This window comes from uncultured Aquimarina sp. (assembly GCF_947492115.1).
Lineage (GTDB): Bacteria > Bacteroidota > Bacteroidia > Flavobacteriales > Flavobacteriaceae > Aquimarina.
Genome location: NZ_CANLMM010000007.1, coordinates 57672 through 115342 on the forward strand (window position 1 = coordinate 57672; position 57671 = coordinate 115342).

The 57671-nt window shown below is 33.7% G+C and carries 57 protein-coding genes (2 of these 57 cut by a window edge); 23 read left to right on the forward strand and 34 right to left on the reverse strand.

Features of this window, described 5'->3' with window-relative positions; genetic code table 11:
• Window positions 1-624, reverse strand: the 5' end (the start) of a protein-coding gene (gene hemA, locus Q1A73_RS19165) for a glutamyl-tRNA reductase (RefSeq protein WP_299608852.1). It extends 627 nt beyond the left edge of the window; only the first 624 of its 1251 coding nucleotides appear in the window; the start codon lies at window positions 622-624; its stop codon lies off the left edge, out of view.
• Between the two features lie 199 nt (window positions 625-823).
• Between hemA and Q1A73_RS19170 the strand changes: the two genes are divergently transcribed.
• Entirely contained in the window at window positions 824-1714 is an 891-nt protein-coding gene (locus Q1A73_RS19170; protein ID WP_299608856.1) for an AraC family transcriptional regulator, read from the forward strand.
• A gap of 10 nt (window positions 1715-1724) precedes the next feature.
• On the opposite strand, the gene Q1A73_RS19175 is transcribed toward Q1A73_RS19170, so the two are convergent.
• Entirely contained in the window at window positions 1725-1898 is a 174-nt protein-coding gene (locus tag Q1A73_RS19175; protein WP_299608858.1) for a hypothetical protein, read from the reverse strand.
• Between the two features lie 226 nt (window positions 1899-2124).
• On the opposite strand from Q1A73_RS19175, the gene hemH reads away from it, so the two are divergent.
• The 8 genes from hemH (at window position 2125) to nadD (ending at window position 11190) form a co-directional block, all read left to right on the forward strand.
• On the forward strand, window positions 2125-3159 hold the full coding sequence (hemH, locus tag Q1A73_RS19180; protein ID WP_299608860.1) for a ferrochelatase: 1035 nt from the start codon (window positions 2125-2127) through the stop codon (window positions 3157-3159).
• A gap of 3 nt (window positions 3160-3162) precedes the next feature.
• Window positions 3163-4551 carry an MATE family efflux transporter gene (locus tag Q1A73_RS19185; RefSeq protein WP_299608863.1) on the forward strand — a complete coding sequence of 463 codons (1389 nt, stop codon included), beginning with the start codon at window positions 3163-3165 and terminating at the stop codon, window positions 4549-4551.
• A gap of 158 nt (window positions 4552-4709) precedes the next feature.
• Window positions 4710-7817, forward strand: a complete 3108-nt coding sequence (locus Q1A73_RS19190) for a glycosyl hydrolase (RefSeq protein ID WP_299608866.1) — start codon at window positions 4710-4712, stop codon at window positions 7815-7817.
• 3 nt (window positions 7818-7820) lie between these two features.
• Window positions 7821-8372 (forward strand): CopD family protein, encoded by a 552-nt coding sequence (locus Q1A73_RS19195; protein ID WP_299608868.1) that lies wholly within the window; start codon window positions 7821-7823, stop codon window positions 8370-8372.
• Window positions 8373-8942 (forward strand): GNAT family protein, encoded by a 570-nt coding sequence (locus tag Q1A73_RS19200; protein WP_299608870.1) that lies wholly within the window; start codon window positions 8373-8375, stop codon window positions 8940-8942.
• A 102-nt stretch (window positions 8943-9044) separates the two neighbouring features.
• Window positions 9045-9905, forward strand: a complete 861-nt coding sequence (locus Q1A73_RS19205; RefSeq protein ID WP_299608872.1) for a YicC/YloC family endoribonuclease — start codon at window positions 9045-9047, stop codon at window positions 9903-9905.
• Window positions 9906-9981: 76 nt separating this feature from the next.
• A complete protein-coding gene (gmk, locus tag Q1A73_RS19210) occupies window positions 9982-10554 on the forward strand; it encodes a guanylate kinase (RefSeq protein WP_299608875.1) in 573 nt (190 codons plus the stop codon).
• Window positions 10555-10608: 54 nt separating this feature from the next.
• Complete coding sequence (gene nadD, locus Q1A73_RS19215; RefSeq protein ID WP_299608878.1) at window positions 10609-11190, forward strand: nicotinate (nicotinamide) nucleotide adenylyltransferase; 582 nt, start codon at window positions 10609-10611, stop codon at window positions 11188-11190.
• Here the strand turns inward: nadD and Q1A73_RS19220 are convergent.
• The 4 genes from Q1A73_RS19220 to Q1A73_RS19235 are packed head-to-tail and all read right to left on the reverse strand — an operon-like array spanning window position 11181 to window position 14230.
• Window positions 11181-11738, reverse strand: a complete 558-nt coding sequence (locus tag Q1A73_RS19220; RefSeq protein WP_299608881.1) for a hypothetical protein — start codon at window positions 11736-11738, stop codon at window positions 11181-11183. The two genes, nadD and Q1A73_RS19220, sit on opposite strands and share 10 nt — an antisense overlap.
• A gap of 5 nt (window positions 11739-11743) precedes the next feature.
• On the reverse strand, window positions 11744-12526 hold the full coding sequence (locus tag Q1A73_RS19225; RefSeq protein ID WP_299609190.1) for an enoyl-CoA hydratase-related protein: 783 nt from the start codon (window positions 12524-12526) through the stop codon (window positions 11744-11746).
• Window positions 12527-12541: 15 nt separating this feature from the next.
• Complete coding sequence (locus tag Q1A73_RS19230) at window positions 12542-12748, reverse strand: DUF4177 domain-containing protein (RefSeq protein ID WP_299608883.1); 207 nt, start codon at window positions 12746-12748, stop codon at window positions 12542-12544.
• A gap of 12 nt (window positions 12749-12760) precedes the next feature.
• Window positions 12761-14230 (reverse strand): HAMP domain-containing sensor histidine kinase, encoded by a 1470-nt coding sequence (locus Q1A73_RS19235; RefSeq protein ID WP_299608885.1) that lies wholly within the window; start codon window positions 14228-14230, stop codon window positions 12761-12763.
• Between the two features lie 125 nt (window positions 14231-14355).
• On the opposite strand from Q1A73_RS19235, the gene Q1A73_RS19240 reads away from it, so the two are divergent.
• From Q1A73_RS19240 to Q1A73_RS19255, 4 genes are all read left to right on the forward strand, one after another.
• Window positions 14356-16044: an ABC transporter ATP-binding protein gene (locus Q1A73_RS19240; RefSeq protein WP_299608887.1), complete on the forward strand. Its 1689-nt coding sequence runs from the start codon at window positions 14356-14358 to the stop codon at window positions 16042-16044.
• A gap of 82 nt (window positions 16045-16126) precedes the next feature.
• On the forward strand, window positions 16127-16672 hold the full coding sequence (locus Q1A73_RS19245) for a hypothetical protein (RefSeq protein WP_299608889.1): 546 nt from the start codon (window positions 16127-16129) through the stop codon (window positions 16670-16672).
• Window positions 16673-16851: 179 nt separating this feature from the next.
• On the forward strand, window positions 16852-17988 hold the full coding sequence (locus tag Q1A73_RS19250) for an SPFH domain-containing protein (RefSeq protein ID WP_299608891.1): 1137 nt from the start codon (window positions 16852-16854) through the stop codon (window positions 17986-17988).
• 91 nt (window positions 17989-18079) lie between these two features.
• Window positions 18080-19207, forward strand: a complete 1128-nt coding sequence (locus tag Q1A73_RS19255) for a DNA helicase PriA (protein WP_299608894.1) — start codon at window positions 18080-18082, stop codon at window positions 19205-19207.
• Here Q1A73_RS19255 and Q1A73_RS19260 read toward each other — a convergent pair.
• From Q1A73_RS19260 to Q1A73_RS19290, 7 genes are all read right to left on the reverse strand, one after another.
• Window positions 19204-19695, reverse strand: a complete 492-nt coding sequence (locus Q1A73_RS19260; RefSeq protein ID WP_299608897.1) for a hypothetical protein — start codon at window positions 19693-19695, stop codon at window positions 19204-19206. The two genes, Q1A73_RS19255 and Q1A73_RS19260, sit on opposite strands and share 4 nt — an antisense overlap.
• A gap of 80 nt (window positions 19696-19775) precedes the next feature.
• The gene (locus Q1A73_RS19265) at window positions 19776-23462 is read right to left on the reverse strand and encodes a T9SS type A sorting domain-containing protein (protein WP_299608900.1); all 3687 of its coding nucleotides are present in this window, start codon (window positions 23460-23462) and stop codon (window positions 19776-19778) included.
• 88 nt (window positions 23463-23550) lie between these two features.
• Entirely contained in the window at window positions 23551-23925 is a 375-nt protein-coding gene (locus tag Q1A73_RS19270; protein ID WP_299608903.1) for a hypothetical protein, read from the reverse strand.
• Window positions 23926-24106: 181 nt separating this feature from the next.
• The gene (locus Q1A73_RS19275; protein ID WP_299608906.1) at window positions 24107-25660 is read right to left on the reverse strand and encodes an aldehyde dehydrogenase family protein; all 1554 of its coding nucleotides are present in this window, start codon (window positions 25658-25660) and stop codon (window positions 24107-24109) included.
• A 161-nt stretch (window positions 25661-25821) separates the two neighbouring features.
• Window positions 25822-26358: a 3-hydroxyanthranilate 3,4-dioxygenase gene (locus Q1A73_RS19280; protein ID WP_299608909.1), complete on the reverse strand. Its 537-nt coding sequence runs from the start codon at window positions 26356-26358 to the stop codon at window positions 25822-25824.
• Window positions 26359-26483: 125 nt separating this feature from the next.
• Window positions 26484-26696: a hypothetical protein gene (locus tag Q1A73_RS19285; RefSeq protein WP_299608912.1), complete on the reverse strand. Its 213-nt coding sequence runs from the start codon at window positions 26694-26696 to the stop codon at window positions 26484-26486.
• Between the two features lie 341 nt (window positions 26697-27037).
• The gene (locus Q1A73_RS19290) at window positions 27038-27961 is read right to left on the reverse strand and encodes a nicotinic acid mononucleotide adenyltransferase (RefSeq protein WP_299608914.1); all 924 of its coding nucleotides are present in this window, start codon (window positions 27959-27961) and stop codon (window positions 27038-27040) included.
• Window positions 27962-28086: 125 nt separating this feature from the next.
• On the opposite strand from Q1A73_RS19290, the gene Q1A73_RS19295 reads away from it, so the two are divergent.
• The 6 genes from Q1A73_RS19295 to Q1A73_RS19320 are packed head-to-tail and all read left to right on the forward strand — an operon-like array spanning window position 28087 to window position 33026.
• Window positions 28087-29082 carry an NAD(P)H-dependent glycerol-3-phosphate dehydrogenase gene (locus tag Q1A73_RS19295; RefSeq protein ID WP_299608916.1) on the forward strand — a complete coding sequence of 332 codons (996 nt, stop codon included), beginning with the start codon at window positions 28087-28089 and terminating at the stop codon, window positions 29080-29082.
• Window positions 29083-29098: 16 nt separating this feature from the next.
• Window positions 29099-29560, forward strand: coding sequence for a nuclear transport factor 2 family protein (locus Q1A73_RS19300; protein ID WP_299608918.1), 462 nt, complete (start codon window positions 29099-29101; stop codon window positions 29558-29560).
• A gap of 3 nt (window positions 29561-29563) precedes the next feature.
• The gene (locus tag Q1A73_RS19305) at window positions 29564-30412 is read left to right on the forward strand and encodes a sulfurtransferase (protein ID WP_299608920.1); all 849 of its coding nucleotides are present in this window, start codon (window positions 29564-29566) and stop codon (window positions 30410-30412) included.
• Between the two features lie 20 nt (window positions 30413-30432).
• Window positions 30433-31530: a glycoside hydrolase family 3 N-terminal domain-containing protein gene (locus Q1A73_RS19310; RefSeq protein WP_299608922.1), complete on the forward strand. Its 1098-nt coding sequence runs from the start codon at window positions 30433-30435 to the stop codon at window positions 31528-31530.
• 26 nt (window positions 31531-31556) lie between these two features.
• On the forward strand, window positions 31557-32261 hold the full coding sequence (locus Q1A73_RS19315) for a zinc ribbon domain-containing protein (protein ID WP_299608924.1): 705 nt from the start codon (window positions 31557-31559) through the stop codon (window positions 32259-32261).
• 60 nt (window positions 32262-32321) lie between these two features.
• Window positions 32322-33026 carry an SGNH/GDSL hydrolase family protein gene (locus Q1A73_RS19320; protein WP_299608927.1) on the forward strand — a complete coding sequence of 235 codons (705 nt, stop codon included), beginning with the start codon at window positions 32322-32324 and terminating at the stop codon, window positions 33024-33026.
• Window positions 33027-33029: 3 nt separating this feature from the next.
• On the opposite strand, the gene dprA is transcribed toward Q1A73_RS19320, so the two are convergent.
• Window positions 33030-34133 (reverse strand): DNA-processing protein DprA, encoded by a 1104-nt coding sequence (dprA, locus tag Q1A73_RS19325; RefSeq protein ID WP_299608930.1) that lies wholly within the window; start codon window positions 34131-34133, stop codon window positions 33030-33032.
• 197 nt (window positions 34134-34330) lie between these two features.
• Between dprA and Q1A73_RS19330 the strand changes: the two genes are divergently transcribed.
• Window positions 34331-35374, forward strand: coding sequence for an SPOR domain-containing protein (locus Q1A73_RS19330; protein ID WP_299608933.1), 1044 nt, complete (start codon window positions 34331-34333; stop codon window positions 35372-35374).
• A gap of 204 nt (window positions 35375-35578) precedes the next feature.
• Window positions 35579-36088 (forward strand): acyl-CoA thioesterase, encoded by a 510-nt coding sequence (locus tag Q1A73_RS19335; RefSeq protein WP_299608935.1) that lies wholly within the window; start codon window positions 35579-35581, stop codon window positions 36086-36088.
• A 3-nt stretch (window positions 36089-36091) separates the two neighbouring features.
• On the opposite strand, the gene Q1A73_RS19340 is transcribed toward Q1A73_RS19335, so the two are convergent.
• From Q1A73_RS19340 to Q1A73_RS19430, 20 genes are all read right to left on the reverse strand, one after another.
• Entirely contained in the window at window positions 36092-36865 is a 774-nt protein-coding gene (locus Q1A73_RS19340) for a sulfite exporter TauE/SafE family protein (RefSeq protein WP_299608937.1), read from the reverse strand.
• Window positions 36866-36872: 7 nt separating this feature from the next.
• Window positions 36873-38087 carry a peptidoglycan DD-metalloendopeptidase family protein gene (locus Q1A73_RS19345; protein WP_299608940.1) on the reverse strand — a complete coding sequence of 405 codons (1215 nt, stop codon included), beginning with the start codon at window positions 38085-38087 and terminating at the stop codon, window positions 36873-36875.
• An 11-nt stretch (window positions 38088-38098) separates the two neighbouring features.
• On the reverse strand, window positions 38099-38872 hold the full coding sequence (locus Q1A73_RS19350; RefSeq protein ID WP_299608942.1) for a DUF4292 domain-containing protein: 774 nt from the start codon (window positions 38870-38872) through the stop codon (window positions 38099-38101).
• Window positions 38873-38878: 6 nt separating this feature from the next.
• Complete coding sequence (locus Q1A73_RS19355; protein WP_299608944.1) at window positions 38879-40255, reverse strand: tetratricopeptide repeat protein; 1377 nt, start codon at window positions 40253-40255, stop codon at window positions 38879-38881.
• 5 nt (window positions 40256-40260) lie between these two features.
• A complete protein-coding gene (locus tag Q1A73_RS19360) occupies window positions 40261-41277 on the reverse strand; it encodes a sugar phosphate nucleotidyltransferase (protein ID WP_299608946.1) in 1017 nt (338 codons plus the stop codon).
• 26 nt (window positions 41278-41303) lie between these two features.
• Window positions 41304-41738 (reverse strand): dUTP diphosphatase, encoded by a 435-nt coding sequence (gene dut, locus Q1A73_RS19365; RefSeq protein ID WP_299608948.1) that lies wholly within the window; start codon window positions 41736-41738, stop codon window positions 41304-41306.
• A gap of 31 nt (window positions 41739-41769) precedes the next feature.
• Window positions 41770-43221 (reverse strand): oligosaccharide flippase family protein, encoded by a 1452-nt coding sequence (locus Q1A73_RS19370; protein WP_299608950.1) that lies wholly within the window; start codon window positions 43219-43221, stop codon window positions 41770-41772.
• A gap of 31 nt (window positions 43222-43252) precedes the next feature.
• Window positions 43253-43771 (reverse strand): hypothetical protein, encoded by a 519-nt coding sequence (locus Q1A73_RS19375; RefSeq protein WP_299608952.1) that lies wholly within the window; start codon window positions 43769-43771, stop codon window positions 43253-43255.
• Entirely contained in the window at window positions 43756-44409 is a 654-nt protein-coding gene (locus Q1A73_RS19380; RefSeq protein ID WP_299608955.1) for a hypothetical protein, read from the reverse strand. The genes Q1A73_RS19375 and Q1A73_RS19380 overlap by 16 nt, the downstream gene beginning before the upstream one ends.
• Before the next feature lie 105 nt (window positions 44410-44514).
• Window positions 44515-46452 carry a hypothetical protein gene (locus Q1A73_RS19385; RefSeq protein ID WP_299608957.1) on the reverse strand — a complete coding sequence of 646 codons (1938 nt, stop codon included), beginning with the start codon at window positions 46450-46452 and terminating at the stop codon, window positions 44515-44517.
• Between the two features lie 189 nt (window positions 46453-46641).
• On the reverse strand, window positions 46642-47502 hold the full coding sequence (gene atpG / locus Q1A73_RS19390) for an ATP synthase F1 subunit gamma (RefSeq protein ID WP_299608960.1): 861 nt from the start codon (window positions 47500-47502) through the stop codon (window positions 46642-46644).
• A 37-nt stretch (window positions 47503-47539) separates the two neighbouring features.
• On the reverse strand, window positions 47540-49117 hold the full coding sequence (gene atpA / locus Q1A73_RS19395) for a F0F1 ATP synthase subunit alpha (RefSeq protein ID WP_299608963.1): 1578 nt from the start codon (window positions 49115-49117) through the stop codon (window positions 47540-47542).
• A gap of 77 nt (window positions 49118-49194) precedes the next feature.
• Window positions 49195-49722, reverse strand: coding sequence for an ATP synthase F1 subunit delta (gene atpH, locus Q1A73_RS19400; RefSeq protein ID WP_299608966.1), 528 nt, complete (start codon window positions 49720-49722; stop codon window positions 49195-49197).
• 8 nt (window positions 49723-49730) lie between these two features.
• Window positions 49731-50231: a F0F1 ATP synthase subunit B gene (locus Q1A73_RS19405; protein ID WP_299608969.1), complete on the reverse strand. Its 501-nt coding sequence runs from the start codon at window positions 50229-50231 to the stop codon at window positions 49731-49733.
• A 91-nt stretch (window positions 50232-50322) separates the two neighbouring features.
• Window positions 50323-50511: an ATP synthase F0 subunit C gene (gene atpE / locus Q1A73_RS19410; RefSeq protein WP_299608973.1), complete on the reverse strand. Its 189-nt coding sequence runs from the start codon at window positions 50509-50511 to the stop codon at window positions 50323-50325.
• Between the two features lie 36 nt (window positions 50512-50547).
• Entirely contained in the window at window positions 50548-51621 is a 1074-nt protein-coding gene (atpB, locus tag Q1A73_RS19415) for a F0F1 ATP synthase subunit A (RefSeq protein ID WP_299608976.1), read from the reverse strand.
• A 122-nt stretch (window positions 51622-51743) separates the two neighbouring features.
• Window positions 51744-52121: a DUF6168 family protein gene (locus Q1A73_RS24610; RefSeq protein WP_366141476.1), complete on the reverse strand. Its 378-nt coding sequence runs from the start codon at window positions 52119-52121 to the stop codon at window positions 51744-51746.
• A gap of 25 nt (window positions 52122-52146) precedes the next feature.
• Entirely contained in the window at window positions 52147-52374 is a 228-nt protein-coding gene (locus tag Q1A73_RS19420) for an AtpZ/AtpI family protein (RefSeq protein ID WP_299608979.1), read from the reverse strand.
• Window positions 52346-52762, reverse strand: coding sequence for a polymer-forming cytoskeletal protein (locus Q1A73_RS19425; protein ID WP_299608981.1), 417 nt, complete (start codon window positions 52760-52762; stop codon window positions 52346-52348). Before Q1A73_RS19425 ends, Q1A73_RS19420 begins: the two co-directional genes overlap by 29 nt.
• 25 nt (window positions 52763-52787) lie before the next feature.
• Window positions 52788-55427: a hypothetical protein gene (locus Q1A73_RS19430; RefSeq protein ID WP_299608983.1), complete on the reverse strand. Its 2640-nt coding sequence runs from the start codon at window positions 55425-55427 to the stop codon at window positions 52788-52790.
• Between the two features lie 261 nt (window positions 55428-55688).
• Here Q1A73_RS19430 and Q1A73_RS19435 point away from each other — a divergent pair, with 261 nt between their 5' ends.
• Both Q1A73_RS19435 and Q1A73_RS19440 read left to right on the forward strand, forming a co-directional pair.
• Entirely contained in the window at window positions 55689-57182 is a 1494-nt protein-coding gene (locus tag Q1A73_RS19435; RefSeq protein WP_299608985.1) for a T9SS type A sorting domain-containing protein, read from the forward strand.
• A 161-nt stretch (window positions 57183-57343) separates the two neighbouring features.
• Window positions 57344-57671: the 5' end (the start) of a carbohydrate-binding protein gene (locus tag Q1A73_RS19440; protein WP_299608988.1), read on the forward strand. Its footprint extends 2312 nt past the window's final position; the window shows 328 of its 2640 coding nt (coding positions 1-328); the start codon lies at window positions 57344-57346; its stop codon lies off the right edge, out of view.

Below are 57671 nucleotides of genomic sequence, written 5' to 3' on the forward strand. Positions count from 1 at the left end.
ATGTTTTACTAAATTTTCACAAGTGTTTCTTCCTATTTTTCCTGTTCCAAAAAGTAATATGTTTTTGTCAGAGACATAAGGAACTCTAGCTAAAATATATTGTACTGCTGCAAAACTCACAGAAGTAGCGCCACTGGATATTTCAGTTTCATTTTTAATCCTTTTACTTGCCTGAATTACCGCATTGGTTAAACGCTCCAAAAAAGGATTAATCATCTGTATCTTTTTAGATGTTCGAAATCCGGATTTTAATTGTCCGATAATTTCAAAATCACCTAAAATCTGGCTATCCAAACCTGTTCCTACTCTAAAAAGATGATGTACAGCTTTGCTATTTTTATGAACATAAGCAACCTGTTCAAACTCTTCTACAGTTCCAACAGTATGTTTACATAAAAGCTTTATTAACTGAAAAGGATGTTGTGCAAAACCATACAGCTCTGTACGATTACAAGTAGACATTACCAAAAGACCTTCGATACCATCATCCTTTGCTTCCTGAAGAACTAGACTCTTTGCCTCATCATTAAGACTAAAATGACCGCGCACCTCAGCATCAGCCTTTTTATAGCTGAGACCAATTGCATAAAAATGTGATCCTTTTGTACGTAGGTGAGGTTCCATTGGGCCGTCTCAATTTTTCCGTAGCAAAAATATCCTACATCTAGTTTAAAAAATAACGCTTAAAGGTTTTAAAGTATCGAAATGCGTTGTTTATCTCTTTAAATAGTCAAAATCACGTAAAAACACTTATTTTTGTACAGCTACCGTAGATTTCAAAAATATCAATTTAGATTTATTCTAAATAAATACCACATAGAAGATGGAAATACAGTTAAAAAATAACGCTCCAGGCATAATGGAAGAAACCATGATCGAGGACGGTTTCTTTATACTTAAGTTCCAAAACGAAACGAATGATAATCAAAAGATTATACGAGATATTAATAGTAGCTACATTCAATTTCACTTCTGTGTAAAAGGTAACACCAAGTTTAACTTTAATAACGGGAGCTATTCGATACCTTTACCAGATAAAAAATCGCTCCTATTATATAATCCGCAGAGAGACTTGCCTATGAATCTGGAAATGGAAAAGGATTCATCTCTTATTTCATTATTAATTTCAATTAAAAAATTTCATTCTCTCTTTTCTAAAGAAGCAGATTATATTCCATTTTTAGGAGAAGGTAATCGTGATAAAAAATACTACACGGATGCCGATATTTCTCCTTCTATGACCGTTATTTTAAATCAAATTCTAAATTACAATCTACACCGTTCTATTAAACTCCTATATTTTAAAGGAAAATCGTATGAATTACTGAGCCTTTATTTCAACAAACCTGAAGATGCAGATATTGACCAGTGTCCTTTTCTAGTGGATGAAGAAAATGTGCTTAAAATAAAACAGGCTAAAGAAATAATTATTTCCAGAATGGCTGAGCCACCAACTCTCCAAGAATTATCAAAAGAAATTGGACTACCATTGGGTAAGCTCAAAGATGGTTTTAAGCAAATCTATGGTGAACCAGTATATACCTTTCTTTTCGATTATAAAATGGAGGTAGCTCGCCAGTTATTAGCAACTGGAAGTCATAATGTAAATGAAGTTGGCCTAAAGGTAGGATATAGCACGGCAAGCCATTTTATAGCAGCTTTTAAAAAGAAATTTGGCACCACTCCTAAAAAGTACGTGATGAATCTAAGCTAAATACAGAATTTTAAGATTCTTTCATTGGAATTCCTTCCCCTTTCTGTAAAGAAACAATAGAGTCATACATTCCTCTATCATCTCCATCTGGATCCGCTAAAACAGAAACAAATTCAAAATGTTCTAACAATTCTATAATAAAAGGTAACTTTTCGTTTTCTACGTCTACAATAATACGTTTCATTTCAATGCTTTTTTGATCTTATAAAAATAAGAAAATATTATCTGAGAACTTTTAGTTTAAAACATTTTAACTTGTCTCTCCATTGTTTTAAGAACTAATCCAAAACGAATTCCAAGAATTATTAAGAAAATTGTTATTATCAATTATTAGATCACTAAGTCTTATTATAATTTTATGATCTATCCATTGAATAGTTTGTATTTTTACGTTTCGAAAAAGATAAACTATGAGCAAAGGTGTACTTCTTGTTAATTTAGGATCTCCTGATAGCACAGATCCCAAGGATGTAAAGAAATATCTTGGAGAGTTTTTAATGGATCCTAGAGTTATCGATGTTCCTTTATGGGCTAGAACATTATTAGTAAAAGGAATTATTCTAAATACGCGTCCTAAAAAATCTGCAGCTGCTTACAAAAAAATATGGTGGGAAGAGGGTTCGCCTCTAATAGTCCTTTCTGAAAGATTACAGAAAAAAGTAGCAGAAAGAACCAATGTCCCCGTTGGATTGGCAATGCGATATGGTTCCATGAGCATCCATAAAGGATTACAAGAATTGCATGATAAAGGTGTCGATGAAGTATTAATTGTACCACTATATCCTCAATTTGCAATGGCGACTACAGAAACAATTTTGGTACTTGCCGAAGAATTAAGAAAAGAACATTTCCCTAATATGAAAATATCTGATATTCCTGCTTTTTATGACAAAAAGGAATATATAGATGTACTATCAAATAGTATTTCAGAACATTTAGAAGATGTTGAATATGACCACCTTTTATTTAGTTATCATGGTGTTCCGGAAAGACATATCCGAAAAAGCGATATTAGCAACGGAAATTGTAAAATGGATGGCAAATGTTGTTTTAAGAAGGGGTCTGTACAGCATGAATTCTGTTACCGTCATCAATGTGAAATGACTACGGTTCAGGTTGCTAAAAAATTAGGATTAAAAAATGGCACCTACTCTACTACATTTCAATCCAGATTAGGTTTTGATCCCTGGTTACAACCGTATACAGATAGAACTATAGAAAGAATGGGGAAAGAAGGTCTTAAAAAAATGGCTATTGTTACTCCTGCCTTCGTATCGGATTGTCTGGAAACATTAGAAGAAATTGCCATGGAAGGAGAAGAAATTTTCCATGAAGTTGGCGGAAAAGAATTTACCACAATTCCTTGTTTAAATGATCGAGACGATTGGGCAGATGTACTTGGAAACTGGGTGAACGAATGGATTGGAGAAAAAATTCCTGTATAAAGAATGGCGAGAATAAGCTCTGAAGCTTTAGGAACTAAACCCATCGGAAAACTTCTTATTCAGCAGGCAGTACCAGCCTCTATTGGAATACTGGTAATGTCTTTAAATATGATTGTAGACACTGCTTTTTTAGGTAACTGGATTGGTGGTCTTGCAATTTCTGCTGTTCAAGTGGTTATTCCTTTTACCTTTTTTATTGGTGCTATTGGATTAGCTATTGGAATTGGGGGGAGTTCAGTCTTATCAAGAGCATTAGGGTCTGGAGACAGAGATAAAGCGCTACGTGTCTTTGGAAATCAAACCACCTTAACTTTTTTAATATCTGGTTCATTAGCTTTAATTGGATTAATTTTTCAAGATTTTTTTATAGGTTTTTTGGGCGCAGAAGAATCCTTTAAAGATTATGCACTTATTTATTACAGAATAGTACTCTATGGCATTGTAATGCTTTCTATGTCGATGATGGGTAATAATGTAATCCGAGCAGAAGGAAAACCTACATTTGCAATGGTAGCAATGATATTACCCGCTATTGGTAATATTTTTCTAGACTACATTCTCATTAATGTTATGGGATACGGAATGGAAGGTGCAGCTTGGGCTACTTTTATAAGCTATGCGATTTGCTTTGGTTTCATTTTGTGGTTTTTTATCGTAAAAAGTGAATTGCCTCTTAATGCAGAATGTATTAAGCTAAAAAAATCTATTGTAAACGAAATTAGTGGACTTAGTTTTGTTACCCTCGCCAGACAAGGTACTATTGCGGTATTAGGGATTTTACTTAATAACGTTTTAGGAAATTATGGAGATGAATTAGACATTGCTTCTTACGGTATCATAAGAACAGTATTGATGTTTGCACTTTTTCCAGTTATCGGGGTAAATCAGGGTTTTATGCCTATTGCCGGATACAATTATGGTGCAGAAAAGTTTCAGAGAGTTCGAGAATCTATTAATACATCTATTACGTATGGAGGAATATTAGCTATCGTAATATTTCTAATAATAATGGTGTTTCCACACCAATTCATTTCTATTTTCGTAAGTACTAAAATTTCTTTGGATCCTGAAACACTTGCTAATAACAAGGAAATTCTTCAGCGAACGCCGTCAGCCTTAAGAATTGTGTTTTTAGCTACTCCTGTAATCATCGTACAATTAATCGGTTCCGCTTATTTCCAATCTATTGGAAAAGTAGTTCCTGCTTTATTATTAAGCTTAACAAAACAAGGTTTTTTTCTAATCCCACTTATCTTAATGCTACCTCCTTTTCTTGGTGTTCTAGGTGTATGGATTGCTTTTCCAATTGCGGATGTATTATCCACTATACTCACCGGTTATTATCTAAACAGAGAAGTTAGAAAAACACTAGTTCTTCCAAAAGGCGCATAGTCTATTATTCTTGTAACACGATTTTATCTTAACCAGTAGACTAAGGTTAAAATTACGTGAAAATCTTTTTCAATACGCTTTTATTCCTGATTTTAGTAGACCATCAAATCTACACTGTGGTTAATCAACACCTAGGCGTAAACTATAAACTCAACTGAATGTACTCAAGAATCATCAAACTCACTCTTATTACATTTTTTGTAATAGGCAATTTTTCATTGGTAAATGCACAAACGTATAAAGAAGAACTTTATAACGCCTTAGAATATCGATTAGTAGGACCTTTTCGAGGAGGTAGAAGTGCTGCAGTAACAGGAGTTCCTGGAAAACCTAATTTATTTTATTTTGGCGCCACTGGAGGTGGTGTTTGGAAAACTACCGATGGTGGAAGAACCTGGGAAAATATATCTGATGGCTTTTTTGGAGGTTCTGTTGGTTCTATTTCAGTATCTAAAAGTGACCCAAATGTAATCTACGTCGGTGGTGGCGAAAAAACACTTAGAGGAAATGTGTCTTCAGGATATGGTGTATGGAAAAGTGTTGATGCTGGTAAAACATGGACTCAATCAGGTTTGCCAAAAAGTAGACATATTCCTAGAATTGCTATTCATCCAACCAATCCAGATATCGTATACGCGGGTGTTTTAGGAAACATCTACAAACCAACACAAAATCGAGGTGTTTACAAAAGTATAGATGGTGGTAAAACATGGAACAAAGTACTTTTTTCGAATCAAAATGCTGGTGCGGTTGATTTAACTTTAGACCCTAACAACCCTAGAATCTTATATGCTTCTACTTGGAACGCCAGAAGAACACCTTACAGTTTAAGTTCTGGTGGAGATGGATCTGCCTTATGGAAAAGTACAGATAGCGGTAAAACATGGAAGGAAATTTCGAAAAATAAAGGTTTTGCTAAAGACACTCTTGGTATTATTGGTGTTACTGTTTCTCCAGTGAACAGCGAAAGAGTTTGGGCCATTGTAGAAAATAAAGAAAAGGGTGGAGTGTATAGAAGTGATGACGGTGGTGAAACCTGGTACCTTTTAAATAGCGATCGTAGTCTTCGTCAGCGTGCTTGGTATTACACTAGGATTTATGCAGATCCTAAAGATAAAGATGTAGTATATGTGGTAAATGTTTCTTATCATAAAAGTAAAGATGGCGGTAAAAACTTCAGTAGTTTTAGAGCACCTCATGGAGATCATCATGATCTTTGGATAGCCCCAGAAAACCCTAAACGAATGGTCATAGGTGATGATGGTGGTGCCCAGATTACTTATGATGGTGGAGAAACCTGGAGTACTTATCATAATCAACCAACTTCACAATTCTATAGAGTAACTACAGATAATAGTTTCCCATATCGAATATACGCTGCACAACAAGACAATTCCACTATACGAATTAATCACAGAAGTACAGGATGGTCCATTTCAGAAGATGATTGGGAGTCCACTGCTGGTGGAGAATCCGCGCATATTGCTGTAGATCCAAAGAATAATGATATCGTTTATGGCGGTAGCTATGATGGATTCCTTACCAGAGTAAATCACAAAACCGAAACTGTACGATCCATCAGTGTATGGCCGGATAACCCTATGGGACATGGAGCAGAAGATATGAAATATCGTTTTCAATGGAATTTCCCTATTATGTTCTCAAAACACAATCCAAATAGATTGTATACCTTCTCTAATCAGGTTCATGTCACTGAAAACGAAGGGCAAAGCTGGGAAGTTATCAGTCCAGACCTTACAAGAAATGACCCTAGTAAACTAAAGTCTTCTGGAGGTCCTATTACACAAGATAATACTTCGGTGGAATACTACTGTACTATTTTTGCTGCCGCAGAAAGTCCTTTAAAAGAAGGGTTGCTATGGACAGGTAGTGATGACGGATTAGTTCATGTAAGTAAAGATGGAGGAAAGAATTGGAGTAACGTAACTCCGAAAGGAATGCCAGAATGGATGATGATCAATAGTATTGAACCTAGTGCTTTTGATGAAGGCACTTGCTACATTGCAGGTACACGATATAAATCTGGTGACTTTACTCCTTATTTATATAAGACAACAAATTATGGACAATCATGGACAAAAATCACAACAGGAATTCCTAGTGAACATTTTACCAGAGTTCTAAGAGCAGATCCGAAAAGAAAAGGATTATTATATGCAGGTACAGAGACTGGAATGTACATTTCATTCAATGACGGCGCTAACTGGAAATCTTTTCAACTAAACCTTCCTATTGTTCCTATAACTGATTTAGCTATAAAAGAAAACAACTTAGTAGTAGCTACCCAAGGAAGAAGCCTTTGGATTATTGATGATTTAACAGTTCTTCATCAATTAAATAACACTATAGCAACGGAAAACTACACTCTTTTTAAACCAAAAGACACCTATAGAATGCGTGGTGGTAGTTTCAAAGATTCTAAAACCGAAGGAACCAATCATCCTAGTGGAGTTATCACTTATTTCAACCTTAAAAAGTTTGATAAGAAGAAAGACACGGTTTCATTAACTTATTTTAATACCAAAGGAGATACTATCGCTTCGTTTAGTACTAGTGCCAAAGAGAAAAAGCACCAGTTAAAAGATTTAGAAAAAGGAGCTAATCAATTTAACTGGAATATGCGCGGTAAAGGAGCAGAAAAGTTGAAAGGGATGATCTTATGGTGGGCAAGTCTAGACGGTCCAAAAGCTGTCCCCGGAACCTATAAGGTAAGCCTAAATGTTAATGGAAAAGAGACTTCGCAACCCTTTACCATTTTAGCAGATCCTAGAGCAGAAGCTACACCACAGCAAATGCAACAACAGTTTGATTTTATTACAGATGTAAATAAAACCGTGGATAAAGCACATCAATCTATTAAAAAGATTAGAAAGATCAACACTCAGCTTAAATCATTCTCCAAACAATATAAAGATGATGAGAAAACAAAAGATTTGGTAACTAAAGCTAAAGATCTACAAAAACAATTTGGAGAAATTGAAAAAGCACTATACCAAACTAAAAATAGAAGTGGTCAAGATCCATTGAATTTCCCAATAAAATTAACTAACAAGCTTGGTCATCTAAACTCTCTGGTAGGAATGGGAGATTTTGGACCGACAGCACAAGATATTGCTGTAAAAAATGAATTAACTAAAGAGATAGAAACTCAATTGACACTATTTGACAAATTAATTTCTGAAGAAATAAAAAGCTTTAATACAGAATTCAATACCTTGCAGCTTAATTATCTATTTGTAGAATAATTTATGCTAGAATATTATAACTATATAAAAGCCCTGCACTTAATCTTTGTGATTACCTGGTTCGCAGGGCTCTTTTATATTCCACGAATCTTTATTTATCAAATCGAGGCGTCCGAAAAACCTTCTCCAGATAAAGAAATATTAGGAAACCAACTAAAACTAATGGCTAAGCGCCTTTGGTATATTATTACTTGGCCATCTGCTATTTTAGCAACAGGATTCGCTATTTGGCTGTTAATACTTATCCCCGAATGGTTGCAAGAATCCTGGATGCATGTAAAATTAGGATTCGTTGTTTTACTTTGGTTATACCACCTAAAAAGTCATCAGATTTTTAAACAACTACAAAATGGAATCGTAAAATGGTCCTCTAACCAGATGAGATTATGGAATGAAGGTGCTACTATTATTCTTTTTGCAGTAATATTTTTGGTTATTTTAAGAGATGCCGTTAATTGGATTTATGGGGTTATCGGAATATTATTATTAGCCGTTCTTTTAATGTTAGGGATCAAATTTTACAAAAGAGTTAGAGATAAAAATCCGAATGCTTAATTGAATTTCGTTTCAAAAACATATACCACTAAAAGCAATCATCAAATTACCATTAGGCAAGCCACACCTGATGATGCTCAAGAACTATTACATCTCAAACTACAATATTTAAAAAACACAGAGACCCTGCCGTTATTCGAAAACGAATATCCTAATGACACCGATCAGGAGAAAGAAATGATCAAAAAGTATCTATCAGAAAAGAATAGCATTATTCTTGTAGCAATGATAAATAATAATATGGTAGGCAATATTGATCTTACTGGTAGTTGGAGAAAAAAAATGGAACATACTGCTATGATTGGTATTGGAATTCATACTAAATGGCAAAATCAAGGAATTGGGACATTACTCTTGCAGAATGTTTTGGATTGGGCTATCAAAAATCCAGTCCTACGTTTGATTTGGTTAGAAGTATACGCTTCTAATATTTCTGGAATAGTTTTATATACTAAAATAGGATTTACAGAAGTTGGACGAATGCCTAATTTTTTCCTAGAAAAGGGAGAATATATTGACAAAATCATCATGAACAATGAAGTTTCCGAAGATTCTTTACATAAAATATAAGATTTTATAGTGTTTACACTTATCTATTTATATTCCTAATTCTTCATTCACAATTAGTTCGTATCTTCGTGTAATTTTTTAACCGAGTACCGATATAAGCATATGATTAAATCCATGACAGGTTTTGGGAAGTCGATCCTTCAACTACCCACAAAGAAAATCACAATAGAAGTAAAATCTCTTAACAGTAAAAATCTAGATTTAAATGCTAGGATACCTTCTCAATACCGAGAAAAAGAGTTAGAAATGCGCAAGACCATCGCCAAAACATTGGTAAGAGGAAAAGTAGATTTTAGCTTATACGTAGAGGTAACCGGTGAAGAAAATTCCACTAAAATCAACAAAGATATTTTAATGGATTATGTTAAGCAATTAGAATCTATTCATAACCCAGGTGATAGGCTAGAAATCATAAAAATGGCTGTACGCATGCCAGATGCTTTAAAAACAGAACGTGCTGAGATTGATGAAGAAGAATTTGTTGCTATAACAAAAGGTCTAAACGATGCCCTAGATGCTATAGAGAGTTATCGAAATGATGAAGGGAAAGCACTAGAAAAAGACTTCAAGATTAGGATCGAAAATATTGGAGCGCTATTACAAAAAGTAATCAAAATAGATCCTGAACGCATGGAATCTGTTAGAGAACGATTACATAAAGCGGTATCCGAGTTAAAGGAACAAGTAGATGAAAATCGATTTGAGCAAGAGCTTGTATATTATTTAGAAAAATTTGATATCACCGAAGAAAAGGTAAGACTAGCAAATCATCTGGAATATTTTACAACTACCATAAATACAAAAGATTCTAATGGTAAGAAATTAGGTTTCATAACTCAAGAAATCGGAAGAGAAATCAATACAATTGGTAGTAAATCTAATTATGCACCAATGCAACAATTGGTGGTACAGATGAAAGACGAATTAGAGAAGATTAAAGAACAATTGCTCAATATTTTATAAGTATTTGTTTATCATATTCTAATCAACAAATCGATAAATAAACGAATTCTTTACCCTATTGGTAAAATTTATATAAATGAAACAAGGAAAACTTATCGTACTATCCGCTCCTTCTGGTAGTGGTAAAACTACATTAGTTAAATATTTACTTCATAAAGAGGAATTAAATCTTGATTTCTCTATATCTGCCGCTTCTCGAGAACCTCGTGGAGGAGAAATACATGGAAAAGATTATTATTTTTTATCGCTAAGAGAGTTTAAAGACAAGATTAAAGCAGATGAGTTTTTAGAGTGGGAAGAAGTATATCGTGACAATTTTTACGGAACACTAAAAACCGAAGTACAACGCATCTGGGACAAAGGAAAACATGTAATTTTTGATATTGATGTGGTTGGTGGATTAGATATTAAAAGAATTTATCCGGATCGCACATTGGCTATTTTTATAAAACCTCCGAGTATTGAAGAATTAAAAATTCGTTTAAAAAAACGTAAAACAGAATCAGAAGATAAAATCAATATGCGTGTGGCCAAAGCCTCTACAGAAATGGCTACTGCTCCTCAATTTGACGCTATCGTAACTAATGATGATTTAGAAAAAGCCAAGGAAGAAGTGCTGCATTTGGTTAAAAAATTTATTTTAGGATAAAACTTATAATGAATATATTCCCGTCTTCAAGGGAATGAAAAATTATCATTTTCCATGAAACAAATAGGTTTATACTTCGGAACATTTAATCCTATCCATATTGGTCATTTAGCAATTGCTAATCATATGGCTGAATATTCTGATCTGGATGAAATTTGGATGGTAGTTACTCCTCATAATCCATTTAAAAAGAAAAACTCACTATTAGATAATAATCATCGTTTAGAGATGGTCTATCGCGCCACAGAATCTTATCCTAAATTACGTCCCAGTGATATTGAGTTTAAATTACCTCAGCCTAATTATACGGTTCATACCCTTGCACATCTTCAGGAAAAGTATCCCAATGATATATTTCATTTGATTATGGGAGAGGATAACCTTAAAAGTTTTCATAAGTGGAAAAATTACGAGGTGATTCTAGAGAATCATCATCTATATGTGTACCCTCGAATTTCTGAAGGAGTGACAGAACATCAATTCAAAGATCACCCAAAAATTAATAGAATTAATGCTCCTATTATGGAGATATCTTCCACTTTTATACGTAAAGCAATTCCAGAAGCCAAAAATATAAGACCATTACTACCAAAAGAGGTGTGGGAATATATTGATGAAATGAACTTTTATAAATAACGTAAAAAGTTCTTATGTATATTTAAAACAAAAGAGAATTGATGTTTCCCAATATCCAGAAAAGGATAATTATTAGTAGATACATTATATCCATAAAATAAATAAATATCACCAAAAATACCTAAACCGATTTTTGGAGTAATTACAAGATCATTTTCACTAAAATTTGTTTGATATTTAGTTTCTAGTCCCAAAGCCAACAACGGTATAATATTGATTTGATAACCTGTTTTTAAACTAAAAATATCATCGTTTGAAGATAAATTCCAAGCGAAAGAAAGGTAATAATCATTCGCAAAAAACCCAACATCACTATAGGTACATCTATGACGCGCTATCCCTATTTCTGAATAAAAAGAGTCTTGAAAACCAGCTCCTGCTCTAATCGAGAATCTTTTGTAAGTACTTGAATATCCTCTAACTTTAACACCCTCAAGATTCGATATCGAATCTTGAGGATTTGTAGGTATATTATTTTCATCTTGTCCATAACTGGGTAAAACCAAAAACAAAATGGAGAAAACGAAATATAAGGTATGATGTATCACCTCTTTTATTTACCCGGAAAATCAGCTTTTCTCTTTTCCAAGAATGCCGTTGTTCCTTCTTTAAAGTCCAAGGTTCCAAAACATTTTCCAAACTCTTGAATTTCCGTTGTAAAACCATTTACACCATCTTCATAAGCAGCATTTACAGCATGTATTGCTGCTCCTATTGCTACCGAAGAATTTCTCATAATTTTACTGGCTAATTTTTCGGCAAGAGGAATTAATTCTTCCTGAGAAACTACATGATTCACTAAACCATAATTTAATGCTTGATTAGCATCCACCATTCCTGCTGTCATAATCATTTCCATAGCTCTTCCTTTACCAATTAATTGTGGTAATCTTTGAGTCCCTCCATATCCTGGTATCACACCAAGTGATACTTCTGGCAATCCCATTTTGGCATTATCACTAGCAACTCTAAAATGTGCTGCCATTGCTAATTCTAATCCACCACCAAGAGCAAATCCATTAACAGCAGCAATTACAGGTGTAGAAAGATTAGCTACAAAATCAAATAATAATTCTTGTCCCTTAGCTGCCAATTGACCTCCTTGTTCTACCGAAAAATTCGCGAATTCACTAATATCAGCACCAGCTACAAAGGCTTTTTCACCGCTTCCAGTAACAATAATTACTTTGGTTTTGGCATCTTTATTTGCAGCATCAAAAGCATCGTGCAATTCCTGAATGGTTTCTTTGTTTAATGCATTAAGTTTTGATGGTCGATTGATTGTAATTGTAGTTACACCTTCATTATAAGATGTGAGAATGTTAGTATACATTATATTTCTATTGTTTGTTTAGTATTTTCGATCTCTCTCGAAGTATAAGTAAAAATACATTCCTATCCCAAAATCTTCTACATCAGTAGACACCAATCTCCATCCATCTTTAGAATACTCGTCTAATTTTTCTTGAATATCCTTTGAAGATGCTTTTAGGATATGCTCTTTATCTCTAGTTAGTTTAGAATAATAAATCAATGATTCTAGCTTATACTCTTTCACAGGTTTAGTCTTTTATAGATCTGACTTTATTTTTGGAAACTTCACCTTAAAAACAGTTCCTTTTCCTTCTTGTGATGTAAAGGTAATACTTCCGTTATAGGTTTCCACAATATTTTTTACCATTCCTAGTCCTAATCCCATACCACTATTTTTAGTAGTAAATTTTGGCTCAAAGATTTTCTTTTTATTTTCCTCAGAAATACCAACTCCATTATCCGCCACTGTAATTACTACATCGTCTTTTTCTGTAAAGACATTTACAATAATTTTAGGTGTTTGATCTTCGGATATTGCTTGAATAGCGTTTTTTACCAAGTTTGTAACCACTCGAATTAGTTGTGTTCTATCAAACTTCGCAATAATCTCTTCTTTTTCTGAAGGAAAAACTATATATCCTTCATTAAATATATCCAACGCAAGCCCCACAATCTTTACCACGTTCAATGTCTCACTCTTCTGTGCTGGCATTTGCGCAAAGTTAGAAAAGGCAGAAGCTATAGAACTCATAGTATCTATCTGTTGAATCAACGTATCACTATATTCCTTTACTTTTTGCTCAATATTAGGATCACTTGGATTAAATTTTCGCTCAAAACTCTGTACAGTTAAACGCATGGGTGTTAGTGGGTTTTTAATTTCGTGCGCTACTTGCTTTGCCATCTCTCTCCAAGCAGCCTCTCGCTCACTCTTTGCCAACATTGCAGCACTTTCCTCTAACTCATCAATCATACTGTTGTAGGCATTTACCAATGAATAAATCTCATCACTAGAATCACCAATACGTATTCGTTTGTTTCGTTTATCCAATCGTGTTTGATCAATAGTATCAGAAATTGTTTTTAGAGAACGTGTAATGTATTTGGAGAGAAAGTATGCTAAAATAATAGCAATCAACAACATCAATAAATATACCTGTCCAAGTCTTTTTAAAGATTCCCATAATTCTCTAGAAAAGAAATTGTCATCTTCCAAATACGGTAAATTAAGTATGGCTAAAGGTTTTGATTTATTGTCTTTGATGTATGTATATGAGGATAGAAAATGTTCTCCATTTTTTTCAGAAACACCTAAATACCTTCTTTCATATCCGTTTCCCAAAGTATCGATAATACGCTTGTCTAAAACTCGATCTACGGTATCATTAACGAAAGTTTCTTCCGATTTTACTAATAACTTACCAGATAAATCATAAATATTTATTGGTAATGCATGTTCATATGAGATTTGGTTTATCTTCTTTTTCTCTCTAAAAATTAAAGCAATATTCTCTTCAAGAACAGGATATGTAGTACTAAGCAACGCATTATTGATAGCTATTTTTATCCGCTCTTCCTTTCTTTCTAGTCGTTCGCGATGGTATTCTTCTGCCTCTTCTTTGTATTGATACACTGTAATGGCGGCTACCAAAACCGAAGCCAACAGAACTAACACTGTCATTGAAATAAAAATCCTAGTTCTAAGTGATAGTTTGGTAAGCTTCATAGTATTCTTTGAATCGTAAAGATAGCAAATATCACACCAAAAACTGCAGCTTCAGTATTGGTTTGCTTTCATAACAACTTGCTTTTAATTCTAAGAATTAACTAAATTTACTTAGCTTTGAATTTATGGATACTTCCTCAATACTCTCTATTAAAAATCTCAATGTTTCTTTTTCTAATCAAAAAAATGAAACTCGGGTATTATATGATCTTTCGTTTGATATCAAACCTAATGAGATTTTAGGAGTTGTAGGGGAATCTGGAAGCGGAAAATCAGTTACCTCATTAGCCATTATGGGTTTACTTCCTGCTAAAATTGCTTCTGTTTCTGGCACTATTTTATACAAAAATGAATCCTTACTAGATTTAGATCCATCAAAACTTCGATCTCTTCGTGGTAATGAAATTGCTATGATTTTTCAAGAACCTATGAGTTCTTTAAATCCTTCTATGAAATGTGGGAAACAGGTAATTGAAATTCTTTTACAGCATACCAAAATATCAAAATCTGAGGCAAAAAACGAAGTACTTTCTTTATTCGAAAAAGTAAAACTTCCTGATATTTCTAGAGCCTATAATTCATATCCTCATGAACTTAGTGGCGGTCAGAAACAGCGTATCATGATTGCCATGGCTATTGCCTGCAAGCCCAAATTACTAATTGCAGACGAACCGACTACAGCTTTAGATGTAACCGTACAAAAAGAAATCATTGCGTTACTCAAAGAACTCCAAAAGGAATTTGAAATGAGCATTCTGTTTATTTCTCATGATTTGTCATTAGTTTCCGAAATAGCAGATAACGTATTAGTTGTATACCAAGGAAAAATGGTAGAATATGGTGCAACTCAAGAAATATTTAAGAATCCTCAACAAGACTATACCAAAGCTTTGATTTCGGCCAGACCGTCGCTAGATGTGCGATTTAAAGAATTACCTACCATAACCGATTATCTTAGTAAAGAGAAGAAGAAAATACAGTTAATTAGTAAAGAAGATCGCGAACAACTACACAAAAAACTATATAGTAAACCTCCATTACTAGAAGTAAAAAATGTAGAAAAATCTTTTTTCACCAAAATAGGGTTATTTGGTAAGAAAGAATTCAAAGTTGTTGATGATGTTAGCTTTCAGTTATTCGAAGGAGAAACCTTGGGACTTGTTGGAGAATCTGGCTGTGGAAAATCTACCTTGGGAAATACAATATTACAATTACAAAAAGCTAACCAAGGAGAAATTCTATATCGCGGTCAGGATTTAACTAAAGTTTCATCTTCTCAAATTCGAAATTTACGAAAGGAAATACAATTAATATTTCAGGATCCTTTTGCTTCCCTAAACCCTAGATTAACCGTTGGCAAAGCTATCCTGGAGCCTATGAAAGCTCATAAACTGTACGATAACGATACGGAGCGAAAAGAAAAAGTACTGAGCCTTTTGGAACGAGTAGGATTGAACCCATCTTATTTTAACAGATACCCTCATGAATTTAGTGGAGGTCAAAGACAAAGAATTGGAATTGCAAGAACAATAGCACTCCAACCTAAACTAATCATTTGTGATGAATCTGTGAGTGCTTTAGATATTTCAGTTCAGGCGCAAGTATTAAACTTGTTAAACGAACTAAAAGAAAAATTTGGATTTACTTATATCTTCATTTCCCATGATCTTGCCGTAGTTAAATATATGTCGGATCAGTTATTAGTAATGAATAATGGTAAAATTGAAGAAAAAGGAGATGCTGATTTCATTTATGAAAATCCTCAGAAATCATATACTCAAAAATTGATCGATGCAATTCCTAAGGGGTTATAAAAAACTGAATATCAACATTCCAACTCGATGTTTACCTAAACACTTTTATCTACACTAAGTTTAAACATTAAAACTTAATGTGATGAAAACAGACTTTTTAAAAAATACCCAAAGAATAGTTTCAATAGTCATTATATCCTTTCTGATTTCTTGTGAAACGGATATTCCTGAAACAGATAACACTGCTCCTACATTTTCCTTTAATATTTCTGGAGATGGTTTTAATCGCACCTTTACACAAGATGACGATTTTACAAGCTTACAACTAAATTTACGATCTGATACTACCTATGATTTTATCTTTTCTGGAGCCGATAGCGGTGGTGTAGAGCGAATTTCATGGCAATACCCACATGATTATATAGAGTTTTCTACAGAAATCCCATCACCTTGGGAAACTACATCTATCTCTTTTCTTAGTAGTCTAGTTTATTGGGATGGAAATGAAACGAATCCGTTAACAGGAAATATAGTAGCTGGAAAACTAGTAACCAATGGAAATGCTGTAAGTATATCTTTCTCTTTTTTAGTTCGCGATTATGGAGGATTGGATAGCTCTGCTAATACAATTACCAAATCTTTGAATATTTATATTGACAATCAAAATACAGAAGTAGTTCCTTTATAAATAATTAGGTAACATCAGAATTTTTACCCTCTGATTATCCGACTACCCCTTAATTGTGCATTAAAACCCTGATATATCTATGATATTGGGGTTTTTAAACAGGAATTAAATGAAAATTAATTTTTACACAACCATCCTATTTCGTAGTTTTAGAACACGAATTTTAAATCAACTCACCGATGGGAATTTTTGACGAAATAAAGAAAAAGCTAAGTAATGAATTTATAGATATCGTAGAATGGTTAGACAATACACAGGACACGATTGTTCATCGCTTCGAAAGATATCAAAACGAAATAAAAAATGGTGCTCAACTTATTGTAAGAGAAGGGCAAACTGCAGTTTTTGTAAATGAAGGTCAACTCGCAGATGTATTTGAGCCAGGAACGTATACCTTAAACACTCAAAACCTTCCCATTCTTACTACATTAAAAGGTTGGAAATATGGTTTTAATAGCCCGTTTAAAGCAGAGGTATATTTTGTAAACACCAGACTTTTTACGGATGAAAAATGGGGAACTAAAAACCCTATCACTTTAAATGATGATCGTTTTGGTTTAGTAGAGATTAGAGCTTTCGGAACGTATGCTTTTAAAATCAATGATCCAGGTAAGTTTATTGTTGATATTGTAGGTACAGATGCTAACTTTACTAGTTTTGAGATAAATGAACATCTAAAAAGTTTAATTTCAACCCGTTTTACAGATACTGTAGGAGAAGCTAATTTTCCAATAGAATTATATGCTGCAAATACTACAGAATTATCGGAAACATGTAAAGATGTGATGCAACCTGAGTTTAACTCAGTAGGTATCTCATTAGAAAAATTCTTTATTGAGAATGTTTCCATGCCTGAAGATCTTAAAAAAGAAATCTTCGAATATAGTAGAATTGACAAGCTGGATCTTGACAAATTAGCTAAATTCAAAACTGCAAAAGCTATAGAAGCTGCCGCTGCCAATGAAGGTGGTACTGCCGGTGCAGGAATGGGAATGGGAATGGGATTTGTGCTTGCTCAACAAATGGGCGGTATGATGAACCCAATGAGCAACCAACAACAAGCACAACCACAACAAACATCTCCTGTGGCTCCACCACCGATGCCTGTGCAAGTTCAGTACTATTACGCAGTGAATGGACAACAAGCTGGACCTGTTTCTTTTGATCAGCTCAAAGCACTATTTGCGAATAGAACTGTAAATAAAGATTCTCTAGTTTGGAAGCAAGGAATGGCCAACTGGACTGCAATAAAAGATGTAGAAGAGCTAAAACCTTTTTTAGGTGGCAGCACTCCTCCTCCATTACCTGGTGCGTAAGAACAATTTATAACATAAATTGATCCTTCTTCCATTTTACCTATGGAAGAAGGCATCTATTTTGTACAACCTTTAGTATTGTAACTCCTCAATGGAAGAAGAAAAAAGAGCATTTTCTGAACAAAAAAAATCGTGTGTCAATTGTGGTGCAGAATTGACATATAAACCAGGAACTACAGAAATTAAATGTGATTACTGTGGTCATGAAGAAACAATTGTTCAGAATGAAGATGGATTTAAAGAGCTAGAGCTAAAACCCTACTTGGAAGAGATGGGATCACTTTCTCATTCTGAGGAGATACTAATGCTGCAATGTAAAAATTGTGGCGCGAATCAGCATATCGAAGAGAATTACAAATCATTGCATTGTGTATATTGTACGATGCCTCTGATCATAGAAGATGCTTATAAAGAAGATTGGATTCTTCCTGGTGCCGTTTTACCTTTTCAATTTGATCAGAAAAAATCGCATCAAATATTTTCTAAATGGGTACAAGGATTATGGTTTGCTCCTAACAATCTTAAAAAAGCAGCTTTAGATCCTCAATATACAAAAGGTTTGTACTTACCCTATTGGACATTCGATGCTCAATTGTATGCTACCTATACAGGACAAAGAGGAGATTATTACTATGTAAGCGTTCCATACACTACTACTGTAAATGGCAAAACAGTTCAAAGAACGAGACAAGAACGCAGAACGCGTTGGACACCTGCCAGTGGAAGTGTAAGTGGTTTTGTCGATGACACTTTAATAAAGGCTTCTCATCAACGAAAAAATACTATCCCAAATAAAATAGCTCACTGGAATCTAAAAGCTTTGGTTCCATTTAATACTAGTTTTTTGGCAGGATTTGTAACAGAAAAATATACGATTCCTTTAAAAGACGGTCATTTAGAGTCTACGAAAGAAGCAGAAAAAATTGCTCGATCATGGTCTAGACATGATATTGGTGGAGATACGCAAAGAGTACATTCTATTAATATGAGCTTATCTGAAGAAACCTTTAAACATATTTTACTTCCAGTTTATATAAGTGCCTATCAATATAATGGCAAAAAATATAATTTCTTTGTGAATGGTCAAACCGGTCGAATATCTGGAAAAAGACCTTATTCCTTCTGGAAAATATTCTTCACAGTTGTACTGAGTATTGCTGTAATTATATTGATTCTTTGGTTGGTAGATACTTATGGAAATCAACAGGGAAATATCTAATCTATATTAGAAATAGTAACTATTTCATACATAGTTTGATTAAAATCTGCACATGGTTTTTCTCGTACCACTATAGAAATTTCTTTGTTTATATTCTTCTGTAAACTAGAAATGTCTTTGGCAATTCCCTTGCGTAATGCAATGATTAATTCCTGATTTTGTGAAATCATATTTACAATTCCAGATCCATAACCTTTAACCTTTTTTACTAGCATCCTACCTATATTATTATAGGACTTATCACAAATATTATTGTTTCCCGAAACTTCTAACACAACTACTTTAAGATGTATTGTATTTGGAGCAATTTGACTTTGTGTGACTGCATTCGGTCTAACCGTTCCATTGTTAGAATCTCCAAATCGGGGTTTCTGAACTTTTACCTTATTTTCAGGGTTGCTACTTTTCTTGTCATTTTCCTGAGCAATACTAGTAGATTTACAAGAAACTAAAATTGCAAATAATATTATATATACTAACTTATTCATAATGTTGAAAATAAAAAAAGGAGTTGATTATATCAACTCCCCTTTTCATAATTAATTGTTATTTAAAAGTCAAATTATGACTATTGCTTTAGTAATTTAACTACTTTACTTGTTCCTATACCAGAAATCTTTGCATAATATAAACCAGAAGCTAAACGAGAAGCATCCCAATTTACACTTGCATTTGAATTCACATCAGACATCGTATGTACAAGGTTTCCTGTACTATTAAAAATATCAATATTTACTTTGCTGCTTGATTTAGCAATAGTATCACCGAAGTTAAAAAAGAAAGTATTGTTTGATGGGTTAGGATATACCGCAATCTCATTTACTAAATCTAAAGTCACTAAAGGAGTCTCCACTTCTGGTTCTACTGGTCCATCACCAGAACTAATGATATCTCCATAAATTTGGAAAATCTGATCCAAAGGATCTCTTCCTAATGCCACTGTAGTAGCTGTCCAATCTATTGCTCCAGTTCCAAAAAGATTTACTGGATCTCTAAATTGAGTTACTTCTCCTACCACATTGTCTTGAGATGCCCAGAACCATTGATTTCCTCCATTAAATGCTAAATTAGTATAAACTGAAATCCAATATTCACCGCTTTCTAAAGTAACTACTTCTGGAAGAGCAATATTCAAATTAGAAATATTAGGATCTGAAATTGGTGTAATATCACCGCTATTATATACTTCTGCTCCTGGAACTCCACCTTCGTTCTCATAAATCACAATACTTACATTAGTAAGTGCTGGGCTTCCATTCACAGCACCAAAAGCAACAATTCTATCTATATTCCAAGAAGTACCACTAGGAACCGTAAAATCATCAGCAGCTTGTGCTAATCCACCAAAATCTAAAAAGTTTTGTGATGGTATTGTAGACACCTGAGTATTTGTTTGCTCATAAATAGTTGGCTCTGAAACAGTAACTGTAAAACCTTCTGCCACCTGCTCATCACCAGAAGTAGCAATCAGTCCGATTGATGCTGATCCAAGACTATCTGGAGCATACGATAACGTTAAGGTATTTCCTGTTAACACTGCTGTCACTAACTCTGGATTAGAATTCGTTAATTCAATATCAATTGGTAATCCTTGTGATTGTACAAACAATCCGGCGATATCTATAGTAGTGTCTTCACTGTTCTCACTTACACCGAAATCTTCAAGTAAAAACGCTGTTGTTAGCGTAGCTTCCGGTAATGGATTTGCTGTGATTGGGAAACGCGCACTAAATAAACCGCTTCCGTGAGCAGCTACTGCGATAAACCCATCTTTTCTAGTAACTACCTCATCAGCAACAGAATTACCAATAGCAAAGTTTTCTTTTCTCCAAACAGTATTTTGACCATTAAGCCTTCTAGTAGAGTATAAACCTGTACTAGTAGCAGCGAATACTCTTTGTAAACGTGCTCCAAATCTACCTGAACTACTTCCTAAGAATGCAGTACTTCTTACTGAAGGTCCATTTCCTGTACCATCAGCATTTTCTTCTAAATTACCACTAATGTTAGTCCATGTATCTCCACCATCTTCAGTAATGAAAACACTTGGTATTCCGTAATTTGAAAATGTTGCAATCACTCGATCTGCATTAGATGGATCGATATTAATATCATTTACAAAACCTACAGGTAAACCTTTACCAGTAGAAATATCTACTACTGTCTGATTGTCAATATTTGCGTTATCCATTCTGAAAATTATTCCAGAATTAGTACCGTAGTATAATCTATTTGCTACTGGGAATGTAGAAGCTTCTAGCGCTGTAATTGTAGATCCGTCTGGTGTCGCAGTATTTGTTAAATTAACCCAGTTTTCAGTTGCATTTGTATTGGTAAATAATGGTAATCCATCAAGATCATTATTTCTCCAAATTGTGCTTCCTGCTGGCATATACATAATATTGTCATTATTAGGATCCAGAATAAATGGATTCACAAAAGCAAAACCTGAAGCACCTGCTGGCTCTACAGCGGAGAAAGATTCAAAAACTCCTTCTTCATCAAAATTGAATCTGAATACATTTCCTCTTTGCGAAGAAACATAACGAGTTCTTCCGTTATCAGCGATTGCACTGTACGCACCATCTCCTCCAAAATCTGATTCCCATATAGCATTAGAATCCGTAGAATTAGTAAACCAAGTTCCGTTATCCTGGAATCCAGCAACTAGATCATCAGTATTTGGTTCTGGATCGAAAGCAACATGATATGGCTGTGTTGTAATGTATCCATTGTTTAGAGAAGTCCAAGCAACAGGCTCAACTCCATCATTAGTAGCAGTAATATCCTCCGTTACATACACACCTCCATCATTTCCTGATAATGCTCTATTAGGATTCGATGGGAAAAATGTAAGTACGTGCTGATCAGGATGCTGATTAGTATATAAGCTTACGTTGTTTATTGGAGAATATCCAGCGATCCAACTTTCTTGTCCTGTTGGTGTTGTAAATCCATCCATTGATCTGTAGATATTAGTTCCACCAACAAATACCATATTGCTATTTGTAGGGTGTACTTTAACTACCATATTATATTCTCCTTGTAAGTTTAAGTTTCCTACTGGTCCACCAATACCGAAAGGTAGATTAACACTTAAATCAGTCCAAGTTCCAGCTGTCGCATCATATCGGTTTAATAAAGCAGGAGTTCCTCCACTATTATTTTGAGTAAAGAAATACACCGTATTTTCATTTGAAGGATCGATACCCATCACAGTTCTACCATAAGCTGGTACAAATCCTTCTGGAGTAATATTCGTCCAAGTATCACCATCTGTAGATGCAAAGAAACCTGCTGTTGGATCATTATCAGAATCTATGGTAGCATATATCTGTCCAGTAGAAGTAATCGCTACCTCAGCTTTCGCATCGAAACCACCAGCTAAAACTTCTGTAAAAGAGTTTCCACCATCTTGAGATCTTTGTATCCCAGTAATTGTACCTAAATAAATATCTCCGTTTCTAGGATCGATCGCTATAGAGTTGATTAAATCAAAAGGCTCGTTAGTATTAAATATACCAACATTAGGATTTACAGTAGCTCTTAACTGCTCGAATGTACGTCCTCCATCTCTAGATTTATACACTCCACTACCTTGATAAAATGCTCCTCCTGCACTAGCAGAGTTACCCCAACGCTCACCAGAAATATAATACCAAGTAAAGCTATGTCTAGGTCTTGGATCTTGAATTATTCCAGTAATACTAGGATTTTGGAAAGATCTTGTTATTTTTCTCCAAGTTTCTCCTCCATTTTCTGTTCTCCATAATCCACCAGAAACTCCTCCGGCTAAAATAACATTCTCGTTTCTTCTGTCTATCGCTAATGCACGTGTTCTACCTCCAACATTGAAAGGACCTCTATTTTTCCAAAAAGAGAACCTTCCTGATTTAGCAGCTGTTTGTAATGATTTTTGTGAATCATCACTAAGACTAATCTTTCCTGAGTATTTTAATTCGGCTTTTCTAATACCTTCTGGTATTCTTCCTGTCGCTGGATCTTGCAATCTCAATAAATCAAATTGAGATCTTTCTATGGCATTATCCGCTTGTCTTTGAATAGGTGTTCTAGGATCCGTAGGTCCTTTTTTACTATCAAACATCTTTGTTTGCTTGTACAACTGATGACCCTTAGCCGGTTTTTCATCTGGAGTAGTTTTGAGTTGTTGCACTTGTGCTGTTATCGTAAGTGTTGATAACATTAATCCACAAGCACAAATACCTCGAGTGAGGTGTTGTAGAGTTGAATTCATATTTAAGTTAATTTTGTGTGAGTCCCAAAGCTAACTTAATGTATGCAAAACATTTGTTAAAATATTATCAAAATATGGTACTATCTTGTTAATTTGACTGAATTACTATTTCTCGGCTTTCAGTAATCACATGACATATGTCTTTATCAACCATAATTGGAATTGAGGAAGAAAACTCTTGAAAACTATCTCCATTAATTGTTATAAGATATGTTCCTGTTCTTTCGAAAGCACCTACAAAAGTAGCTGTTTCATTAAAATTAACTAATGTCTCCGTATAATCCCCGTCCTTCGCAATTACAGTAATTCCAGAGGTTACAATAGTATTATCAACAGAGCTTAAAACTGTAATCTCTAATCCCGGCCTAAGTTCATCTGTGCAAAAAATTGGATCTAATGTTTCTTGTTCATCCAGATTACAAGCAGAACAGACAACTAAAAATATAAGTAATAATTTCTTCATAATCCTTTTCATATTTGTAATAAAGATGCGCTTAGAAGTATATGGTTGCGTCTTTATTTCTGCGAAGATATACATTCTAATGTATTCTTATACGTTTAATAAGAGACTTAACAAAGATTATTAACTTAACACTAATCAAAAAAGCACCTAAAAATTAGGTGCTTTTTAAAAAATAATTTTTTTATAAATCAAACTTAATTCCCTGTGCTAAAGGCAATTCAGTTGTGTAATTTATAGTATTAGTTTGCCTTCTCATATATACTTTCCAAGCATCAGAACCGGATTCTCTTCCTCCACCAGTTTCTTTCTCACCACCAAAAGCACCACCGATTTCAGCTCCAGAAGTACCGATGTTTACATTCGCTATACCGCAATCAGAACCAGCATGTGATAAAAATCGTTCAGCTTCTCGAAGATTATTAGTCATTATCGCTGAAGATAAACCTTGCGCTACTCCATTTTGTACTTCAATGGCATTCTCCACGTCTCCACTATATTTTAATAGATATAAAACTGGCGCAAAAGTTTCGTGTTGAACTATTTCGAAAGAGTTATCAGCCTCAGCAATTGCAGGTTTTACATAACATCCACTTTCATATCCTTCTCCAGAAAGAACGCCTCCTTCTACAACGATACTACCGCCTTCCTGCACTACTTTTTCTAGCGCTTGCTGATATCCTTTTACTGCATCAGTATCAATTAACGGTCCAACGTGATTATTTTCATCTAACGGATTTCCAATTCTTAATTGTTTATAGGCATCTACCACAGCATTTTTTACTTTATCATAAATTGATTCATGTATTATCAATCTTCTGGTTGATGTACATCTTTGTCCCGCTGTACCTACAGCTCCAAAAACCGCTCCAATTACTGTCATTTTAATATCCGCATCAGGTGTAACAATAATTGCATTATTACCTCCCAGTTCTAACAAAGATTTCCCTAAACGTTGTCCCACTGTAGCCGCCACAATTTTACCCATTCTGGTAGATCCTGTAGCAGAAATTAATGGAATACGTTTGTCCGTCGTCATAAACTCTCCTACTTTATAATGGCCATTAACTAAACAAGATATTCCTTCCGGAAGGTTATTATCTTTTAAAACTTTGGCTATAATATTTTGGCAAGCTACTCCACAAAGTGGTGTTTTTTCACTTGGTTTCCAAACACATACATCTCCACAAATCCATGCTAAAGCAGTATTCCACGACCAAACCGCAACCGGAAAATTAAAAGCAGAAATAATTCCAACGATTCCTAAAGGATGATACTGTTCATACATTCTATGACCAGGTCTTTCGGAATGCATAGTAAGTCCGTGTAATTGTCTTGATAAACCAACAGCAAAATCACAGATATCTATCATTTCTTGTACCTCTCCCAAACCTTCTTGATACGACTTACCCATTTCATAAGAAACCAATTTACCGAGTGGTTCTTTTAACCGTCTTAGTTCTTCTCCGAATTGTCTCACAATTTCTCCTCGTTGAGGAGCAGGCATTAATTTCCAAGACTTAAATGCAGTTTGTGCAGCGGTAATTACTTTCTCATAATCTTCTGTCGTGGTTGTAGTAACTTTTCCGATCAAATTACCATCAACTGGTGAGAAAGATGAAATTTCTTCTCCATTAGAAAACCAATCTGATCCTGTAGAGGTTCCTTTATTTAGATCAGAAACACCTAATTGCTTTAGGGCTTCTTCTATTCCAAAATCTGTTGCTATAGTTGCCATGTATTACAAATTATTTTTTAAGTTGTAAAGATACTGTGTTTTGAAAATATATTAAATTTTGACTCTGTTTATTGTTAATTTTAAACAAAATCTCATAAAAACATCTTCAAAAAAACCAAAATCACATTTTCATAAACTTTTTTAAGCTAAATTGATCTTACTTAATCTGCGACAAATCTTTTATCTACTGCCATCTCTGTACCACATTTATTACAGGTTCTTAGCGATTTACTACCATAGAAATCTTTAAAATGTTTTAAGAAATCCTTCTCAATATTATTTAGTTTAAAATATACCTCGTGTAACTTATTATTACAATTATCACAGAACCATAATAACCCGTCTTCTGCTTCTAAGTCGGATCTTTTCCTTTCTATAACAAGACCTATTGAGTCTTTATGCCTAACTGGAGAGTGCGGAACTTTAGCGGGGTGCAAATACATATCTCCTGGTCCTAATTTCATTGTTTTCTTCTTACCCTCCTCTTGTATATGAACTTCTATTTCTCCTTCTAACTGGTAAAACAGTTCCTCCGTTTCGTTATAGTGATAGTCTTTTCTAGCATTTGGCCCAGCAACAATCATTACTATATAATCACCTGCATCTTTGTAAAGATTCTTATTGCCTACAGGAGGTTTTAAAAGATTACGGTTTTCTTCTATCCATTGGGTAAGATTAAAAGGTTTTTGAATTGCCATATTTCAATAAATTTTTGATTATAAAATTACGGAAATGATGGCATATCTTTTCTAAAACCAGAAAATCTATTATGTAATACCATCTCTGGTATAAAAAAAGCGAACCGAAGTTCGCTTTGTAAGTTTTAGCATCCTGTATCTTCATATTCGGTACTTCCGTCTACCGGACAAGGGTCAGAACAAGATTGTGTAATCAAAATAGGGAACGGTCTATTTGCAGGTCTAAAGACACAAGCACAACATTCATCAAAAAAAGGAAAATCTCCTCCTTGTATTGCTTTTTGTGCAGTTTTACTCAGTTTTTTACTGTTATCAATGTCTAAAATTTTCTTAAGCATACCTAAATAATTTAATTTGTTGAATTTTAAATTTAGGAAATATTGTTTCTTTTCCACAATTTACCATCAAAATAGAACCTCATTTTATCCAAATTGAGTTCTTATTATCAGCTAATTACAAAATCTAAATTAAATAGTAAAATTAGGGAAATAATCTCTATTTGTAAAGAATTAGAAACTAATTGGATCCCGATTTACATCGGGATTAGTTCGATTACGCATTTTGCTATTGTAAAATACTTTCTCACAAAAAAGAAATCGCCCAGACAAGATTTCTCTTGTAGAGCGATTTCCAACTAAATAACCAACCAAAAAAATTTATATCGTCTAGTGCGACTTTTCTATTTTGTAAGCTTCATAAAATCAGCTTTCTTTAATCTTTTTTTATCATTCTGCGATGGCTTACCATCTTTAGAAGATTTAAATTGTAGATATCCTCTACCAACAAATTCATAAATTGTACCAGAAGAAGGGTGTAATAATTCTATTCTACTATCATTTATAACGGTTAATTCGAAATATTCATTGCCCAAATAATCGTAATCAAGTGTTAAATTTTTCATATAGAAATTATTAGGCACATCATCTACAGCATAATATCCATTGTAATCATAGTATATATCGTTGATATTAGACACATTAACATCTTCTGAACTTCTAAAGTTATCCCCAGATCCATAGTATAAAAACTGCAGATAATTTTCATTATCAAACTCATTCAAAGCCCCAATTTCACTTGTATAGACCTTTTCCCATACAGTATACTCATGTAAAAAGTAGTGAATGTTATCATAAAACACTTTATCGTAATCAAAAGTGTTTCTCTGATATCCGATGAGATAATAACTCGTATTGGTTACACCATCATACAATCGTATTTCATTATTTGACAATTGTATTACATCAAGGCTATAAGTTCCATCAATATCATGACTAACATCTACCTCCATACCAAAAGTGTTATAAAATCCTACATCTAATCCAAAACCATTCCCATTACTTCCTATACCTACCAAGTTATTATTAGCATAAAAAGTTCCATTTTTAAATGACACTGTAAAAGCCTTTTGAAGAAACGGGATTTCTCCATTACCTTGTGTACGCTCTATATCTACATACCAGATTTCATAAGAATTAAGTAACTGATTTAATGAGATTGTAGGCTCTTCTATAAAAACATCTTCCTCTACCACTACTTCTGCTACACAAGAAGTTAGAAGGATGGAACCTAACATAAAAACCGAAAGTAATTTTAAAGTCTTCATAAGCTATGTCTTTTTCAATTCTATAATAACAGAACCAAAACATGTGCCAAAAACACAGGTAATTGATTATCAGATATTTAATTTGACTTGTATTTTCCTTATTTTTGAACTCACAATCATTTTACATGGATAAAGATTTAAAATTTGCTGTGATCGGTGGTGGTAGTTGGGCTACTGCTATTGTAAAAATGCTTACTGAGAACTTACCTCAGGTTGGTTGGTATATGCGAAGTGTATATGCATTAGAACATCTAAAACGCCAACAACACAATCCAAATTACCTTAGTTCTGTGGAATTCAAACTGGATCAACTTAAACTTACCAATGATATAAATGAAGCAGTAACATATGCTGATTACTTGATTTTTGCTATTCCTTCTGCATTTTTACATACAGAATTACAAAAACTAACAGTTTCACTGGAAGGCAAAGTCATATTTTCTGCTATTAAAGGAATTGTTCCTGAGTCTGGATTAATTGTAGGAGAACATTTTCATGATAAATATCAAATCCCATTTGATGATATTGGAGTTATTACAGGACCTTGTCATGCCGAAGAGGTAGCACTGGAAAGACTTTCTTATTTAACAATCGCTTCTAACGACGAGGAAAAAGCAAAAATTGTTGCGAAAAACCTAAGTAGTGAATATATCAAATGCAAAGTTAGTGATGATATTATCGGTACTGAATATGCAGCAGTTCTTAAAAATATTTATTCTGTTGCTGCAGGCATTGCACATGGATTAGGTTATGGTGATAATTTTCAGAGTGTTTTAATGAGTAACGCGATTCGCGAAATGAAGCGATTTATTAAAAAGGTTCACAAGATGAAGCGGAATATCAATGATTCTGCTTATTTAGGAGATTTGTTAGTAACTGGTTACTCCATTTTTTCTCGTAATCGAATGTTTGGAAATATGATTGGAAAAGGCTATACGGTAAAAAGTGCCCAAATGGAAATGAATATGGTTGCCGAAGGATATTATGCTGCAAAAACCGCCTATGAACTGGATGCTAATAAAAATACTCGAACACCAATCATTGATGCTGTACATGGAATCTTATATGAGAATAAGAATCCCAAAAAAGTATTTAAGAAATTAGCCGAAAAACTGGATTAACCAAATTAAAGAAACAATGGCAGACTATAAAGAACTTATTGAAACTTTTTATACTGGTTTAAGTCAGCAAAATGCTGATATCATGGTATCTTGTTATCACCCTGACATTGTTTTTGAAGATCCTGGTTTTGGACAACTTCATGGAGATCGCGCCAAAAAAATGTGGCAAATGCTATGCAAGAATGGTAAAGATCTAAAAGTGGAATTTTCTAATATTCAAGTTGATAATGAAAGTGGATCTGCACATTGGGAAGCATGGTATACCTTTAGTCAAACAGGCAGAAAAGTTCATAATCGCATAGATGCTAAATTTGAATTTAAAGACGGTAAAATCGTAAAACATACTGATGATTTTAATCTGCATCGTTGGGCATCACAAGCTATCGGATGGAAAGGAAAATTGTTAGGTGGTACCAATTTCTTTAAGAAAAAACTACATCAACAAACCAACAAATTATTAGATAAGTTTCAACCTTAACGTATGGAAACATTACAACTTCCTGGACTCATAGTATCTGTAGAATGGTTACATGAACATTTAGACCATCCTGATTTGGTAATTCTGGATGCAAGTATTAAAAAAGTAACTTCATCCAAAGAATCTTTAGCGCAGGATCTTCAGATACCAGGAACCCGATTCTTTGATATAAAAAAGTCTTTTTCTGATCAAGCTTCTCATTTGCCAAATATGCTTCCATCTGCAGAAGTTTTTGAAAAAAATTGTCAAGAACTAGGTATTAATGCTAATTCTAAAATCATCATTTATGATACGATTGGCATCTACTCTAGTCCAAGAGCTTGGTGGATGTTTTCTAGAATGGGTCACACGAATGTTGCAGTTTTAAATGGTGGTTTCCCAGAATGGAACAAAAATCAACTCCCCACTGAAAACAAGACAACTAACAATGTATTTAACATCGGGAATTTCGAAATAAACGATCGTTCCAAATGTACTGTTAACGCAAAAGAAATCCTATCTGAAATGAACGATCCAGATACATTGATATTGGATGCGCGTTCTTCCGGAAGGTATTTAGGTATAGAACCAGAACCAAGATCTGATCTTAAAGGCGGTCATATTCCCAATTCCCTAAACCTTCCGTACACCAAAGTTCTTGAGCAAGGAAAAATGCTTCCAGTTGAGCAACTTAAAAACATATTTGATGCTTTTGATATTGCCAATAAAAAACTCATCTTTAGCTGTGGTTCTGGAATTACCGCCTGTATTATTTTGCTAGCTGCTCAATTAGCTGGGTATACTAATCTATGGATTTATGACGGTTCCTGGACAGAATGGGGACAACTCACAGACGTTCCTATTGAATTTTAATCACAACCCAAACTTATACTATGCGATATCTTATCCTACTCTTTTTTTCTACATTATTTTTTAATACAACAAATGCCCAATCTAAAAAGTTTAGTCTACAAGACTTCTATTCTTATAATTCCGAATTAGAGTTTAAAGTAGATTCTATATACCGCTCTCTTTCGGAGCGACAACAGGTAGCGCAAATGATTATTTCTTCGGCAGGAGAATTAGGCAAACCTATGGCAACAGTTAAGAAACTTGCCGAAAGTAATTCGATAGGAGGTGTCGTGTTTCTAAAAGGAAGTAAGAAAACACATACCGAAAGTATAAACACCTTAAATGCAATTTCTACTAAAAACAAATCAATTCCACTGTTATTTAGCATGGATGCAGAACCAAGTTTGTTTGCTAGCAGAATAAAAGGAGCAAAAGATGTTGGAAAAACGATAGATATTAAAACTGAAGCACAATCGGACAAGGTTGTAAATACTATTAATACCGAACTTAGAGCCATTGGTGTGCATCACAATTATGCTCCTGTTTTGGATATTAGCGCTAGTAATGAAGCCATAAAATCCAGAAGTTATGGTAGCAATAAAGATTCTGTTATCACTTTAGCCAATCAATTTATTAAATGCACACAAGAAGGTGGAATTATTGCTACTGCTAAGCATTTTCCTGGTCATGGTTTAGTGAAAGGCGACACTCATAAGCAAAGCGTTTATATCGATGGACCATTACAGGAAGTTGCCAATTATAAAAAGATCATAGAAGATGGTGTATTATCAATTATGATTGCTCATATTACTATTCAAAATAACGAAAAGTACGGAACGGACGGTCTACCGTCTAGCTGTTCAAGAAAAATAATTACAGGATTGCTGAAGGAAGAAATGGGTTTTAAAGGTATTATTATTTCTGATGCGTTGAATATCATGAAGGCGGTTACTATTTTAGACAATGCTCCACTATTGGCCTCTAAAGCAGGATGCGATTTAATATTAATGCCTCAAAATGAAAATGCTACTATAAATGCTATTATTGCAGCCATGAAAGAAGATCCAGCTTACAAGAAACAAGTCGCAAAATCTATAAAAAAAGTATTGCGTTTAAAAGTATGTGCTGGGATCATTTAATAAATAATTCAAAATAAAAAGTAAAATTGATTCGTTGTTTAAACTGTGGAACAGAATATGAAGGTAACTTTTGTCCGAACTGTGGACAAAAAGGAACTGTAGATAAAATTACACTACCTTTCTTAATTAATGATTTCCTGTCCAGATTTATGGATATTGATAAAGGAATGTTGTTTAATCTCAAACATCTCACTCTTCATCCTAAAAAAACAATTTTCAATTATTTATTGGGTAAAAGAAAAAATGTACTTAACCCTGTAAGCTATGCATTAATTGCTACCTCCTTGTATTTGTTAATCACATCTCAGTTCGAAATACATTGGATAGAAAAAGTAGAATTGGAGAAATTTAAAGGGGCTGCGTACAATAATAGTTTTGAAGCAGGAAAAATCATTGGTACCTACACAAAATTCTTTTGGCTACTAAACATTTTGTTCCTTAGTATATTTTCAAGATTATTTTTTAAAAAGTTTAGTTTTCTGGAACATCTAGCTATGAACTGCTTTATTCATGGCCACACTACTTTATTAGGGATTCTCACTTTTATCCCTTTTAGATTACCAGTGGTTTATGATCCGTTTGTTTTTCTTTATCTCATCATTCTTAATTTTATGATATTTCAGAAAAAAGGCGAACGATTTGAGATATTTGTAGCGGCGTTTTTCTCAGTATTTTTTTCGTATATTCTTTTCTACATGGTTCCATTTATTCTAGTACTTATAAGTAAATAAAATTTCAAACGTTCCTTAAAGAGCCCGAGAGTTGGTAACTTTAGTAAAAAGTAATTTTCTATGAATAAAAACATTCTTTCCTTGTTACTTTTCGTACTTATTTTCAGTTGTTCTTCTGATGAAACTTTTCAGATTACAATAGAGGAAGAAGAACAGCCTGAAGAAATCCAGAGATTTTCATTTTTGGCGCTAGGAGATTCTTACACTATCGGACAAGGAGTTACGGAAAGTGAAAGTTGGCCTTTTCAGTTACAAAATGTTCTTACTTCAGAAACTCAACAAATTAAAGAAGTAAAGGTTATTGCGCAAACCGGATGGACCACTAGTAATTTATTATCCGCTATAGAAACACAAGATCCTGGAAACTATGATATTGTTTCCCTACTTATTGGAGTAAATAATCAATTTCAAAGAATAGACTTTACTGTATTTGAATCAGAATTTAATCTTCTACTAAATAAAGCTATCTCATTAGCCAATGGAAATAAAAAAAAGGTTTTTGTTGTGTCTATACCAGATTATGGAGTAACACCTTTTGGATCTAATAATAGCGATGTTATTGCAGAAGAAATAGATATGTATAATACATACATTCAACAGCAATGCGAGGCTCAGGAAATACCCTTTATAGATATTACTTCAATTTCTAGAAATCTTGGTGCTTCTGTAGGTGCTTTAGCTACAGATAATCTGCACCCAAGTGCCAATCAATATCGTTTATGGGTAGAAGAAATACTTCCTGTAGTTCAAGGAATTTTGGAATGATAATCAAACAGCTTCAAACAATTTTCCTGGCAATGGTCTGATTACTCCTTTAAGTTCCATATTTAACAGGGTAGAAGCTACTTTAAACGTTGGAATTTCACACTGTAACGCAATCACATCCAATAGCTCTTTCCCATTATTTTTTAAGAGATTATATATTTTCTTTTCATCTTCCTCTAGTTCTACAAACAATTGTCTTTGTATAGCTGGTTGTACTTTCTCTTCTAATTCCCAATTAAGCATATAAATTAAATCCGCAGCACTGGTTAACATATGTGCTCTTTGTGTTTTAATAAGCGTATTACATCCTTCACTTAATGGATCTCCCACTCGTCCTGGTACTGCAAAAACGTCTCTATTATAAGAATTAGCAATTTCTGCTGTTACCAAAGAACCGCCTTTATTAGCACTTTCGATCACAATAGTAGCTTCACTTACACCCGCTATCACACGATTACGACCTAAGAAATTCTTTCTGTCAAAGGTATCTGTGCTCCAAAAATCAGTATAAAAACCACCGTTTTCTTCAACTTGCTTCACATACTTTTTATGTGCTTTGGGATATATCTGATTTAATCCATGAGCTAGGCAACCTATTGTTTGTAAACCATGCTTTACCGCTGCCTTATGAGCTGTAATATCCACACCATAAGCAAAACCAGATATAATTACTGGATTTAACGGAACGAGTGTTTCAATTAACTCCTCACAAAAACGAACTCCATAACTTGTCACCTTTCTTGTTCCGACAATACTGATAATTTTTCTATTGTTAATATCAATAGTACCTCTGCTAAAAAGCACTACTGGTCCATCTAAACAATACTTCAATTTTTCGGGATATTCAATTTCATCATAAGCTGTGTATCGAATGTCATTATCCAGCATAAACTGTAATTCATTCTCTGCGGCTATTCTATTTTCTTTATTGTTTATCTCCTTAATTTTTACACTTCCAATACCATCAATCTTCAACAAATTAGTTCGCTTTTCTTTCAGTACTTCTTCAGCGGAACCGATCTCTCTAATCAATTTTTTAATCGAACTATCTCCAAGATTAGGTGTTTTCTTCAGCGTTAATAAGGCAATAATTTTTTCTTCGGTCATCTAATTTATTATAAGTCAGTACAAGAAACGAAAAAAATCAAAAATGTTAATAAAATCAAAGCTTCTACTTATTAGTAATGTCTATTTTTTTTAATTTTGATATACTCAAAAACAACCATATTTTGAAGATTCAATTCCTAATAATTTCGGAATAGGATTTATGAAAAATAAATAGATAGCATTTACGAGAGGGGATAATGAATAATACGGCAAAATACATAAGTGAATTATTATATAGATACGAATGTGTGATCTTACCAGGTTTTGGTGCGTTTTTAACAAAGCGTCAGCCTGCTATGATACAAGAAGCTACTCATGCTTTTTTTCCTCCTCAAAAAATAATTTCTTTTAATAGCCAATTACGAAATAATGACGGTCTTTTAGCTAATTATATGGCTACAGCCGAAAACATATCCTATACAGATGCTGTAGCAAAAATTCAGCGTTATGTTTTATGGTTAAACGATAAAATGTCCGCTGGTAATCGTATTGATTTAGAAGGAATCGGTTCTTTTTACACTTCTGTAGAAAATACGGTTCAATTTGAGCCTTCACAAGAAACAAATTATCTGGCAGAAGCTTTTGGTTTAAATTCTTTCATATCTCCTTCTATTATTAGAGAAGAGAAAATCAAGGCTGCGCTTCCTGAAACATCAACTATTGAGGTTGTAAGAGAAACTTATAAAGAGCAAGTTGAAGCTATTGAAGAAACTACTCCTATCGCGTTTACACCAGAAAAAAGACGTCAACGCCCATATTTAAAATACGCCGCTATTTTAGTTTTTGGTGCAGTTATGGGTTCTTTAGCATTACATCAAGTCAATACTGAGACCAATTTGGAAAATGATCGTATTACCATTAATGCAGAAAAGGAGATTGAAAATAGAATTCAAGAAGCTACTTTCGAAATTGCTAGTCCACTACCTGCTATTAATTTAAATATTATAAAAGCTGAAGAAGATACTGACGTTAAAGATTTAACTGCTAAAGAAACTACTTCGAGTTCTTCATCAAAATATCATATTGTTGCTGGTGCATATAGAATAAAGGCCAATGCTACTAAAAAGGTAAACAAGTTAAAATCAAAAGGTTTTGATGCTCGTTTGATCGGTGTAAACAAGTATGGTCTTCATCAAGTAGTGTATTATAGCTTCGAAAATCGTTTAGAGGCATTAAAAGCCCTTCGAAACATCAAAAAACAGGAAGATCGCCGTGCGTGGTTGCTTGTTCAAGACTTATAATTTTTCTTTAGTTTTCACTTTTCCCAATAATCCATTGCATATATAGTGATTGGATACCGGATTATTTTTATAAAGTACATTTATTTTTAGAAAAACTTTGAAATTTTGTCAATCCTTATAGGGTCCCAAAATATTAGTTTTATAGATTGATATAACCATAAGTTAATCTTACCTAGCTATCTTTGTCAAAAATTACCAAAATTCATGGAAGCTAGATACCCTTCAGAATCTCGAACTGTATTAACTGATCTTGTTTTACCAGGAGAAACGAATCCTTTAAATAATCTATTTGGAGGAGAGTTACTAGCTCGTATGGATCGTGCTGCAGGGATTGCAGCGGGTAGACATTCTAGAAGAATTGTAGTAACCGCGTCTGTAAATCATGTCGCTTTTAGTAAAGCTATCCCATTAGGAAGTGTGGTAACGGTGGAAGCAAAAGTTTCTCGTGCTTTTAAATCGTCTATGGAAGTCGTTATTGATGTTTGGATAGAAGATAGACAAAGCGGCGATAAAACGAAGGCTAATGAGGCGATATACACTTTTGTTGCTGTAAATGAAAGTGGAGCTCCAGTATCTATACCTCCTATCAAACCTGAAACAGAATTAGAACAACAACGCTACGATGCTGCACTGCGACGTAAACAGCTTAGTTTAGTTCTTGCTGGTAAAATGAAACCTGATGATGCTACTGAATTAAAAGCTCTATTTACCTAAACTCTAAAGAAAGCCAGCGCCTAAAGCTACAGAAATTAAGATTAACATAATTGCGACTACCACCTGCAAGAATTTTAAGGTAACTTTTTTGAGTAGTTTATTTCCTAAAAAAGCTCCTGCAATGGCAGATGCCGTAGCACAAACCACTAATTGAATATTATCACTAATACCAGATTGCGATACATTAGTGGCATATACACTCAACCTGGTAAAATCTACAAAAGTAGAAACTACTACAGCTGTTCCTATAAAAGCTTCTTTAGAAAGACCAGCTTTAATGAGAAAGGCAGTTCGCAATGCTCCCTGATTTCCAGAAAGGCCTCCAAAAAATCCACTAAGAAAACCTCCTAATGGCAATTTCTCCTCACCAAATTTTAACTTAGAGAAAAAGGGAACTAAATCCATACTAGCAAAAATGATGAGCAAGATGGAAATCACAAATTTTAAAGGATATACTTCAAATGTATTCCCAAATAGTGTATATATAAAAAGAGGTTTTACATCGGGAATTCGAAGCAATACCCAAGCTCCTATGAATGCCGCTATTACAGCGGGTATTCCAAAACGTACTAAAACGGACTTATTGGCATTCTTTCCTACCAAAAACAACTTAAATACATTATTGAAAAAATGTACTATCCCAGTCAAAGCGATGGCAATTTCTACAGGAAAGAAAATCATCAAAACTGGTGTAAGTATCGTTCCTAATCCAAAACCAGAAAAGAAGGTTAGGATTGAAACTAAAAAAGCCACAATCGAAACAATGATTATTTCCATGGTGTTATTACATTTTATAAATCCAGGATTGAGGATTTAATTTTTTTGTATCCTTAAAAATCAAAAATTTCATAATTGCACGACCTGTTCTGGGATTCACACGTACCTCACCAATACTTTGTTTTGTAGAAATTTTTTGACCTTCCTTTACAGAAATATTCTCTAAGTTGTAATAAACAGTAATATAATTACCATGTCTTACATGTACCAGCTTCCCTGCGTTTTTAAGTTGTTGAATCGCCATTACCTCTCCTTGAAAAATTGCTCTTGCTTTTTCTCCTGGTCTGGTTTCTAACTCAACTCCACTGCTATTTATCTGAATATTTGGAAGTGTAGGATGTGGTTGGCGCCCATATTTCTTGGTAAGTTTTCCTGTACCAACTGGCCAAGGAAACTTTCCTTTATTCGCAGTAAAATTATCTGCAAGCTTTTTATCTTCAGGAGTTAGCGCGAATGTTGTTGCCGAACCCTTTTTGGAAGCCTTCTTACCCGCTTTTTTATTCGCCTTTGCTATTGCTTCGCGTATTAATTTTTCAATCGCTCTATCGATAGCACTAGCTTGTTCTTGCTTTTTCTTTATTTCTTTTTTGTAGGTCCCTTCCTTTTTACGAATAGTTGCCATTAAGCTCTGCTGCTGCTTTTTTTCTTCTTTAAGCTGTTCTTGAGCATCTCTATTTTCTGTAATTAGCTGTTCCTTGTTCTTCTTTCGTTCTAGTAAGGTTTTATTTAAGGTCTGAAGCTCTTCTGTTCTTGTTTGTATTTGTTCGGCTTGTTCCTTACGATGTTCATTATACTGTTTCATATATTGCAATCGCTTATAAGCCTGCATAAAGTCCGTAGAAGACAATAAAAACATGATCTTACTGTTCTGAGACTTACTTTTATAAGATTTTATAATCATCTTCGCATAATCCTCTTTTAGGACTTTCAATTCATCCCGATAAGACCCCATTTTCTTGAGATTCGCATTAATCTCTCTGGTAAGAAGGTTAGCCTGTTGATTTGTAATTTTTATAAGATTTTGCCTTGTACTTATTTGAGAATTTAGGGTCTCTACTTCATCTAACACAGATCTTTCTTTGAGCTTAGTATCCGCGAGTAGCGCTTTCATTTCTTCGATTTGCGCTTTAAGACGACGTCGTTGCTCCTCTAACTGCTGCTGTTTTGTGCTTTGGGAAAAAGATGAAACACTTATCAATAGTGCTCCAATAATATATATCAACTGTTTTAACCTCATTCTATAGTTACTTCCTCGTATCCTGATGGTATTTTAAACGGAAAACTTACTTTCGCATTGTAATCTACGCTTCGATATTCAATTTCAATGATGGTTTTCGCAATTCCTTCGGTAGCCATGATATGAATTTCTTTTGGAAAGTCTTGGTTTCCTACTTTTTGATAACTTTTATAATTAATCAGTAAATTCCGGTTCTCCAACGGTTGCTTGAGCTGCTGCGAAGACATTTTAAAATTATCAGGATTTAGAATGAATAACCGTTCAAACAGTTCTAGTTCCTTTTTAGGTTGTAATCTATATTTTTGATTTTCTATAGAAGAAGTATATTTTTCATCTTTTAAATCGAATAACGCTTGACCCAATAATAATTGCTGTACTTTTTCATAGTCCAGATCCGTCCCTAGCCAATCGCTTAAGAGTTTAAAATCACCTTCAAAAAAAGTGTTATTCACCTTTTCGTAATAGCTCACTTTCTCTGGAGTAATTAATGCTTTGGCTAGAGTAATCCCTAAAAGCTTAGCGCTTACCCATATCTTCTTGTCTTTCTCTAGGCGTATAGTGACATTAGGGCTAAATGACTGTTTCCCATCATTATATCTAACTTTAACCCTAGCATTAAGTGTGGAAAAATTAAAATCATTAGAATAATGATTGGAAATAATCTTATCTGCTTTTAATTTCTTAATAGAAGTTCCAGAAACCGCCTTTGTTCCTTTACAAGAAGTTAATATAACCATAGAAAAGCATAATAGATAAAATAGTCTATTCATTATTCTCTAAGATTTTTTTTTAAGTTGAATTGATCGGTCTTTATACTCTTTGGCTTTGGTTTCATTACCCATCTTCAGATAGGCCTCTCCAATTTGATCATAAAAATCCGATTCCATTTTAAAATCATCTATAATATAATCCATTCCAATACTTAAAATATCGATTGCTTCTTCGTAATCATTTAAATTTATTAGAGAAACACCACTTACTAAATAAAGAATAGGTTGTGATGGATATAATTCTATAGCTAATTCACTTCCTGCTTTTGCTTTTTCATATCTCTTAAGATCTAATTGCAACAACAACATTTTTCTTAAAATTCCAAAGTTACTGGCGTTATCTTTAATCCCTCTTTCGTAATAGTTTAATGCCAACTCCTTTCGATCCTTATCGAAGAAATAGTTTCCAATCTCTGTAAACACTTTACTATTCCCTGTATCCTCAGAAAAAACCTTGGTTACTTCAACCAATTTGGCCTCATATACCGGATTTTTATCCACATAAATCAGAAAATCATTGATCACCTTATACTTTGATTCTTCATCAACTTTATCGCTTGATAAAACGATCTTCATTGATTTAATAGCTTCATCAGGCATTTGATCATCCAAATAGAACTTATAAAGTGCTAGATGGGCCAGTTCTGATTTTGGCCGTTGTTCTAAAAGTAATTGAGCCGTACCAAATGCTTTTTCCACTTGATTATCCTGACTATAGAGATAAATTAGATTCAAGTAATTTTGTTCTTCTTTTGGATTCGTTGCAATCTTTTCTTGTAATCTTGTTATCTGTGAATTAGGATTACTAATTTTTAAAGATATTTTCTTTCGCAATTTGTGCCGATAAGCATCTAATCCAAGTTCCTCTATCAACTCATCCACTACTCGTAACGCATCATCATATCTAGATTCTAAAAAGTAAAGATTTGCTAGTTGTTCTTTATACATAGTATCAAAATCAACTAATTTTTCGACTACTTCCACTGATTCTGTGTATTTTCTCTGCGTAAAATACACCTCGAAAAGTAACTCTAACACATACCTGTCGTTTGGTCTTTCTTCTAATACTTTTTTAAAATTATCTGCTGCTTTATCGTATTGCTTTAACCCTAAATAATTACTTCCTAACTCATAATATAAAACAACTGGTTTTGGATTTGCTTCTATACACCTGTCCAATGCATCAATTGCTTTTTCATAATTTGTAATTGCCCTTTGTTTTAAGGCTTCAAAAAAACTTTCTCTGAACACATCTGACACGTCTCCCAAGTCATCTAAAATCTCTATCTTTTTAAGTGATTCTATTTCTTGGGAAACAGCATTGTTCGCCATGGCAATAGCGAATACAATGCTCAATCCGATATGTCGATATAGTTTAATCATTCAAATTATTCTAATGTAGAATAGTCACCAATGCTAATCGTAGTATATTTACCATCATAATAAACGTGATTACCAATCATAGCATTGTCTAAGTTAGCATTTTTTATGACAGTTTGGTTCTGTATTAAGCTATTTTTAATTTCACTATTTTCGATGGTACAACCATCACCAATAGAAACGTTAGGCCCTACCGATCCATTTGCAATGGTAACACCTTTACCAATACAACAAGGAGGTATGATAGAAGCATTTTCTAAAATAACATCACTACTTACCAAATTTTCGCCATCTTTTTCCAAAAAACCTAGCATTCTAGTATTGGTTTCTACAGTAACATTTTTGTTTCCACAATCCATCCATTCATCTACCTGACCTGTAACAAAAACCTTACCATCAGCCATCATTCGTTTAATTCCATCATTGATCTGATATTCTCCACCATTAATAATATTATTATCTAATACGTGTTGTAATTCATTTTTTAGCACTCCAATATCCTTAAAATAATAGATTCCTATCACCGCCAAATCTGAAACAAACTCTTTTGGCTTTTCTACTAATTCTACAATTTCTTTCTTCTCATTTAGTTTAACAACTCCATATGCTTCTGGTTGATCTACTTGTTTTACCCAAATTACCGCATCTGCATCTTTATCCAGATTAAAATCTGCTCGTATTAATGTATCTGCATAAGCAACTACTGCTGGACCTGTTAAAGAATCTTTTGCACACATAATAGCATGACCTGTACCTAACGGTTGATCTTGCCTATATATCGAAGCCTTTGCCCCTAATTCTTCTGCCAGTGCTGTCAAACTTTTTACAACATCATCTCCAAAAAAAGCAGGATCTCCTAATACGAAAGCTATTTCGTCTACAGGTTCGCCCAACACTTTTGCTATATCCGAAACTAATCGATGTACTATTGGTTTTCCTGCTACAGGGATTAAAGGTTTAGGAACAGTTAATGTATGAGGTCTTAATCTAGAACCTCTTCCTGCCATTGGCACAATAATTTTCATTATTTACGTATTTTTTGATTGGTTGATTATTTAACTCCTGTGCTTCCAAAACCACCTTCTCCCCTAGTAGTTTCGGATAATTCATTTACTTCATTCCACTCGGCTCTCTCATGTTTTGCAATTACTAACTGCGCCACTCGCTCTCCATTTTCTATTACAAAATCTTCATTGGATAGGTTTACCAAAATCACTCCTATTTCACCTCTATAATCTGCGTCTATAGTTCCAGGTGCGTTTAATACTGTGATTCCTTTTTTAGCTGCTAACCCACTTCTTGGGCGCACTTGAGCTTCAAAACCTACAGGAAGCTCTATAAATAATCCTGTCTTAACAATTGTCCTTTCTAAAGGTTTAAGAGTGATAGGCTCACTTATATTAGCTCTCAAATCCATTCCAGCAGAAGCTATGGTTTCGTAATGAGGTAATTTATGAGATGATTTGTTGATGATATTTATTTGCATATCTATTTTTTTACACTTCTACTAAGCGTTGTTATCTTTTTAATAATTGCTTTATTTCATTTTTTTCCGAAGCATACAAAATTACTAAAAACACGAGTAAGAGCGGGACAGAAATTATATAATTACTATCAAATACGTAAAATGAAATTATCGAAAAACTAATTGATAATATCATATACCCTCCTATCTTTTTTAGATCATATGGGATCGGATAATATTTCCTTCCTAAATACCAAGATATCATCGTCATGCTACCATAAGCTGCTAAGGTAGCAATAGCTGAACCAACGTACGTGTATTCTGGAATTAATAAAAAGTTAAGGACTAATGTAATGAACGCTCCGAAAACAGAAATATACGCTCCAAATTTGGTTCTATCCGTAACTTTATACCAAACCGAAAGATTATGATAAATACCTAAACAAAAATTAGCCAATAAAATGAATGGTACAATCTTTACTGCTTCCCAGTAAGACGGATCTCTTAAAAACTGACTTTTTAAAATATGAACAAAAACTATGACAAACAGAAATATAAAAGACCCTAAGATTACAAAATACTTAGTTATTTTGGCATAGGTTTCGGGAGCATTTTTATTAGCCGCATAATTAAAAAAGAATGGTTCTATTCCTAATCTAAAAGCCGTAGCAAACAAGGTCATAAACAAGGCCAGCTTATAGCAGGCAGAATATACCCCAACCATATGTTCAGCTACATCTTCTGGTAATAAAAAATCCAAAAGAATTCTATCAAATGTTTCATTTATAGAATATGCAATACCCGCTAAAAGAATAGGCATGGCATATTTCATCATTTTTTTCCACAATGCCATATCAAAACGATACGATATTTTAGTATAAAATGGCAACAGTACCACTAATGCAAAACCACTGGCTATGAGATTTGAAATAAATATATAGCTGATTTCATAATCATCTTTACATATCCAATTAAATATAGAAAAGTGAAAAGAAAGTTCTTTAAGATAGAGTAAGAAAAATATGTTAAGTCCAAAATTAATCGCCACGTTGGTAATTTTAACAACAGCGTATCTAATCGGACGCTCTTTGGCCCGTAACCAAGAAAAAGGAATAATTACTAAGGCATCTAATAGAAGTATCCAAATAACTAGGTTGATATACTTAAGATCGATATCAGTCCAAGCAGCAATTTGATGTTTTAGCAATAGCGCTATTATTAAAAATACTATGGATGAAATGGCAATAGATATTGCCGATGTGCTAATTACATTTTCCTTGTTCTTTTCCTTATTAAAAAACCTAAAAAAAGCGGTTTCCATTCCGTAAGCAAGAATCACATTAAATAGGACAAAATATGAGAAAATAATGGAAACCTTTCCGTATTCTTCTGTTGGGAGTTGATTTGTATATAAGGGTACTAAAAGAAATGACAACATGCGCGGAAGCACTGTTGCCATTCCATATATAAAAGTTTGTTTAAAAAGTTTCTGAAAAATTCCCAATTGCAAATTATTAAGGCTCTAAAATACGATTTTATTGCCTTGGTCTTGCTTGCATTGGATATGCTTTCAATTCCTTTTCTGGTAATTCATCTAATCTAAAGTACCCTTCTTTACCGGCCTTAGTATAGGCTACAATACATTCCCCTTCTTTAAGAGCAAACGGTATTTTTTCTTCTGTTTGAGGAGCTTTATTACCATATTCTTTTTTAGAATCCCCATTCATAATCAAATCTCTTTCTTCACTTTGAGGATCCTTATATTTACCACTATACAAAGACTTGTTTTCATCGAAACGAAGTTCTACCTTTTTTCCCTTGAAATAAGCTGTATTCAAAACCATATCTGTTTTACTCTTAACAGGAAAGTAAAGTATAAAGCCATATCCGCCACCTCTAACTCCAGAAACCCATTTCTGAAAGTAAGGAGAGCTTAATTCAACAGGAGCTGTTTTATCAATTTTTTGACTTGTTGCACACTGTGTAAAAGTCAGTAAAATTCCTAAAAGGCTAATCTTTGTAAGCAGTTTTTTCAAATTTATTCTTTGTTCCATTTTTCTTTTAATCGTTCTCGATGTTTTTCTTTCATTCTTTTAATATCCCTGGTATTGAAAACAAAATTCATTCCAAGATTAAATGCCACTCCAGAAAACAACTTGGTATCTTCTCCATTTGTAATATTAAGTCCATACATATAAGGAAGCCCAAATTCTAACTCTAGACATTTTGCAAATTTATAATTTATTCCGGCACCAGCAGTAAATAATAACAAACCTCCGTTATTATCTTCTATTGCAACATCTGCAGGATCATTTGCTTCATATCTAATCGCTCCAAGACCAATACCAGACTCTAAATAAAAACTAAATTTCCCACTATTAATTGCATGCTTTCTAAAAGAAGGTATAAAACCATATGCCTGAACCTCTGCATCTCTTCCATTTTCTTGTTCAATATCCTGTGGTAGTAATACAAAAGCTGAAGTATTTATAGCAAAACGTTCTGATAAATAATAAGAAAGACTTGGTCTAGCTGCAACACCACTAAATCCATTACTCAAATCCATAAGTGGAACAGCCGCAATTCCCATTTTTATATCACCAGCTTCATATAAGGTTTCTGACTCCTGAGCATCTATAGTGCCAATACCTAGTAAAATAAGTAATAACGTACAAAGTTTAAATCTTTTCATTTTTCTTTTTTCCTCTAAAGATAAACAATGCATATTGTCTTTATCATAAAAAAAATAAAAAACCCCTTACTGTTCAAGTAAGGGGCTAGTATTCTAATAAAAAAACTATTGAAGATTAAACAATAATCTTCCAGATCCTGTTTGATTACTATAGCCAGCTACTTCTACATAATAGCTGCCAGGAACCAAAGATCCATTAATTTCATAATAATCGCTACCATTCAAATAGTTTCCGTTACTATCATATAAATAGATATAATCATCATAACTTTCATTTACAATTTGGAAAGCATAAGACACTTGAGCTTCTACGGTAAATTGATATCTGATTTTTCTATCCACTTCGTTTGTTGTGTTAAAATCAAATGATTGATCATAAGGAGTAGATAAAATACCAAGATCCACATCCGATTCGTTAGAGTTACTAAGAATCATACTGATTGTTCCTGAAATATCATTATAATTCTGATTCTCAATTTCTAGATAGTATGCTCCTGGATTCAGATTCTCACCATAGATATCACGATAACCACTATTAATATAATTATTATTGCTATCGTACAAATTCATATATGTTCCTATTTGCGTATCGAAGTAATAACCAACAGATTCATTAATCTCGAATAAGAGTCTAATCTTACCATCTGGCTCGTTTCTAGCCACTGTAAAATCTGTAGAATTACTGTATGGTGTGTTTAATACTCCTAAATCAATGTCTGTTTCATTTGGGTCGTTTAAAACCAAAGTAAAAGAGCCAGGTTCTACATTGTTATAATAGTAATGATATACTTCTAAATAATAAGTACCTGCCTGAATAGTTTCTAATGAAGCTCTTCTATATCCTGAGGCTATAAAATAGCCATTTGCATCCTTGAGCTCAAAACTAACATCGATATCAGAAAAAACTGAAAAACCAGTATCCTCAGTGATCTCAAAAGTATATCCAATTCTATTATCTGGTTCATTATTTTGTATATCAAAGTTTATTACTTCTTCATAAGGAACCGATAGTGTATTAAGATTTACGTCTGATTCTTTAGGATCCTTAAGAATAAATGTTACCGTACCAGATAAGGTAGTATTGCTATAATAATCTCCTACTTCGAGGTAATATGTTCCAGGACTTAATGATTCTCCTGAAATTCTCTGTGAGCTTCCAGCGATATAATTTCCTTGATCATCAGATAATCTAAGCTGTGCATACTCATCAGATCTAATTACATATCCAATATTTTCATCTATTTCGAAAACATATCCGATTTTTCTATCCACTTCATCTTCATTAATAGTATAAGCTAAAGCATTGCTATAAGGTAATGCAAGCGTTCCTAGCTCAACATCTGTTCCTCTAAAATCAAAACTTTTGGAAATCTCAGTTATTCCACCATCTCTATCATTTGCTACAACTTTAATAATAATTTCTTCATCAATATACTGAGCGTAGTTATTATTATAGTATACAGAACCCAAACCATCATAATCATCAGAGCCAATAATATAACCCTCTTTGATAATTAGATCGTTTAGATAGACATCGTACGACAAGATATCATCATCTTCGTCAATAGCAGGATACCAACTTACTTCTAACCAATTGTAGTTTGAAAAATCAAAATTAATAGTAGAAAATTCAAATTCTCCCGGATTTCTATTCACAAAGACATTTCGTTTCACTTCGGATTCTTCAGAAACACCTCCATTGGTATCATATGCTTTGATGTTTATTGTTAATTCTAAGCTTAATCCTTTTTGTGAATTTTTTGAGTTATCATCTATAAGGTCTGACACATCATATATTAGTGATAATTCTGTAGTTCTGTCGGCTGCAACTCTACCGTTAATAACTACATCATAGGATAGCTCATCGTTATTAATATCCTCAGATTCATTCCAGCTTATTCTCACCAAAGTTCCTTCGGTGACTTGAGCTTCAATATTCGTCACTTCCATCGGAGGAAGGTTCCCAATAGCGTCGTCATCATCCCCACATGATACTATTAGAACAATAAGACATAGGTAAAAAAGGTTTACAATTTTTCTCATAAAAGCGGTTTTAAAATTAATGTTTAGTACTTTATGGTAAGTACCATAATCAGGGAAAATGTTACCCCAAAAAACACACTTTTATGAATATTTTTTTGAAATCACAGGAAATAAAAAAACCTGACAAAAATCATGTCAGGTTCTTTCCAAAATTCTATATTTTTAAATTTCTTATTGAGAAATTTATTTTTAATTATTCAATGCTTCAGCTCCACCAACGATTTCAAGGATCTCATTAGTAATTGCTGCCTGTCTTGCCTTGTTATATTGCAACTTAAGGCTATCTCTTAATTCTGTTGCATTATCCGTAGCTTTATGCATGGCTGTCATACGCGCTCCATGTTCTGAAGCAAAAGAGTCACGTATTGCTTTATACAATTGCGTCTTAAGAGACTTAGGAATTAATTGCTCTACAATTTCTTCTTTTGACGGCTCAAAAATGTAATCCACATTGTTATTGCTCTCTCCTTCAATTGGTTTGATTGGCAAAAACTGTTCTGTTGTTACAATTTGAGTAGCAGCGTTTTTAAACTTGTTATATACTAAAACTACCTTGTCATAAGAACCATTGGTAAACATTTCCATTAACTCTTGTGCAATATCTGCTACGTTGGCAAAAGTAAGATCATCAAAAACTTCACTTTTATTGGAAACAACGGTATGCGTTTTAGATACAATATCATTTACCTTTTTTCCAATTGCTACGAAATCTACCTGCTTACCCGCATATACATTTTCGTACAAATCTTTAGAAGCTTTAATGATATTAGAGTTAAAAGCTCCTGCCAAACCACGGTTAGAAGCTATTGCTACAACTAAAACTTTATTTACTTCACGTTGTTCAGAATATGCACTGCTACTATCTCCTTCTAAAGAAGCACTTAAACTTTGTAATAACTCAGTAAGTTTATCTGCATAAGGACGCATAGCGGTGATCGCCATCTGTGCCTTATTCAACTTTGCTGCAGATACCATTTTCATAGCACTGGTAATTTGCATCGTTGAAGATACAGAGGTAATTCTACTACGTAATTCTTTTAAATTTGCCATCTTGTATAATTATGAATTCTGAATTCAGAATTATGAATTATTTATATTTTGCTGAAATTTCTTTACAAGCAGAAAGTAATACATCAGTTACTTCATCAGTAAGTTTTCCAGCTTTTAAAGTATCCAAAGCATCTCTGTGCTTAGCATTTAAATACTCGATATAATCGCTTTCGAATTCTTTAACCTTATTTACAGGAACATCCTTTAATAAGTTCTTAGATCCAGCGTAAATAATAGCAATTTGATCTTCCACTGTGTAAGGATCATTTTGCCCTTGCTTTAGGATCTCTACATTACGCTTACCTTTTTCAATTACATTCAAGGTAGCAGCATCTAAATCAGAACCAAACTTCGCGAATGCTTCTAATTCACGGAACTGTGCTTGATCTAATTTTAATGTACCCGCTACTTTCTTCATTGATTTAATCTGAGCCGATCCTCCTACACGAGATACAGAAATACCTACGTTAATTGCTGGACGAACACCAGAGTTAAATAAATCAGAAGTTAAGAATATCTGACCGTCTGTAATAGAGATTACGTTTGTTGGAATATACGCCGAAACGTCACCTGCTTGCGTTTCAATAATTGGTAACGCTGTTAGTGAACCACCACCTTTAACTTTATCCTTTAATGAATCTGGAAGATCATTCATATCTTTAGCGATACCATCATCTGCAATAACTTTTGCAGCACGCTCTAATAATCTAGAGTGAAGATAGAATACATCCCCTGGATATGCTTCACGACCTGGTGGACGACGTAATAATAATGATACCTCACGATATGCTACCGCTTGTTTTGATAAATCATCATAGATGATCAAAGCAGGACGACCAGTATCACGGAAATACTCACCGATTGCCGCTCCAGCAAATGGAGCATATACCTGCATTGGAGCAGGATCTGAAGCATTTGCAGCAACAATTGTTGTGTATGCTAACGCTCCTTTATCTTCTAATACTTTTGCAATATTCGCTACAGTAGATGCTTTTTGTCCTATTGCAACATAAATACAGTAAACAGGCTCACCAGCATCATAAAATTCTTTCTGATTAAGAATTGTATCAATACATACTGTTGTTTTACCTGTTTGACGGTCACCAATTACCAACTCACGCTGTCCTCTTCCGATTGGCACCATCGCATCAATTGATTTGATACCTGTTTGTAATGGCTCATTTACTGGCTGACGGAAAACTACACCAGGTGCTTTACGCTCCAATGGCATCTCAAAAGTTTCACCATCAATAGCTCCTTTTCCATCAATTGGATTTCCCAAAGTGTCAACTACACGTCCAACAATTCCTTCTCCTACATTTATAGAAGCAATTCTTTGTGTACGTTTTACAGTTGCACCTTCTTTTACCTCTGTTGAAGCTCCTAAAAGTACTACCCCAACATTATCTTCTTCAAGATTCAGTACAATTCCTTCTAATCCAGAATCGAATTCCACTAATTCTCCATACTGAGCGTTAGACAATCCGTATACTCTGGCGATACCATCACCAACCTGTAATACTGTACCTACTTCTTCTAAAGAAGCTGTAGCTTCAAAACCAGATAATTGTTGTTTTAATATTGCTGATACTTCAGCAGGATTCACTTCTGCCATTTTATAATAGTTTGTAAAAATGAGACTACATTCTCATTTCCTTATTATTAAATATAAATTATTGAAATAATTAAATATTAATTACTCAATTCTCTTTTTAAACTTGTTAGTTTATGTAAAATACTTGCATTATACTGCAAGTCTCCAACTCTTAAAATAAAACCACCAATAATATTCTCATCGATGATATTTTCTATAGTCGCTTCGTTACCTGTCAACTCCTTTACTTTTGCAAGTACTTTTGCTTCCAAATCTTTACTTAAAGGAACTGCAGTTGTTACTTTTGCGATCTGAGTGTTCTTTAACTGATCAAATAAAATCGAATATTGCTTAGCTACGTTATCTAACAAATCAACTCTTTTATTTTCTATTAACACATCAAAAAGCTTTTGAGTAAGATCCCCTGCATTCTTAAATACTTCACGTAAAGAAGATAATTTCACCTCACTCTTTATTAAAGGACTATTCAAAAGCATTTTCAAATCTTTACTGTTATCCACAGTATCGATGATAGTTAGCATATCTTTCTGAACGTCTTCGGTAGCCTTTTTGTCCTGAGCTAAACTCAACACTGCTTTAGCATAACGTATTGCTGCTCTACTCATGTTGCTTATTAATTTAAAGTAACATCACCAAGCATAGAATCAACCAATTCTAATTGCTTGTCTTTGTTTGATAATTCGTTTCTTACTACTTTTTCTGCAATCTCCACAGAAAGACCAGCTACCTGATTTTTTAATTCAGCTAGTGCAGCTTTCTTTTCACTTTCTATAGTAGCTTGGGCCTGAGCAACAATTTTATCAGCTTCTGCCTGAGCTTCTGACTTAGCATCAGTAATCATATTTTCTTTAAGCTGTCTTGCTTCTTTTAACATCGCATCACGCTCAGCACGTGCTTCATTTAAAATACGCTCATTATCTGCCTGAAGATTTTGCATTTCCTTTCTTGCAGCTTCTGCAGATTCTAATGCATTTTTAATTCCTTCTTCACGATTATTAACAGAATCTAATATAGGTTTCCAAGCAAACTTTCTTAATAAGAAGATTAGACCTACAAAAATTAAAATCTGCCAGAAAAAAAGACCGAATGAAAAATCGTTTAATAACTTTTCCATATGTAATGTTTTACTCTATTATAGTTAATTTTTAATCAGTAAACTAAGATTATAACCAACCGTTATAATCTTAGTTTGCATCATTTGGATATTATGCGAATAACGCAGCAAATCCAATACCTTCAATAAGTGCAGCTGCAATAAGCATAGCTGTTTGGATTTTTCCTGAAGCTTCTGGCTGACGAGCGATAGCGTCCATCGCCTGACCACCGATTCTTCCGATACCTAATCCTACACCGATTACTATTAGACCTGATCCTACAATTTCTGGAATTGTCATAACTATATAATTAAAAATTAAACTTCAAATTAAATTTTAGTGATGTGCTTCTTCATTAGCCATACCGAAATATAGCGCTGATAACATCGTAAAAATATATGCTTGTAATGCTGCCACCAATAATTCTAATATCGACAACACAAATGCTAAACCAAATGATAATGGACTACCAATCCAACTTTTAAACAAGAACATCATTCCAACAATACTCATGATTACTACGTGTCCTGCCGTCATGTTCGCATATAAACGAATCATTAGGGAGAAAGGTTTGATAAAAACCCCCAATAATTCAATTGGAGCTAAGACAACTTTCATAAATGTTGGCACTCCAGGCATCCAAAAGATATGTCCCCAATAGTTTTTATTTGCTGTAAAATTGGTGATTAAAAATGTTAATAATGCTAATCCAAATGTAACTGCAATGTTTCCTGTAACATTTACTCCTAGTGGTGTCATCCCTAAAAGGTTTAATAACCATATAAAAAAGAAGATAGTTAACAAGAAACTCATGTACTTTTTATAGTTATGCCCAATATTTGGCTTTGCAATCTCATCTCTCACAAACAGCACTAAAGGTTCTAGGAATCGTCCAACTCCAGAAGGCATTCCGTTGTTTTTCTTGTAAGACTTAGCTAAACTTCTAAACATAAAGAACATTAGCAATCCTATAAGAAGCATACTCACTACATTTTTTGTGATAGAAAAATCTAGTGGCTTTTCGTTAGTAGCATGGTGATCTTCATCATAATTGATGGTTCCTTCTGCGTCTGTTTTATAAATTTTGCTGTGATATAACTTGTAATAGTTACCATCAACCTCTGCTACTGTTTCTCCGTGGTGGAATTTTGAAGAAGAAAACACTTTTAATCCATTATCCCAAAGAATAACTGGTAGTGGAAACCCATAATGTTTTCCTGACTCTTTATCAGAAAATAAAGTAAAATCGTGTGAATCTTGAAGGTGATGATCGATAAACTCTTTTATCTCAGCTTTTAAACCATCTTTTCCTTCTTTTTCTGCTATTTCAGTATCTTTTGCTGCCAGATTCAAAGAGCTAAGAATCAAGGCTAAAGTCATAAAAATTCTAACTACACTTATTTTTTGCATTCTAAGTCAGATTTCGGTTCCTAAATTTCGGTGCAAATGTACACAATTAAGTTAGATTCTTAAACTATTTTATACAAATAAGTAAAATAAGAAAAATAAAAAAATAAATTGCTGATTTACAGTTATTTAATATTATTCAAAATTTTGGAAACAAAAAGCACCTCCAAAACCAAACTGACCAGATATGGAATAAAAAAGTCTAGAAAAACACTTTTGTCAATTTCGAGACTATTAAATTTTGTAAACGCTAAAAAAAGACCAATCTTCAAAAAACTGCCTGCTAAAAATATAAATCCAATTTGATCCTTTAACTTTTTCAGCAGCAATATGATAGCGATTACAAGACAAAGTGTATATATCCCGTTAAATATATATGAAAAGTTTAGAATGTTCGTCTGATTTTCTAAAGTAGCAGTGCTTATTAATGTACTATGAACAAAATAAGTAATTGTAAGAACAAGTAAAAACAGAAGCGAAAACTTTGGTAAACTTTTGGGCATTTATGATTGAGATTATAAGGTAATACTACTTCTCTGAATTATTAATTTTATTCAATTGCTTAATTACCAAATAAAGTGATGAAGCTACTCCAAAGAGAATAAAACCCATTGTAAACCATTTTTTTTCTAACAGATAATATGCATCGAGCCTTTTACCGACATAAGCACATAAAAATATGATAGCTCCCATTTGAAAAGCTATTCCAGTAAGTGCTAGATATTTTCTAAGCTGATTTCCCTTGTTTTTGTCCATCAGTTTTACCTAATGATTTTACGCCGCCTTTCATCACACAAGAAGCATTAAAAGTTGCTCCTGGCTCTACAGCAAGCTTACCAACAGAAACTTCTCCTTCTATATGCGCCGTTGGTTTTAGTGATAAAGTCCCTGAAATTTGAAGATTACCTGAGAACTTTCCTTCAAAATCTGCATCAGAACACTCTAACGTCCCCTGAATGTAGCCTGATTTTCCTACCACTACTTTTCCGGTTGTTTTGAAAGTTCCTTCGATAGTCCCTTCTACTCTAAAACCACCTTCGGAAATAACATCTCCTACGATTTTAGTTCCTTCTGAAATTTTATTCTGGTTTCTGGAAAAATCTGTTGGACCTTGGTCTTTTCCTTTTTTATTGTCTGAAAACATACTAATCGGGGGATTAAATAAATTATTATTCTGATTCTATTTTAGCCTGTACATAGCTATAACTGTCTAAATTCTTATGAATTTGTAAAATTCTATAATTAGGCGAAGCAATGATAAAGAACTCCTTATCCACTTTCGGATAATACTTTTTCCTTCTATTCCATTTAGTCAAATCTACACCTCTCGTATCCTCTATTTTACCAAGAATTAAAAGTTCCGCTAAACCTTCTGCTCCCAATTTATCTCTTTTGGTATGTACTACAACAAATTGTTCATCTTCTGTATACACATCTAAAGAGACCGTCATTTTATCATAACGAAGATCTTTAATAATAGCTTCTAATCTTTCCTTCAGTTCTTGTGCTTGATTATCACCAAATCGCGAAAAAGCGTACACTAATTTATGATTATTTTCCTGATCTACTCCTTCTGTTACGAAAGAACTGTTTTGTATTTGAGGAATTGTAGTTTGATAAATCAGTTGCGCTTTCTTCCCTTCTGGACTCTGAGGGTAATTTAGAGATACGTAATTAAGTGCTTCTTTGTAGGCTTCAAACCCACGATAACGACCAACAGCCTGGGCTTTTAACAACTCAAATTTTGGAACAAAATCCTCTCCTCCAAACTTTGTTATTAATTCATCACTTTCCTTGATAACTTGTGCATATTTCTGATCTCTAAAATCTTTGTACAATCTATTATACATGGATTCTGGACTATCTTTGTCATCTTGCAATGCTTCATCTGGATTTTGAAGTATTTTAGCGTATCGAGAATCTCCGTGATTATTGATTATATCTTGCTTAATCGCGTTGGATTTTGCAACATCCTCTTGTACGAGATAAATCTTGTATAGATTATATTTAGAAGGAATTATAAGTCTTTCTTCTGGATTACTTTCTAATAAATTTTCAAACTTATCCGTTGATAAGCCATACTCTTGGAACTTTTCTTTATAAATAACTCCTAACTGATAGTAGGCAAAATTCCTATCCGTTTGCAGACTATCAATTATTTTTTGATCCGTTGGTAGTTGTGTTATATAAGTTTGTGGATCAAATGTTGGATCTGTATCAATTGAATATTCTTCCTGTTGAGATTGTTCTTCACTAGAAACTGCACTTGGGTTTGTAATACTCGATATTCTCCAATTATCTTGTAGTTCTCTATTTCCAAAAATTCTTTTGAAAGCTGTTTTACCGTAAGCAACAGTAGTAGGGTTGTAAAAATAAAACGTTCCTCCTGCTTCAGGATTAGGACCTCCTGGTTGGCCTATTGCGGTTCTTGGCTGATTAAACCTTTGCTCATTTGGTAATTCTCCTTTTATCCTTTCTATTTCAGCTGCTTCTTGCGCTGCAATCGCAGCAGCTTTTAATTTCTCGGTATACTCAGAGTAATATGCTAAACGCTCTTCTGGAGACATCGCTACCGCTTTTAGAATACTATCGTTAGTCTGTGCTATTGATTCGTATAATATAACATCGTCCAGATTAACACGCTTCTTCTTCAGTACACGATACTTTTTAGAGTCCACAACCATACGTTCTAACGTACTATCATAATAAGCTCCAGCAACAGCATATTCTTTGTCATCGAAATTAATGTCGCCTAGTGCCTTATAATTTAAAGATTGTAAATGCCTGTCGTCAGTATTTGTTCTTAATGACTTATTGTAAAATGCTACTGCGAGATCTATAGAGTCTAAAGTATTAAAGTATACTGCTTTCTGATTATAGATTTTATCTAGAAAAGGTCGATTTTCTCGATTCTCCTCCAAATCAGTTAGAAGTTCTAGAAACTCTTGCTTATTTCCTGTTTCGTAGTTGAAGTTTCGCGCCTTTGCCATGTAGGCATTAAGCATATATCTTCTAGGAGTTTTCCTATTAAGCTCAATCACTTGATCAAAAGCATAGTTTGCACTGTCTTTATAACCTAATTGATTTAATAGTTGTCCTTTGATGTATAAGTATCTCCCTTTTTCTTCATTATTCTTAGAATGTATAGCAGCCTTGCTAATATAGGTAACCGCAGAATCTTTCTGCTCCAGATTTATATATGCTTGCGCTATCATAGCTACTGCATCAGAATAATCCTGAGCTTCCATATATTCCTCTTCCACCATTTTCATTAAATCTTCAATTGCTTTTTCGTTATTATCTAATCGAAGATTTGCCTTTGCTCTCCATACTTTAGCATGGTTGATATTATTACTGGTAGGATATTTATATAAAATGTAATTAAAGGCTTCTAGGGCAGGAATAAATCTTTGTTCATTATATCTGGCTTTTCCTAAAAGCAAAAATGCTTCATCGATTTTAGGATTTCTTTCTCTATCATCGATAAGCATACTATGTTTCTGAATTGCTTTAGCAGCTTTTTCCTCAGCTTTATCAAAATTCTGGTTTAAAACTTCATTAGGCAGCCTTACATCTTCACTAACTATCAGTCTTTCTACGGGCAGAAGTTCCCAAAAATTATCTTTATATGTCTGAACAATATCTTGCTTTCCTTTGTCAAAAGCTACTCTTCCATTATACAGCGTATTATTCTTGGTGGTTACATCATGCCAAGCTCTGTTGGTCCATTTGTCCTTTTTACGCGAACAACTAAACCCAACAACAATCAGGAAAAGTATAACGATGATCTGTGATAAATTTTTGCTCAAATCTGAATAATTTATACGCTGATAACTAAAAAACTTACGTTTTAGTACATCAGAGCGGCACAAAATACGGTGTGAAATGTAAAAATACATTTCTTTCTGTAAAAAACACTTTAACCTTCTATTTTTTTATCTATTTGGGGCACTATACTACCTTTTATATGATATCATAAAAAAACGAATACTAATTTGACCTTGTCAAATTCTATTTTAAAGATTTTCGAGACAAGAAAGATATAGATATTACCCTTTTACAGTCATCTCATGAAAAACTTACTACTTACTCACAAATTCCTCAAATTGTTATTCCTTTTTCTTATTTGCACTCAAACCAATGCCCAAAAAAGGGTTGGTGATCCAGGTGTAACCTTCGATGATAGTAAATACGACAATAGATATCCTCAAATACTGGAATGGCAAAAAGCTGGAGTAAGAGGTGGAATACCTTATTTAGACGACATAAGAATTTTTACAACCCTCAATGGCAATAGTAATAGTTCTCAGATAAATCAAGCAATTAACGATGCCGCTAAAGAAAATGAATTAGTCGGAGTTTTACTAAAAAACGGTACATACACTATCGATAATGCTGTAAAACTGAAATCCAACGTAGCACTTATTGGAGAAAGTCGAAATGGTGTTCGATGTATCATTAATATGAATAGTGGTAACGGATTTAGATTTGATAATGTAAAAAATGCTGGAATTTATAGATTAACTATTGAAGGTAGTTGGGGGACTCCGAAATATAAATGGAATTATAGTCTATCACAAAATGACGAACTTAGAAATATAGATAATATATCCGTAAAAATCGTACGATCTGAAGATTGTTGGCTAGACAAAGTAAACATTTATAATTCGGCAAGAGATCCTATCAGAGTTCCTTCTAATCACATTACACTGCGTGATTTGGATGTCAAAGGTGCTCATAAAAAAGCTGGTGGTGCACAAGGATATTTTTTTATTCAAGGGGCTTATAATTTAATCACAGGTTGTAAGGTAACTCACCTACGACATATTTCGCTTCAAGGAGGGAATGTAGAATACAATGTGGTTTATGATAATGACTTTAGACAAGAAGTAAGCTTTCATAGTGGCGATGCTGGAAACAACCTTATAGAAAACAACAAAATTACATTACCGGCAGACATGTCTCCAGTGAGTGAGGATGAACTTTTACCTGATGATCCAAGAGAGATCGCTACTAACAAACCAGTATATTTTGCTATTATGGGACCTTGGTCTACACAACACGATAATTCTGAAAAACCTAATTTCATAATCAATAACAGTTGTCTTCAATTAAATCATGATTATGGATCTGAAACACCTTGGTCTCAACCTGGCATCTTATATAAAGGACCTCTTAAATTAGGATTAACCATAAACGAAAGGATACAAAACTTTCCAGAAGTATCTTCTAACTTACATCCTAGCGGAGAAACTTTATATCCCATTGATAATGCAATGTTATTATCTACGGATGATCAATTTATAAGTGATTTAGATGTTACTTTATATCCTAATCCAACAAAAAAAACGTTTTTTATCAATCTTAATAATACTTCAAAAACTAAAGTTAACGTTGAAATTAGAGACATTTTTGGAAAGCTCGTAAAATCAAAAAAAGGCATACATACAGGTCAATTAAATCCTATACAAGTAGATAACTTATCATCGGGAATATACCTAGTGCAGTTTACTGATTATAAGAACAATCAAACATCTACTAAAAAACTAATTATCAATCAATAATATCACTCGATAATCTCAATTTTTATTTTCAACATACCTTATGTTTCTTTATAAAAAAATACATATACTCAACCAGAAGGTACGTATACTATTTAGTGGGTCTGCAGTCTGTTATAAATTCTTAGTCTTGTGATTAACTATTCATAACAAACAAACTCAACATGAACAATTTTAATTTAAAAAGCGGCATACGTTGCTTACGGCTACTTATTTTAATTATTTACTTACCCATTTACGGACAACTTAAGGTTGGTGATCCGGGCATCAAATTTGATAATACTAAATACGACAGTAGATACCCACAAATAAAAGAATGGCAGAAAGCTGGTGTACGAGGAGGAATTCCATTTTTAGAAGATATTACCATTGTTAAAACACTTAATGCGGGAGCCTCGAGTAATCAAATAAATCGGGCTATTAGTGATGCTTCAAAACAGAATAAACTTGTGGGTATTCTTCTTAAAAATGGTACTTATACCATTAACGAAG

Bases quoted from the DNA above. Each gene is read 5' to 3' on its own strand.
- dprA (WP_299608930.1), bottom strand. From the start codon at position 34,133: ATGACCGAAGAAAAAATTATTGCCTTATTAACGCTGAAGAAAACACCT.
- Q1A73_RS19320 (WP_299608927.1), top strand. From the start codon at position 32,322: ATGAATAAAAACATTCTTTCCTTGTTACTTTTCGTACTTATTTTCAGT.
- gmk (WP_299608875.1), top strand. From the start codon at position 9,982: ATGAAACAAGGAAAACTTATCGTACTATCCGCTCCTTCTGGTAGTGGT.
- Q1A73_RS19360 (WP_299608946.1), bottom strand. From the start codon at position 41,277: ATGAAAATTATTGTGCCAATGGCAGGAAGAGGTTCTAGATTAAGACCT.
- Q1A73_RS19340 (WP_299608937.1), bottom strand. From the start codon at position 36,865: ATGGAAATAATCATTGTTTCGATTGTGGCTTTTTTAGTTTCAATCCTA.
- Q1A73_RS19380 (WP_299608955.1), bottom strand. From the start codon at position 44,409: ATGAAAAGATTTAAACTTTGTACGTTATTACTTATTTTACTAGGTATT.
- Q1A73_RS19255 (WP_299608894.1), top strand. From the start codon at position 18,080: ATGGAAGAAGAAAAAAGAGCATTTTCTGAACAAAAAAAATCGTGTGTC.
- Q1A73_RS19235 (WP_299608885.1), bottom strand. From the start codon at position 14,230: ATGAAGCTTACCAAACTATCACTTAGAACTAGGATTTTTATTTCAATG.
- Q1A73_RS19425 (WP_299608981.1), bottom strand. From the start codon at position 52,762: ATGTTTTCAGACAATAAAAAAGGAAAAGACCAAGGTCCAACAGATTTT.
- Q1A73_RS19270 (WP_299608903.1), bottom strand. From the start codon at position 23,925: ATGAAGAAATTATTACTTATATTTTTAGTTGTCTGTTCTGCTTGTAAT.
- Q1A73_RS19435 (WP_299608985.1), top strand. From the start codon at position 55,689: ATGAAAAACTTACTACTTACTCACAAATTCCTCAAATTGTTATTCCTT.
- Q1A73_RS19175 (WP_299608858.1), bottom strand. From the start codon at position 1,898: ATGAAACGTATTATTGTAGACGTAGAAAACGAAAAGTTACCTTTTATT.
- Q1A73_RS19375 (WP_299608952.1), bottom strand. From the start codon at position 43,771: ATGGAACAAAGAATAAATTTGAAAAAACTGCTTACAAAGATTAGCCTT.
- Q1A73_RS19240 (WP_299608887.1), top strand. From the start codon at position 14,356: ATGGATACTTCCTCAATACTCTCTATTAAAAATCTCAATGTTTCTTTT.
- atpH (WP_299608966.1), bottom strand. From the start codon at position 49,722: ATGAGTAGAGCAGCAATACGTTATGCTAAAGCAGTGTTGAGTTTAGCT.
- Q1A73_RS19385 (WP_299608957.1), bottom strand. From the start codon at position 46,452: ATGAGAAAAATTGTAAACCTTTTTTACCTATGTCTTATTGTTCTAATA.
- Q1A73_RS19185 (WP_299608863.1), top strand. From the start codon at position 3,163: ATGGCGAGAATAAGCTCTGAAGCTTTAGGAACTAAACCCATCGGAAAA.
- Q1A73_RS19190 (WP_299608866.1), top strand. From the start codon at position 4,710: ATGTACTCAAGAATCATCAAACTCACTCTTATTACATTTTTTGTAATA.
- Q1A73_RS24610 (WP_366141476.1), bottom strand. From the start codon at position 52,121: ATGCCCAAAAGTTTACCAAAGTTTTCGCTTCTGTTTTTACTTGTTCTT.
- Q1A73_RS19310 (WP_299608922.1), top strand. From the start codon at position 30,433: ATGCGATATCTTATCCTACTCTTTTTTTCTACATTATTTTTTAATACA.
- Q1A73_RS19305 (WP_299608920.1), top strand. From the start codon at position 29,564: ATGGAAACATTACAACTTCCTGGACTCATAGTATCTGTAGAATGGTTA.
- Q1A73_RS19295 (WP_299608916.1), top strand. From the start codon at position 28,087: ATGGATAAAGATTTAAAATTTGCTGTGATCGGTGGTGGTAGTTGGGCT.
- Q1A73_RS19290 (WP_299608914.1), bottom strand. From the start codon at position 27,961: ATGAAGACTTTAAAATTACTTTCGGTTTTTATGTTAGGTTCCATCCTT.
- Q1A73_RS19405 (WP_299608969.1), bottom strand. From the start codon at position 50,231: ATGGAAAAGTTATTAAACGATTTTTCATTCGGTCTTTTTTTCTGGCAG.
- Q1A73_RS19285 (WP_299608912.1), bottom strand. From the start codon at position 26,696: ATGCTTAAGAAAATTTTAGACATTGATAACAGTAAAAAACTGAGTAAA.
- Q1A73_RS19335 (WP_299608935.1), top strand. From the start codon at position 35,579: ATGGAAGCTAGATACCCTTCAGAATCTCGAACTGTATTAACTGATCTT.
- Q1A73_RS19280 (WP_299608909.1), bottom strand. From the start codon at position 26,358: ATGGCAATTCAAAAACCTTTTAATCTTACCCAATGGATAGAAGAAAAC.
- Q1A73_RS19350 (WP_299608942.1), bottom strand. From the start codon at position 38,872: ATGAATAGACTATTTTATCTATTATGCTTTTCTATGGTTATATTAACT.
- atpG (WP_299608960.1), bottom strand. From the start codon at position 47,502: ATGGCAAATTTAAAAGAATTACGTAGTAGAATTACCTCTGTATCTTCA.
- Q1A73_RS19265 (WP_299608900.1), bottom strand. From the start codon at position 23,462: ATGAATTCAACTCTACAACACCTCACTCGAGGTATTTGTGCTTGTGGA.
- dut (WP_299608948.1), bottom strand. From the start codon at position 41,738: ATGCAAATAAATATCATCAACAAATCATCTCATAAATTACCTCATTAC.
- atpE (WP_299608973.1), bottom strand. From the start codon at position 50,511: ATGACAATTCCAGAAATTGTAGGATCAGGTCTAATAGTAATCGGTGTA.
- Q1A73_RS19275 (WP_299608906.1), bottom strand. From the start codon at position 25,660: ATGGCAACTATAGCAACAGATTTTGGAATAGAAGAAGCCCTAAAGCAA.
- nadD (WP_299608878.1), top strand. From the start codon at position 10,609: ATGAAACAAATAGGTTTATACTTCGGAACATTTAATCCTATCCATATT.
- Q1A73_RS19170 (WP_299608856.1), top strand. From the start codon at position 824: ATGGAAATACAGTTAAAAAATAACGCTCCAGGCATAATGGAAGAAACC.
- Q1A73_RS19355 (WP_299608944.1), bottom strand. From the start codon at position 40,255: ATGATTAAACTATATCGACATATCGGATTGAGCATTGTATTCGCTATT.
- Q1A73_RS19250 (WP_299608891.1), top strand. From the start codon at position 16,852: ATGGGAATTTTTGACGAAATAAAGAAAAAGCTAAGTAATGAATTTATA.
- Q1A73_RS19420 (WP_299608979.1), bottom strand. From the start codon at position 52,374: ATGGACAAAAACAAGGGAAATCAGCTTAGAAAATATCTAGCACTTACT.
- atpA (WP_299608963.1), bottom strand. From the start codon at position 49,117: ATGGCAGAAGTGAATCCTGCTGAAGTATCAGCAATATTAAAACAACAA.
- Q1A73_RS19330 (WP_299608933.1), top strand. From the start codon at position 34,331: ATGAATAATACGGCAAAATACATAAGTGAATTATTATATAGATACGAA.
- Q1A73_RS19260 (WP_299608897.1), bottom strand. From the start codon at position 19,695: ATGAATAAGTTAGTATATATAATATTATTTGCAATTTTAGTTTCTTGT.
- Q1A73_RS19205 (WP_299608872.1), top strand. From the start codon at position 9,045: ATGATTAAATCCATGACAGGTTTTGGGAAGTCGATCCTTCAACTACCC.
- atpB (WP_299608976.1), bottom strand. From the start codon at position 51,621: ATGCAAAAAATAAGTGTAGTTAGAATTTTTATGACTTTAGCCTTGATT.
- Q1A73_RS19195 (WP_299608868.1), top strand. From the start codon at position 7,821: ATGCTAGAATATTATAACTATATAAAAGCCCTGCACTTAATCTTTGTG.
- Q1A73_RS19245 (WP_299608889.1), top strand. From the start codon at position 16,127: ATGAAAACAGACTTTTTAAAAAATACCCAAAGAATAGTTTCAATAGTC.
- hemH (WP_299608860.1), top strand. From the start codon at position 2,125: ATGAGCAAAGGTGTACTTCTTGTTAATTTAGGATCTCCTGATAGCACA.
- Q1A73_RS19300 (WP_299608918.1), top strand. From the start codon at position 29,099: ATGGCAGACTATAAAGAACTTATTGAAACTTTTTATACTGGTTTAAGT.